The organism is Parachryseolinea silvisoli (assembly GCF_021190955.1).
GTDB lineage: Bacteria > Bacteroidota > Bacteroidia > Cytophagales > Cyclobacteriaceae > Ohtaekwangia > Ohtaekwangia silvisoli.
The window spans coordinates 2,306,862-2,364,532 of sequence record NZ_JAIOAO010000001.1 but is presented as its reverse complement, the minus strand read 5'-3'; the positions used below and the strand labels follow the sequence as shown (position 1 = coordinate 2,364,532).

47 protein-coding genes (2 of these 47 cut by a window edge) are annotated in these 57,671 nt (G+C 52.8%); 32 read left to right on the top strand and 15 right to left on the bottom strand.

The genetic code is table 11. From position 1 onward, the window contains the following. Positions 1–2,351: the 3' portion of a carbohydrate-binding protein gene (locus tag K7P01_RS09795; RefSeq protein ID WP_267292329.1), read on the top strand. Its footprint begins 466 nt before the window's first position; 2,351 of the gene's 2,817 nt are visible here — the last part of the coding sequence; its start codon lies off the left edge, out of view; it ends in the stop codon at positions 2,349–2,351. A gap of 2 nt (positions 2,352–2,353) precedes the next feature. Here the strand turns inward: K7P01_RS09795 and K7P01_RS09790 are convergent, their stop codons facing one another. Genes K7P01_RS09790 through K7P01_RS09765 form a run of 6 tightly spaced genes read right to left on the bottom strand, consistent with a single transcriptional unit; the run spans position 2,354 to position 8,899 of the window. Beyond that, complete coding sequence (locus K7P01_RS09790; RefSeq protein ID WP_267292327.1) at positions 2,354–3,412, bottom strand: protein-glutamate methylesterase/protein-glutamine glutaminase; 1,059 nt, start codon at positions 3,410–3,412, stop codon at positions 2,354–2,356. A gap of 56 nt (positions 3,413–3,468) precedes the next feature. Beyond that, entirely contained in the window at positions 3,469–4,314 is an 846-nt protein-coding gene (locus K7P01_RS09785; RefSeq protein ID WP_267292325.1) for a CheR family methyltransferase, read from the bottom strand. Positions 4,315–4,317: 3 nt separating this feature from the next. Continuing rightward, the gene (locus K7P01_RS09780) at positions 4,318–5,997 is read right to left on the bottom strand and encodes a methyl-accepting chemotaxis protein (protein WP_267292323.1); all 1,680 of its coding nucleotides are present in this window, start codon (positions 5,995–5,997) and stop codon (positions 4,318–4,320) included. Positions 5,998–6,008: 11 nt separating this feature from the next. Continuing rightward, a complete protein-coding gene (locus K7P01_RS09775) occupies positions 6,009–6,506 on the bottom strand; it encodes a chemotaxis protein CheW (RefSeq protein WP_267292321.1) in 498 nt (165 codons plus the stop codon). Positions 6,507–6,534: 28 nt separating this feature from the next. After that, positions 6,535–8,559, bottom strand: a complete 2,025-nt coding sequence (locus tag K7P01_RS09770) for a chemotaxis protein CheA (protein ID WP_267292319.1) — start codon at positions 8,557–8,559, stop codon at positions 6,535–6,537. A 4-nt stretch (positions 8,560–8,563) separates the two neighbouring features. Continuing rightward, positions 8,564–8,899 carry a hypothetical protein gene (locus K7P01_RS09765; RefSeq protein ID WP_267292317.1) on the bottom strand — a complete coding sequence of 112 codons (336 nt, stop codon included), beginning with the start codon at positions 8,897–8,899 and terminating at the stop codon, positions 8,564–8,566. 293 nt (positions 8,900–9,192) lie between these two features. Between K7P01_RS09765 and K7P01_RS09760 the strand changes: the two genes are divergently transcribed. After that, complete coding sequence (locus K7P01_RS09760) at positions 9,193–10,527, top strand: PQQ-dependent sugar dehydrogenase (RefSeq protein WP_267292315.1); 1,335 nt, start codon at positions 9,193–9,195, stop codon at positions 10,525–10,527. Positions 10,528–10,566: 39 nt separating this feature from the next. Then, positions 10,567–11,379 (top strand): DUF1206 domain-containing protein, encoded by an 813-nt coding sequence (locus tag K7P01_RS09755; RefSeq protein WP_267292313.1) that lies wholly within the window; start codon positions 10,567–10,569, stop codon positions 11,377–11,379. A 23-nt stretch (positions 11,380–11,402) separates the two neighbouring features. Here K7P01_RS09755 and K7P01_RS09750 read toward each other — a convergent pair whose 3' ends face one another. Both K7P01_RS09750 and K7P01_RS09745 read right to left on the bottom strand, forming a co-directional pair. Then, complete coding sequence (locus K7P01_RS09750) at positions 11,403–13,469, bottom strand: tail fiber domain-containing protein (protein ID WP_267292311.1); 2,067 nt, start codon at positions 13,467–13,469, stop codon at positions 11,403–11,405. A 46-nt stretch (positions 13,470–13,515) separates the two neighbouring features. Next, complete coding sequence (locus K7P01_RS09745; protein ID WP_267292309.1) at positions 13,516–13,995, bottom strand: T9SS type A sorting domain-containing protein; 480 nt, start codon at positions 13,993–13,995, stop codon at positions 13,516–13,518. A gap of 408 nt (positions 13,996–14,403) precedes the next feature. Here K7P01_RS09745 and K7P01_RS09740 point away from each other — a divergent pair, with 408 nt between their 5' ends. Beyond that, positions 14,404–15,207: a helix-turn-helix domain-containing protein gene (locus K7P01_RS09740; protein WP_267292307.1), complete on the top strand. Its 804-nt coding sequence runs from the start codon at positions 14,404–14,406 to the stop codon at positions 15,205–15,207. 43 nt (positions 15,208–15,250) lie between these two features. Beyond that, entirely contained in the window at positions 15,251–15,946 is a 696-nt protein-coding gene (locus K7P01_RS09735; RefSeq protein ID WP_267292305.1) for an NAD-dependent epimerase/dehydratase family protein, read from the top strand. Here K7P01_RS09735 and K7P01_RS09730 read toward each other — a convergent pair. Next, positions 15,943–16,452, bottom strand: coding sequence for a ferritin-like domain-containing protein (locus tag K7P01_RS09730; RefSeq protein ID WP_267292303.1), 510 nt, complete (start codon positions 16,450–16,452; stop codon positions 15,943–15,945). The two genes, K7P01_RS09735 and K7P01_RS09730, sit on opposite strands and share 4 nt — an antisense overlap. A gap of 94 nt (positions 16,453–16,546) precedes the next feature. Beyond that, positions 16,547–16,849 carry a thioredoxin gene (gene trxA / locus K7P01_RS09725; RefSeq protein WP_267292301.1) on the bottom strand — a complete coding sequence of 101 codons (303 nt, stop codon included), beginning with the start codon at positions 16,847–16,849 and terminating at the stop codon, positions 16,547–16,549. An 85-nt stretch (positions 16,850–16,934) separates the two neighbouring features. Between trxA and K7P01_RS09720 the strand changes: the two genes are divergently transcribed. Together K7P01_RS09720 and K7P01_RS09715 are read left to right on the top strand one after the other, a co-directional pair. Further along, positions 16,935–17,522 carry a Crp/Fnr family transcriptional regulator gene (locus K7P01_RS09720; protein ID WP_267292299.1) on the top strand — a complete coding sequence of 196 codons (588 nt, stop codon included), beginning with the start codon at positions 16,935–16,937 and terminating at the stop codon, positions 17,520–17,522. A gap of 69 nt (positions 17,523–17,591) precedes the next feature. Continuing rightward, positions 17,592–18,176, top strand: a complete 585-nt coding sequence (locus tag K7P01_RS09715) for a DinB family protein (RefSeq protein ID WP_267292297.1) — start codon at positions 17,592–17,594, stop codon at positions 18,174–18,176. Here K7P01_RS09715 and K7P01_RS09710 read toward each other — a convergent pair. Then, positions 18,173–18,502 (bottom strand): DMT family transporter, encoded by a 330-nt coding sequence (locus K7P01_RS09710; protein ID WP_267292295.1) that lies wholly within the window; start codon positions 18,500–18,502, stop codon positions 18,173–18,175. The genes K7P01_RS09715 and K7P01_RS09710 overlap by 4 nt on opposite strands. A gap of 243 nt (positions 18,503–18,745) precedes the next feature. Between K7P01_RS09710 and K7P01_RS09705 the strand changes: the two genes are divergently transcribed. From K7P01_RS09705 to K7P01_RS09695, 3 genes are all read left to right on the top strand, one after another. Beyond that, on the top strand, positions 18,746–20,905 hold the full coding sequence (locus tag K7P01_RS09705; protein WP_267292293.1) for an Ig-like domain-containing protein: 2,160 nt from the start codon (positions 18,746–18,748) through the stop codon (positions 20,903–20,905). A 19-nt stretch (positions 20,906–20,924) separates the two neighbouring features. After that, positions 20,925–25,568, top strand: a complete 4,644-nt coding sequence (locus K7P01_RS09700; RefSeq protein ID WP_317987607.1) for an Ig-like domain-containing protein — start codon at positions 20,925–20,927, stop codon at positions 25,566–25,568. Between the two features lie 243 nt (positions 25,569–25,811). Beyond that, positions 25,812–27,272 carry a carbohydrate-binding protein gene (locus tag K7P01_RS09695; protein ID WP_267292291.1) on the top strand — a complete coding sequence of 487 codons (1,461 nt, stop codon included), beginning with the start codon at positions 25,812–25,814 and terminating at the stop codon, positions 27,270–27,272. A gap of 161 nt (positions 27,273–27,433) precedes the next feature. Here the strand turns inward: K7P01_RS09695 and K7P01_RS09690 are convergent, their stop codons facing one another. Continuing rightward, the gene (locus K7P01_RS09690; RefSeq protein ID WP_267292289.1) at positions 27,434–28,597 is read right to left on the bottom strand and encodes a fatty acid desaturase family protein; all 1,164 of its coding nucleotides are present in this window, start codon (positions 28,595–28,597) and stop codon (positions 27,434–27,436) included. Between the two features lie 844 nt (positions 28,598–29,441). On the opposite strand from K7P01_RS09690, the gene K7P01_RS09685 reads away from it, so the two are divergent. Continuing rightward, a complete protein-coding gene (locus tag K7P01_RS09685; protein WP_267292287.1) occupies positions 29,442–29,975 on the top strand; it encodes a DUF6265 family protein in 534 nt (177 codons plus the stop codon). Continuing rightward, the gene (locus tag K7P01_RS09680; RefSeq protein ID WP_267292285.1) at positions 29,975–30,532 is read left to right on the top strand and encodes an NTP transferase domain-containing protein; all 558 of its coding nucleotides are present in this window, start codon (positions 29,975–29,977) and stop codon (positions 30,530–30,532) included. The genes K7P01_RS09685 and K7P01_RS09680 overlap by 1 nt, the downstream gene beginning before the upstream one ends. Here K7P01_RS09680 and K7P01_RS09675 read toward each other — a convergent pair. Further along, positions 30,524–30,994 carry a nitrate reductase associated protein gene (locus tag K7P01_RS09675; RefSeq protein ID WP_267292283.1) on the bottom strand — a complete coding sequence of 157 codons (471 nt, stop codon included), beginning with the start codon at positions 30,992–30,994 and terminating at the stop codon, positions 30,524–30,526. The genes K7P01_RS09680 and K7P01_RS09675 overlap by 9 nt on opposite strands. 2 nt (positions 30,995–30,996) lie before the next feature. Further along, positions 30,997–31,773 (bottom strand): uroporphyrinogen-III C-methyltransferase, encoded by a 777-nt coding sequence (cobA, locus tag K7P01_RS09670; RefSeq protein ID WP_267292281.1) that lies wholly within the window; start codon positions 31,771–31,773, stop codon positions 30,997–30,999. A gap of 105 nt (positions 31,774–31,878) precedes the next feature. Between cobA and nirB the strand changes: the two genes are divergently transcribed. The 19 genes from nirB (at position 31,879) to K7P01_RS09575 (ending at position 57,005) form a co-directional block, all read left to right on the top strand. Next, the gene (gene nirB, locus K7P01_RS09665; protein ID WP_267292279.1) at positions 31,879–34,371 is read left to right on the top strand and encodes a nitrite reductase large subunit NirB; all 2,493 of its coding nucleotides are present in this window, start codon (positions 31,879–31,881) and stop codon (positions 34,369–34,371) included. A 24-nt stretch (positions 34,372–34,395) separates the two neighbouring features. After that, a complete protein-coding gene (gene nirD / locus K7P01_RS09660) occupies positions 34,396–34,779 on the top strand; it encodes a nitrite reductase small subunit NirD (RefSeq protein WP_267292277.1) in 384 nt (127 codons plus the stop codon). Positions 34,780–34,872: 93 nt separating this feature from the next. Next, positions 34,873–36,723 (top strand): sensor histidine kinase, encoded by a 1,851-nt coding sequence (locus tag K7P01_RS09655; RefSeq protein WP_267292275.1) that lies wholly within the window; start codon positions 34,873–34,875, stop codon positions 36,721–36,723. A 20-nt stretch (positions 36,724–36,743) separates the two neighbouring features. After that, positions 36,744–37,406 carry a response regulator transcription factor gene (locus K7P01_RS09650; protein WP_267292273.1) on the top strand — a complete coding sequence of 221 codons (663 nt, stop codon included), beginning with the start codon at positions 36,744–36,746 and terminating at the stop codon, positions 37,404–37,406. Between the two features lie 109 nt (positions 37,407–37,515). Further along, positions 37,516–38,838, top strand: coding sequence for an MFS transporter (locus K7P01_RS09645; RefSeq protein ID WP_267292271.1), 1,323 nt, complete (start codon positions 37,516–37,518; stop codon positions 38,836–38,838). A gap of 66 nt (positions 38,839–38,904) precedes the next feature. Next, positions 38,905–40,275 carry an alginate export family protein gene (locus K7P01_RS09640; protein ID WP_267292269.1) on the top strand — a complete coding sequence of 457 codons (1,371 nt, stop codon included), beginning with the start codon at positions 38,905–38,907 and terminating at the stop codon, positions 40,273–40,275. A 43-nt stretch (positions 40,276–40,318) separates the two neighbouring features. After that, positions 40,319–43,828, top strand: coding sequence for a nitrate reductase (locus K7P01_RS09635; protein WP_267292267.1), 3,510 nt, complete (start codon positions 40,319–40,321; stop codon positions 43,826–43,828). A gap of 26 nt (positions 43,829–43,854) precedes the next feature. After that, positions 43,855–45,306, top strand: coding sequence for a rubredoxin (locus K7P01_RS09630; RefSeq protein WP_267292265.1), 1,452 nt, complete (start codon positions 43,855–43,857; stop codon positions 45,304–45,306). A 50-nt stretch (positions 45,307–45,356) separates the two neighbouring features. Next, positions 45,357–45,785, top strand: a complete 429-nt coding sequence (locus tag K7P01_RS09625; RefSeq protein WP_267292263.1) for a GNAT family N-acetyltransferase — start codon at positions 45,357–45,359, stop codon at positions 45,783–45,785. 114 nt (positions 45,786–45,899) lie between these two features. Beyond that, entirely contained in the window at positions 45,900–46,814 is a 915-nt protein-coding gene (locus K7P01_RS09620) for an alpha/beta hydrolase (RefSeq protein ID WP_267292261.1), read from the top strand. Positions 46,815–46,893: 79 nt separating this feature from the next. Then, positions 46,894–47,424, top strand: coding sequence for a hypothetical protein (locus K7P01_RS09615; RefSeq protein ID WP_267292259.1), 531 nt, complete (start codon positions 46,894–46,896; stop codon positions 47,422–47,424). Positions 47,425–47,720: 296 nt separating this feature from the next. Next, complete coding sequence (locus tag K7P01_RS09610) at positions 47,721–48,701, top strand: alpha/beta fold hydrolase (protein ID WP_267292257.1); 981 nt, start codon at positions 47,721–47,723, stop codon at positions 48,699–48,701. A gap of 206 nt (positions 48,702–48,907) precedes the next feature. Continuing rightward, entirely contained in the window at positions 48,908–49,768 is an 861-nt protein-coding gene (locus tag K7P01_RS09605; protein ID WP_267292255.1) for an AraC family transcriptional regulator, read from the top strand. Positions 49,769–49,847: 79 nt separating this feature from the next. Further along, the gene (locus tag K7P01_RS09600) at positions 49,848–52,310 is read left to right on the top strand and encodes a sensor histidine kinase (protein ID WP_267292253.1); all 2,463 of its coding nucleotides are present in this window, start codon (positions 49,848–49,850) and stop codon (positions 52,308–52,310) included. Then, positions 52,307–53,731, top strand: coding sequence for a sigma-54-dependent transcriptional regulator (locus K7P01_RS09595; protein WP_267292251.1), 1,425 nt, complete (start codon positions 52,307–52,309; stop codon positions 53,729–53,731). Before K7P01_RS09600 ends, K7P01_RS09595 begins: the two co-directional genes overlap by 4 nt. A 92-nt stretch (positions 53,732–53,823) precedes the next feature. Beyond that, complete coding sequence (locus K7P01_RS09590; RefSeq protein ID WP_267292249.1) at positions 53,824–54,444, top strand: cysteine hydrolase family protein; 621 nt, start codon at positions 53,824–53,826, stop codon at positions 54,442–54,444. A gap of 4 nt (positions 54,445–54,448) precedes the next feature. After that, a complete protein-coding gene (locus K7P01_RS09585) occupies positions 54,449–54,982 on the top strand; it encodes a hypothetical protein (protein ID WP_267292247.1) in 534 nt (177 codons plus the stop codon). A 177-nt stretch (positions 54,983–55,159) separates the two neighbouring features. Beyond that, positions 55,160–55,942, top strand: coding sequence for an alpha/beta hydrolase (locus K7P01_RS09580; protein ID WP_267292245.1), 783 nt, complete (start codon positions 55,160–55,162; stop codon positions 55,940–55,942). A gap of 58 nt (positions 55,943–56,000) precedes the next feature. Beyond that, the gene (locus K7P01_RS09575; protein WP_267292243.1) at positions 56,001–57,005 is read left to right on the top strand and encodes an alpha/beta hydrolase; all 1,005 of its coding nucleotides are present in this window, start codon (positions 56,001–56,003) and stop codon (positions 57,003–57,005) included. Between the two features lie 118 nt (positions 57,006–57,123). Here the strand turns inward: K7P01_RS09575 and K7P01_RS09570 are convergent, their stop codons facing one another. After that, positions 57,124–57,375: a hypothetical protein gene (locus K7P01_RS09570; RefSeq protein WP_267292241.1), complete on the bottom strand. Its 252-nt coding sequence runs from the start codon at positions 57,373–57,375 to the stop codon at positions 57,124–57,126. 111 nt (positions 57,376–57,486) lie between these two features. Here K7P01_RS09570 and K7P01_RS09565 point away from each other — a divergent pair, with 111 nt between their 5' ends. Next, a protein-coding gene (locus K7P01_RS09565; RefSeq protein WP_267292239.1) for a DinB family protein crosses the window boundary here: on the top strand, positions 57,487–57,671 show its 5' end (the start). The gene runs 310 nt beyond the window's last position; only the first 185 of its 495 coding nucleotides appear in the window; it begins with the start codon at positions 57,487–57,489; its stop codon lies beyond the right edge, outside the window.

The window sequence follows — 57,671 nt, the reverse complement described above, 5'->3', positions numbered from 1 at the left end:
CGGTGATGTATGATGTGACGGGCGTGCCGGAAGAAGGTTTTTATGATAAGCTTATCAATGACTGGAAGTACCTGGTCGATACGTACGATATGTTGAACCGCCCGGGGCATGCGCGGCAGGAGGGTAAACCGGTGGTGGCCATCTGGGGGATGGGCTTTTCGCACAATCCCGTGACGTATCAAACGGCGCAGGCTGTGATCGACTTTTTTCACAACGGTCCGGAGAAATACCGCGCATATGTGGTAGGCGGTGTACCGTCGTACTGGCGTACGTTGCAGCCGCAGAGCGATACAAAGACTGAGCCGCAGTGGGCCACGGTTTATCGCTCGTTTGATATGATCTCGCCGTGGACGGTGGGACGCTATAATAAGAACAGTGTTGATGCGTGGAAGACAAACATGATCGTGCCGGACCTGGCCGACTGTAATGCGAACGGCATTGACTATATGCCGGTGATCTGGCCGGGTGGCTCGTGGTTTAACCAAACCGATCAGCTATATCCCGAGCGGATCAATGACAATCCTCGCGACGGTGGGAATAACTACTGGCGCCAGGCATACAATGCGATCAGCGCCGGATCGAGCTTTTTGTATGTGGCAATGTTTGATGAGGTCGACGAAGGTACGGCCATGTTTAAGGTTGCGCCTAATGCCGGAGGCGCCCCCGCGCAGGGAACAATCGTGAAGCTCGATACCGATGGCTACACGTTGCCGAGTGACTGGTATCTCCGGTTGGCCGACGAGAGCCAGAAGATGCTTGACCATTCGATTCCGTTGACGAGCACTATTCCGATTGCGCCTTCTTTTAGTGTACCGGTTGTGTATGTGTCTTCGACAAGTCCGGCTGTGCGTGGCGTGTTGCCGGGTAGTTTTACCATTGCCGCGACGAATGTTACTTCGCCTGTTACGGTTGCCTATACGCTGGGTGGTACGGCGCCGGCGGCAGATTATACGGCCACTCCAGCATTGACGGGGTCTGTTACGTTAACGCCTTCCGCTCCTTTGGTAAGTGTTGCAGTTGCGCCGGCTACAGATCACGTAATTACATCGGGGGAGACGCTGCAGCTGACCCTGGCCGGAGGATCGGGATATACAATAGGCTCGGCTACTGCTGCTATTACCTTTCATGCCTCCGCGCCTTTTAATGGAAGCCCGGCTGCTATACCGGGACGCGTGGAGGTAGAGAATTATGACACCGGTGGACAAGGAGTTGCTTACTATGACACGGATGTTGTGAATAACGGTGGGCAGTATCGTACATCGGAGCCGGTCGATATCGGTGGGGCACCGGGGGGCGGCTATTTCGTGGGATGGTTGTCGAAGGGTGAGTGGCTGGCGTATACCGTTAATGTAGCGTCGGCGGGTATATACACCCTGGAGGCACGTGTGGCGACCCCGGCTTCGGGAAAGAGCTTTCATGTAGAATTAAATGGTGTGAATATATCCGGCAGCATTGTCGTGCCCGCTACGGGCGACTGGCAGGTATACCAAACTGTGCGTGTGACGACGCCGATGATTAGTGCGGGCCAAAAAGTAGTGCGCATTGTGATGGATACGGATGGGTTCAATTTGAACGATCTCAACTTTGTGTTGAGTACGCCCGGGCAAGGTCCGTATACCGGCGTGCCAGCGGTTATACCGGGACGTATCGAGGCCGAAAATTATGATACGGGTGGACAGGGCATTGCCTATTCAGATCAGGATGTCGTCAACAGCGGTGGACAATATCGAGCTGCGGAGCGTGTCGATATTGAGTCTTGTTCGGAGGGCGGTTTTAATGTTGGATGGATCGGCGCGGGAGAGTGGCTGGAGTACACCGTAAATGTTACGAGCGCTGGCGCCTATACCTTGCAGGCCCGGGTGGCTACGCCCAATGCCGGGAAGATCTTTCATGTAGAATTGGACGGTATTAATATCTCCGGACCTGTGGCTGTGCCGAATACCGGTAACTGGCAGGTATATCAGACAGTGTCTGTGACGACACCGGCGTTGACGACGGGGGTAAAGGTGCTGCGGGTCTTTATGGATGGGTTCGATTTTAATATCAACTACATAAACTTTGTCAGCAGTGGTACAGGTCGCGTGGCCGCCGTGGAGGACCGGGTGCGTGCGGAAGAAGAGATTACATATTCGCCTAACCCTGTACACGATATGCTTACTGTTAACTTTCCTCCGGATGTGTTTCGGGCGGTATCGGTGTGTGATGTGCTGGGACGCGTGCAGCATCAGCAGGTCATTGATGCGCATAGTCAGGAAGTTACGTTGCCGCTGGTGGCACTGCCGTCGGGGACTTATTTTGTTTCGTTGGAGAATGGAGCCCGGAGGAAAGTGATACGGGTTGTTAAACGATAGGGTTACGGCAGGCCGCTGACGTAGGAAGCGATGCGGAAGAGCGGGAGGATTTTAGAGACGCCGCCGAGCTTAATGGCTTCTTTGGGCATGCCGAAGACGACACTCGATTCTTCGTCCTGGGCGATGGTATGGGCGCCGGCACTTTTCATCTCGAGCATGCCTTCGGCGCCGTCAGCGCCCATGCCCGTCATGATAATGCCGATGGCGTTTTTACCGGCGAACCTGGCGACAGATCTGAATAATACATTGACGGAAGGACGGTGTCGATTTACCGGTGGGCCATCGTCGAGGTGCACGTAATAGCGTGCGCCGCTGCGCCGAAGCTCCATGTGGCGGTTGCCGGGAGCAATCAGGCAACGACCACGTAAGACACTGTCGCCGTGCTCGGCTTCTTTAACGCTGATGCGACAAATCGAGTCCATGCGCTGTGCGAACGAGCGGGTGAAGAGCTCGGGCATGTGCTGAACGACGATGATGCCGTAACAGTCGATGGGCATCTCGCGCAGGAAGGCGAGGATAGCTTCTGTGCCACCGGTCGAGGCGCCGAGCGCGATAACCTTGTCGGTGGTTTGTACCAGGCTTTTGGTGTTGCCGCCATGGATGGCCGATGCCGATGCAAGTACTTGTTGCTGGGCGGCAGCGGAGCGACGACGCAGGCGGGCCTTGCTGGCGTTCTTCACGACGTCGATGATATGTTGTTTGCTTTCGGCGGCCATGCCGCCGACCATAACAGGCTTTTGTACTACTTCTACGGCGCCGTATACCATGGCCAACACGGCCGAGTCGGCACCTTTGGTGGTAAGGCTGGAAATGATTACAACAGGGATGGGGTGTTGCGACATGATCTTTTGCAGAAATGTCAGTCCGTCCATGCGCGGCATTTCGACGTCGAGGGTAATGACGTCGGGTACCTGCTCGCCGATCTTCTTAGCGGCAATGTACGGGTCGGCGGCTGTGGCCATGACTTCGATCTCAGGATCGCTTTGTAGTATTTCTGACAACACCTGGCGCATGAGCGCGGAATCGTCTACGATCAGTACGCTGATCTTTTTCTTCAGCATGGAAGTAAGAGAGGGTTCAATTCCTGGTTGAAGATAGTCTTTTGGGTATAGACATATTATACTTTTCGAAAAATAGTTGGCTTGACCTGGTGTACCGGCAAGTTGAGATGGTGCACGGACTCCGAGTGTCCGATAAACAAATATCCGCCCCGGCGCAATTTCGACAGCAGTTTGCGAAGCACCATTTCCTGGGTGGCCCGATCGAAGTAAATCAAGACGTTGCGGCAAAAGATCAGATCGAAGTCGGCGTCAATGCCGGTAATATCCTCGATCAGGTTGATACGTTTAAACTCCACCCGGGTGCGTAGCCGTGGGCCGATGCGAATGGTGGGACGCGCGCCTTCCTTGTCTTTACTTCGTAACAGGTATCGCTTGCACAAAGCCGTGGGAACCTGGGCGATGCTTTGCATGGGGTAGATGGCCTGTATGGCTTTCTTCAATACTTTCGTGGAGATGTCGGATGCTACAATACGGTAGCTAAAGGGGTGACCAAGGGCAAACTCTTCGAGCACCATGGCGATAGTATAGGGTTCTTCACCCGAAGAGCAGGCGGAGCTCCATACTTTAAAAATACCCGCCGGACGGTTGGCATGCCAGGTGGGCAGAAGGTGCTCGCGCATAAAGTCGAAGTGCACGGGCTCGCGAAAAAAATCGGTCTTGTTGGTAGCGACGGCATCGATCATATAAATGAGCTCTTCCTGCACGCCGGCGGGGCTCATGACGTAATCACAGTATGCCGAGAATGTGCCGATATGTAGTTGCTCGAGTCGCTTCTGCAGCCGGCTTTCCAGCAGGATCTTTTTCAAGGGTGTGAGATTGATTCCACACTCCTTGTAAATGAACTTGCTGAGCCGGCTGAAGTCCGCGTCGGAAAGTTTTTGTGGCTGCGCGAGTGCGGCCATGGATTAGAAGTTTTCGTAACGCTTGTCGAGCTGGTCGTTCTCGTGGTTGCCCATATCCAGATTTATGCCACCCATTCTGGAAGGGGCACTTTTCATAGCAGTTTTGTACAGGTTCGGTACGCCGGCGCCGGCTTGTGCAGGACGCGATTTATAGAGCGTCGTGGCCGCGGCGCGTTGCGCGTTTTTATCGAGGCGGAAGAACGATACGGTTTCGCGCAGGTGATCGGCCTGGCTTGACAGCTCTTCGGCACCACTGGCCATTTCTTCTGACGCCGACGCATTTTGTTGGATCACCTGGTTGAATTGCTGGATGGCGTTGTTCACCTGCTCGGCGCCTGTATTTTGCTCGAGGCTGGCGGCAGAGATTTCTTGTACCAGCTTTGCCGTGCTTTGAATGTTCGGTACGATCTGGTCGAGTACTTTACCCGAGCGATCGGCAATCGCCACGCTCGCGGAAGAAAGTTCGTTGATCTCCGCGGCAGCCACCTGGCTACGCTCGGCCAGCTTGCGTACCTCGGCGGCGACAACCGCAAAGCCTTTGCCATGGTCGCCGGCGCGGGCTGCCTCTACGGCGGCGTTCAGCGCGAGCAAGTTGGTCTGACGGGCAATCTCGCCGATGATAGAGATCTTCTCGGCAATTTTTTTCATTGACTCAACGGTATGGTTAACCGACCGGCTGCCGTCTTGAATATCGTCGGCCGCTTTGAGGGCGATCTTTTCGGTCTGCTGTGCATTGTCGGTGTTTTGTTGGATGTTCGCCGCCATTTCTTCCATCGATGATGAAATCTGTTCCGCTGACGCGGCTTGCTCTTGCGAGCCCTGCGACATCTGCTGCGATGTAGCGCTCATCTGTGCACTGGCGGTGGCGATGTGGTCAGACGCGGTCGAAACAAACGTGAGTACTTCGCGCAGCTTATCCACCATGGCTTTGATATAGTCAATCAGCTCACCCAGCTCGTCATGCGATTTGTTCTCGATATTCACGGTGAGGTCACCTTCAGAAACACTCTTGATGGCAGCCTTGGCATAACCGATCGATCGCGTAATAGCCGTGATGATCCAGATCGAAATACCGATGGAGATCAATACGGCTGTAATAAGGAGGAAGGCCATTTGTGTTTTGGCTTCGTTGTACAACTTGTCGGTTTCGGTCTTGGCCAGGGCCAGGGCATTTTCATTTTTACGCGAGATCTTTGCCAACGTGCTGATCGCGGCGAGTGCTGCTGCGCGCCCATCACCAGACGAGAGCTTGTACGCTTCGGCAGAAGTCGAGTCGGTATTGCGCATGGCCAGTGATTTGATACGGCCATAGATCTTGGCATATTCGTTCCACTTGGTCGTGAATTCTTCCATGATCTCGATGCCGGTCTCGTCCGACATAGCTTTAAGATCATCCATGCGGCCCAACATCTCTGTGGTGCGGTCTTCGATCACGCTGATGTACTCTTGTATTTCTTCGGGGCTCTTGGTGATGATGAGCTCCTTTTCCCGCTTCGTAATAAGCTGAATATCTTCCGCTGCCTTCGAGGCAAGCATGATCCGTTTTACATTGAGGTCTACGAGCGTGTTGATACGCTCGTTCAGCAGGCCGATGTTATTCAGGCCCATATAATAGATAGCGCCCGACAGGCCGATCAAGACGACGAAGGCGGTAATCAGGCGGGCTTTTACGGTAAGTTTCATGTGTGATAAGGTTACGCGTGAGAGATTGACTCCTGGTCGGAGGTGTTTTGTAAAATAGAGAGTTCTTCGGTGCTGAAGACCAGGTCGATGTGGAGCAGCATGATAAACTGGTCATGATGTTTGACCATGCCGCTGATAAACCCGGATTTGTAGCGCGATCCGATCGACGGTGCAGCCTGGATGCTGGCGGTGTCGACCTCGAGCACTTCCTGTACAGAGTCGACGACGGCACCGAGCATAATCTGTTGGCCATCGATCGCGAGGTCCAACACAAGAATGCAGGTGTTGACAGTATCGGGCGTTTTTTCGAGCCCGAACTTCAAGCGTGTGTCGACGACGGGGAGTACGGTGCCGCGCAGGTTGATGACCCCCCGCATGAAATGCGGCGCGCGGGGTACTTTGGTGATCTTGGAGAGCTCCAGGATCTCCGAAACATCGGCCACGCTGGTGGCAAAAAGCTCGTCGTCTAATCGGAAGGTTAGGTACGACTGACTGGTGACGGTTTCCATGATGATGTGCGTATATGTGAAGGTAGATTTAGTGCTGGTGTAAGAGGCGGTTCTCGTCAATGAGCTGCCGCACAAGTTTGTGAATGTCCATGACCAGAGCGACACTGCCGTCGCCGAGGATGGTGGCTCCGCTGAACTCTTCGCGGTTTTCGTAGAACGAACCGAGGGGTTTCATGACAGCCTGGTATTCGCCGATCACGGCATCGACCGCCAGCCCCACCGGGAATTCATCGAAGTGTACTTTTATGACCTGCGTGATGTCGGGTTTAGGCTCGTCGTCATGAAAGACTTCGCGCAGGTTGAAAACCGGCAGCAGGGCGCCGTCGAATTCTATCTTCTGGGCGTGTTCCTGCCGCAGTTTGCGTGTTTCGATCTCGTAACATTTGTCTACCGCTGTCAGGGGAAGTATATATTCTGACGAGGCGATCCTGACACGCATGCCGTCTACGATGGACAACGTCAGTGGGAGGCGAATGGTAATGGTCGTGCCTTCCTGTACACGTGAGGCAATGGATACTTCGCCATGGATTGCCTCGATGTTACGTTTTACAATGTCCATGCCCACACCCCGGCCGGAAACATCGGTTACTTGCTCTGCTGTAGAGAAGCCCGGCTTGAAGATGAGATCGTAGGTCTCCTTTTCGGAGAGTACGGCATCGGCAGCGATCAACCCTTTGGCTATTGCCTTCTGACGAATCTTTTCGGCATCGATGCCTTTGCCGTCGTCGACGATCTGGATGTATACGGACGTGCCCGAGTGAAATGCTTTCATGCGAATAGAGCCCTGGCGGGGTTTGCCTTTGGCTTCGCGCTCGGCGGGTGACTCAATGCCATGGTCGATGCAGTTGCGCAGCATGTGCAGGATCGGGTCGGTAATGTTTTCGATGATGGATTTGTCCAGCTCGGTTTCAACGCCTTCGGCGCTGAAGTTGATCTCTTTGCCAAGCTCTTTCGACAGGTCGCGCACCAGTCGCTGGAAGCGCGTGACGAGGGTATCAATGGGTATCAGGCAAATACTAAAGGCGTTCTCGCGCAATCGGCGTGAGATCTTTTCCATGTTCTCTGCCAGGTTGGCGAGGTCTGGTATATTGTGGCGGCCGGCCAGCAGCGTAAGGCCTGCTTGTGAAGTGACCAGCTCGCTCACCAGGTTTAATAGCTCGTCGAGCTTGTCGGATGACACGCGGATGCTGGTGACATGGTTTTTGGCCGCCGCGGACGGTATCGGTGCCGTTGTATCTACCGCTGTATGGGCGGTCGTTAGGGGCGTGTCGGCTCGTAAGGCGGTGGCGACCAGGTGCTGGATGGCCGGCAGCCCAAACGGCGATGCACCAAACGGTTTGATGTCGAGGGCCTGTGTAAATGCGGGAACCTGAAGCAGGTCGGTGTCGGAGATTTTTTCGACCATCACCTCGCAGCAGTCTTCGGCAAAGATGAAGACACCCTCGACTTCAGCCAAGGTGTTTTTACTCGCAAGAAATACTTCAAAACCGGTATAACAGAGCGTTGGTTCGAGTATACCCAACTTCGGAACCTCGTCCATGTGGGGCAGCACGCGGGCTGTGCCGAGCGACACGAGGTCTTCCATGAGGTATAGCGGATTGGTGCCTTTCAGCAGGACATCGGCGTGAGGCTTGCAGTGCACGTAGAAGGTAGCCATACCGGTAGGCGTATGGGTTTGCTCGCCGGTCAGGCCAGCAATAGCCTTGTGCAGCGCTTCGTGGCGCGCGCGGTTGGCGGGGTCTTGCATGCCCTGGTCGCGGATGATCTTTTTTACGTGGTCGACCGTCTCCAGCGTCACCTCCAGTACTTCGTTTGTGGCGGCAAAGCGTCCGGTACGGATCAGGTCGTATACGGTTTCCAGCTCATGGGTGAGCGCGCTCAGGCTTTCGAACCCAAACATGCTGGCAGACCCTTTCAGGGTGTGCATGGACCGGAAGATGGTCTCGACGGACGTTTTGTTGGTGCGATCCTTATCGAATTGCAGCAGTGTTTCTTCGAGGCTGGCGATAAGCTCTTCGGCCTCGGCAATAAATATGCCCTGGAGATGGTCCATAGATTTAGTGAGTCGCGTGAGGTAGGGCCGTGTTTTGTGGCTGTAGAAGGGCGTCGAACCCGGTAAGCGTCAGGAGCTTGAAGTCGTTTTCGTTTAGTCCTGAAGAGACCGTGATGGTACGCCCTCCGGCGCGGGCCTCCTGCAAGAAGGCCCATAGCATCTGTAGAAAGCACAGGTCAATAGCAATCGGCTGGTCGATGGCAATGGACGTTACGTCAGTCTTGGTGCGTAGCTTGCCAAACAGGGCGGTGAGAGCTGCGCCATGTTGCCGAGTAAGCTCGCCGGTAATTTTACCTTTGGTGCCCGACGGCGTCTTGATGATGTTTACCATGGGCTTCATAAGGCAGTCAAAAAAGGCCGGTAGGCCGGTCGTGAAAAAATGGTATTAGAAGGGGATTTTTCAGCCGCGTAAAAAGCTTGCATCGTGATCAGTTTTTGACCTAGTACACCTGGCCGTCTGGCAAAGGTAAAATGCCGGCTTCCGTAGCGGCATCGGAGGAATGTCGTATTTTGAATTACCCGGAGATACGCACGCGCCTTCCGTATAAATACTTAGAGCGTGTTCCGTGCGGTGGCATGATATTTTATCATTAAAAGGATAATACTGTCGTTCTTTAATTTTTGTATACATATATGAAACTTTTCTTACGTGCGGGTCTGTATATAACATTGGTATCTTTGTGCGTACACTGCGAATCCAGAAAGACGGAAACACCACCCCCAACGACGACTGATACCATACAAACTGCACAAAAGCAAACTGTAACGCTGCCCGAACCGTATGCCACCAAGCCGGCGAAGAAGTTCAGTAATGTGGTAGGATGGGATGAAAACATTACACCGGCCGCTCCTCAGGGCTTTACGGTGACACGCTTTGCGGACGGACTCAAGAATCCCCGGTGGATTTATGTTGCGCCAAATGGCGACATATTTGTTTCGGAAGCCAACACTGAGCCCCAAATTCCGGAGAAAGTAGGTAATGCCGTATCGGGTAAAAGCAAGTCGCAGAACCTGGGCAAAAGCGCCAATCGCATTACGTTATTTAGAGACAGCGACAACAATGGAACCATCGATCAGCGGCAAGTTTTTTTGTCGGGATTGAACCAACCGTTTGGTATGTTGATTCTGAACGGATTCTTCTACGTGGCCAATACCGATGGCGTTTGGCAATATCCGTACAAAGAAGGACAAACGACGATGCAGGGCACGGGTAAAAAAATAGTGTCGCTGCCCGCCGGCGGATATAACAATCACTGGACCCGCAATATCATTGCCAATCATACAGGCACTAAAATCTATGTATCGGTCGGTTCGGGGAGTAACAGCGCCGAGCACGGTTTTGAGAACGAGATACGTCGGGCCAATATTCTGGAGATTAACCCGGATGGTACGGGCGAGCGCATCGTTGCTGCTGGCCTTCGCAACCCGGTAGGAATGGACCTACAACCCGGTACCCACACGCTGTGGACGGCCGTAAACGAACGTGACGACCTGGGTGATGACCTGGTGCCGGATTATATCACCAGTGTTAAAGAGGGCGGGTTTTATGGATGGCCCTATACGTACTTTGGCACGCACGACGACCCGGCTGTAAAAGAGCCGCTGCCGGATTCGCTCCAGAATGTGATTGTGCCGGATGTACCCGTGGGACCGCACACGGCTTCCCTGGGACTTGCATTCTACGACGCCAAAGCTTTTCCCGGTCATTATCATGGCGGTGCATTCGTGGGGCAGCATGGCTCCTGGAATCGTTCGGCGCTGAGCGGTTATAAAGTGATATTCGTTCCGTTTGAGAATGGTGTGCCCGGTACGCCGGAAGATTTTTTGACCGGCTTTATCAAAGATGAAGCAAAAGGCGAGGTGCATGGTCGGCCGGTATGTGTGGCCGTAACGCCCGATGGTTCGTTGTTGGTGACAGACGATGTGTCGAATATTATTTGGCGCGTGAGCGTCACGAAAGCACCGTAATTTTTATCTCCTTCAATCCGATCCATTTGTTAACTGTCTATGTCGCGGCGCCCACCACCTCGTCTGGTTCGTTACCTGGCCCTGAGCGGCTCCATAGCCATCGGGCTGGTATATATAGGCATAGGCACCATTGCCATGCTATCATTACTGCGCTTGAAAGACGGCGGCGCGGATGAAGATAGCATGCTGGAGTTTCTGACCGGGCTGGACGCCGGCTGGGTATTGGTTTGGAGCATTCTACTCGGTATGGTGTGTTACATTGTCTGGCGATTGTACGAAGCGATCGCCAATCCTTTTCACGAACCGGATACTGCCAAGGGAGTTATTACACGTATCGGGACAGCGTTAAGCAGCGTGGCGTATGCGATCATTGCGCTTTCTGCCATACAAGCCCTGTTGGGCATTGCGTTAGAGGGCGATGGCGTGGAGGAACAGCGGTTGATGATAGACGATGTGCTGGATTGGCGGGGTGGCGCCTGGCTGGTTGGCGCGACGGGTGTATTAGTTGGTGTTACAGGGTTACTCGAATTTTATCATGTTGTGCGCCGTCTGTATGTGGCCAGGTTGAGCATGCAACGACTCTCGCGCACGGGGCAACGATTGGTCCACGGCCTCGCGTGGTACGGGCATTTCGCTCGCGGTACGATCTTATTGATTATGTCGTACTTTCTTGTGCTGGGTGCAATTCACGCTGATCCCGAGGAGGTGGTAAATACGGACAAGGCATTTAACTTCATTGGCGAAAGCCTGTTGGGCCATCCGTTGTTCGTGATCGTGGCGATCGGTACGGTCGCGTATGGCGTTTTTATGATCCTACAGGGCATATACTTCAAATGGGAAAAGGACCGGTGAGCGCACCGATCCTTTCCTACAGCTTATTTTGCGGCGGTGAGTGACCCTGCCGGCGTGTTGCCGGTGGCTCCACTGCCGGTAGATTTTCCTTCCAATGCCTGTACTCTCTGTGTCAGCGCCTCGATCAACTGGCGCTGGCTGTCGATCAGGGTTTGTTGCTCTTGTACGGCTTTGACCAGCGGCACAACAAACTCGGCATAGCGAAGGCTATACCATTCCTCGGGTCTTTCGGGGCGGCTAACGCCGCTGAAGTCGAAGTTTACTTTCCGGGCAGCGGCTTCTACTTCCTGTGCGATGAAGCCGGTGTGTACGGTGAGGTCTTTCGGAATGGCGGATGCATCGACGCCGGCGGAGGCATTTTTTGCGACGATAACGTCGTGGTTAACGCGATAGGTCACCGGGCGGAGCTGCTGGATGAATTCCAGACCGGGCACGTCTTCGCGGATGTCCGTTTTAAAGCGACCGTCAGAGGCTGCTGTCCAGTTTACCTGGCCACCGATCTTGGTGGCGGAGACATTGCCGATGCGGACTTCATTGGAATTATATACCTGTGCTCCGGCGCCTATAGCGGTAGCGTTAGTTAAATGGCTGTACCCCTGAAATGCGGCATAGCCGACGGCGGTGTTGTAATTGCCTTCTCCATACCATGAAAGTGCCGCATAGCCAACAGCTGTGTTACGCTCGCCGCTCGTGCTTTGCATGGCCTTCATCCCTACGGCAGTGTTGCGACTACCTTGTGTGTTCTCAAATAGTGCTTCGACACCGAGGGCTGTGTTGTCGTTTCCCTCCGTATTCTTAAATAATGCTTTAAACCCAATGGCGGAGTTGAAACTGCCGGCGTTTTTAAAAAGCGCCATGGAGCCCAGGCAACTATTCCATTTGCCTTCATTTTTATACATCGCGTAGGCTCCGACAGCAGCGTTTTCGAAGCCGTAATTGTCCGAAAGACAAAAGGAGCCCAAGGCTACGTTGTTCCAGCCGCTGGAGCTGAACAGGGCTTTGTAGCCGATCGCGGTATTGTCAGGTCCGTACCCGCGGTACAATGCTTCTGCCCCCACGGCTGTATTGTTGTTATAGTAGGTGTTTGAATAGAGGGCATTCTGACCCAGTGCTGTGTTGTTGCTTCCGGTGTTATTCTGACGCAGGGTGTTGAACCCGAGAGTAGTATTGGCGGCACCCGTGAGATTGTCGGCCAGCGAGAATGTGCCGACTGCGGTGTTCACGGAGCCGGAGGTGTTGGCATAGAGGGCGTGATGCCCTATGGCGATGTTGTCAGAAGCGGAGGTGCTATGGTAAAGTGAGTAGGCACCGACGCTCACATTATACCGGCCGTTGATGTTACTGTATTGGGAAGCTGTGCCAATGGCAGTATTGGCTGAGCTGGACTGGCTTTGGTATAGCGCGCGCCAACCTACTGAGGTATTCTGGCTTGCCGTAACGCCGCTGAATCCGCTTTGATAGCCGATGTATACATTGTCGTTCACGACCTGGTCGTCGTTCACTCCTGCCCCTTCACCCAGGTATACCGAGTGGCCGGTATTGAGCTGTTCCAATTGCCCGCGGGTGGTGAGGCGAAGGTAAGGGATGTTGTCCGTGCGCAGGACCAACGGCATTTGGTCTTTTGTCCCCAGAAAGTTGTTTGCGTTCGTGCCGGTATTGCCGGAGATGTTCCAGGCGCTGTCTGCGCTAAGGGCAGTCGTTTCAATGGTGCCTGCCTTCAACGCGTAGAGTGCATACGGCACGCTCATAAGCTGACTGGCACCATAGAGTTGACCATCGATGCTTACTTCCAGAAAGTAGGGGCCCGCAGACCAGTCGATGGTGGCCAGGTCGTTGCTGCGATCGTTCCCCTCGCCAATGGTGAGGTTGATGAGTCCGGTTTCGGTCGCCGTGGCGTGGTGGTTTTCGGTATAAACGGCTTGTCCAGCGGCGTTGCCCTGGACAATGCGAATCGCGACGAGCGAGGTGCTGTTAGCTTTTGCCTGGCCGGCGGCATCACGTAAAACAGCCTGGTATTTAAAGCCGGTAGGTGCCTGTGCCCAGGCATTCAAGCTGATGATTGCGAAGAAAAATATAGACAGTGTTTTCATAAAAGGGGGGTATTTATAGAGCGAAAAACATGTTGTGATAGAATCTTTATTGTTTGATGATCTTGAAATGACGTATAAGTGCCTGGTGTCTTTTTACCTGAAGCAGATATGATGCGCCCGGCAGATCCTCGAATGAAATTTCCGTGAGGTCCGTCACAGCACCTTCGCGTACCGGGATGCCACGCGCGTCGAGCACGGTGTACCGGAGGTGCGCCGCCCGGGTGTCATTACGAAGATATAGCAGCGTATTAACCGGATTGGGGAATAATGTTAGCGGAATTCCGGTGTTGCTATTGTCTTGTGTGGCGTGTACGCGTAGTGCCGGCTGATGAAAGCCCTGCGTGAGGTGGTGTGGCAGTGTAGTGGTGGTTTCGATGGCTACTTCACCAACGGTGAACGTCAGCGACCCGGCATCTTGTTTGAAAGAATCGCCGGCAGCAGAGACAACTTCGTGGCGTTGGGCTGCCAGGGGTAGCGCAAGCAATGCCAGAAGTCCTGTGAGGACGCTTTTGGGAGGAGATTTCATACTATATATTGTTTTAGTGTAGAATCGGACAGGCATAATTGCGCAGCAGGTCGGAGTAAGGATTGGTATGCGATACAATCCTGTGGCGACGAGAATGGAAACAGCTTATAGGAAAATGGCCTGGGAAGGGCTGCTGGAGGAAATCGTTTTCACTGACGGCTGATCGGCACGGGGGCGCAGCCTTCCCGTGAATGAATATACATATAAAAGAAGAGATACCCTATCGGAAAATACCTTGTGACATGACGACGTAGCGCGCCGATACATTAAAATATGAGCTTTTGAACAAAGAATATTGAGCTTTTGAACAAAGTATTATCTTGCTGATAAATAGAACTTTGTGAATAGAGGTCCGGGACATACAATAGTCTGCGGGCCGTGTCGTCTTACCACAAAAACAAGTAGGTTATGAGCAACGGTAGTGAGGATCATCTTCCCGAGGTTCTATATTCTTGCAATACAGACATTAAGCGCGAGAGCGAGAAGTTTCTTTCGAAGCATGCGTTTACGCACATATTCGAAGGCAGCCTGGCGATCGATACCGGGGCGAGTAAGGAGCTGTACCAGGCCGGTGACACCATTCTGGTGAAACGTAACCAGTTGGTGCGGTCGGTGAAGTACCCCGGCACGAGCGGGCAGATGCGCAGTATCACCGTGTTCTTTAGTCAGGAGCGTCTGCGTGATTTTGCGTTGACGGATGCCCCCAAGGCTGTTACTCCGTATGTGGGAAAGTCGGTGGTGCCACTACGTCGCGACCCGTTGTATGCAGCGTATGCGACGTCACTTGTTCCCTATGAAAGTAGCGCCAGCCAGTCGTTAGACGCGATCACCGCGTTAAAAACCCATGAGGCGGTGCTTTTGGTGCTGCAATTGGACCCGGCATTACGGGCGATGTTATTTGATTTTAGCGAGCCTGGTAAGATCGACCTGGAAGCGTACATGAAACAGCACTTTGCTTTCAACGTGGAGCTCAAACGTTTTGCGTATCTCACGGGCCGGAGCATTGCTACCTTCAAACGTGATTTTGAAAAGGTGTTCCACACGTCGCCCAGTCGGTGGCTGCTGCAGAAGCGACTCGAGGAAGCACATTATCAGATCAAAGAGAAAGGGCGGAAGCCTTCGGACGTTTACCTGGAGGTGGGCTTTGAAGACCTTTCTCACTTTTCCTTCGCCTTTAAAAAAACCTACGGTGTTGCGCCTTCGCTGGTATAGCGCGATTACTATTTCATCATAAATTTTTTATCGAAACAATCCTATGACCACTACAGCATCGAACTTACGCGTTATTATAACGGGCACCACCGGTATGGTGGGAGAGGGCGTGTTGCACGAATGTTTGCGAAACCCGAACGTCGAAGCCGTACTTGTCATTAACCGGAAGCCTTGCGTCGTCACGCATCCTAAGCTGCGCGAGATTATCCACGGTGACTTTTATAACCTGTCGTCGATACAGGATCAACTCGGGGGATATGATGCATGTTATTTTTGTCTGGGGGTGTCGGTGGTAGGCCTTTCGGAAGCGGAGTATTTTAAGATCACGCATACGCTTACCCTGCACATTGCCGACATTCTCAGCACGCGAAGTCCGCGGATGACATTCTGCTATGTTTCGGGGGCGGGTACGGACAGCACAGAACAGGGGCGGACGATGTGGGCGCGCATCAAAGGCAAGACGGAGAACGACTTGATGAAACTTCCCTTCCGGCAGGTGTTCGCCTATCGCCCGGGCTTTATGAAGCCGGATAAAGACGCGAAGAATGTACTAACGCTTTATAAATTTATGGGTTGGATGTATCCGATCGGCCGTGCGTTATTTCCGAAGGTATTCATCACACTGCGGGAACTTGGCTTGTCGATGATTGATGTTACCCGGCAGGGTTACGACAAAAAAATACTCGAGGTATCCGACATCGTGGCGACTGCCGCACGGGCAACCGACAATAAATCTTAATGTGTTGCCTGGCCTGGCGGCAGATGTGCCTGCAGTATGCCCAGCGTAAGGTGTGCCTTTAACAGGCAAAGCATTTGCTTATGTTGCGTTGTTAATTCTTGTAAGAGTATAGCGGTGCCGGCCGGAGTACTTTGGGGCCGGCTTATTTTTTGTAAACGTTGTAGTATAGCGTCGTGCGCCTGTGTCAGATCTTTCAGCATCGTTAGGGGAGTTGGTACCGTGTCATCCGCCAGGAATGCCGAGATGTGCTGAAACGCGCGGAGGCGAAGCATGGGCTTATGTCCTTCTGTGCGCATGTATACCGTAACGCGATCCAGCAGCATGTCCAGCGCTTCATACTGCAGCTGTAAAAAATTGCGGAGGCCCGGTTCCTGTTGATCTTCCAGGTGCCAGTGACAAATGCGCGTTTCCGTATAGAGTAAATATTCGTCTATAAGCAGCTCGTTCAGCGGACGCGATGAAGACGTGCGGGAACGGCGCGATAGGGTGTCGGTTTTTATAGTCATACGCGAGGCCGTTAGGGTATATGCAAGATACACACAAGGTCCCGCGCGGGACATGTACAGTTAAATGTAAGTGTTGTTTAAATCACTTCAAGGGTCAGGCGTGCTCGTTGATAACCTGTTGGAGGAAATGAGCCGGTACGACACCCGACTGCCGCCATAAGACGTTACCGTTTTTGAAGAGCATGAGCGTTGGTACACTTTGTACCTGATAGGCGGCGGCCGCCTGGGGGTTGCGGTCAATGTCGATCTTGATAATGCGGACTTTGTCGCCCACGCGTGATTTGAGATCTTGCAGGATCGGGGCCATTGTTTTGCAGGGGCCACACCACTCTGCCGAGAAGTCTACGAAGGTGAGCTTCTCGCTATTGACCAGGGTTGAAAAGTTTCCTTGTGCCATGTTGGTAAAACACCGGGTCGGTTCTGCCGGTTCAAAATTTAGTCATTAAATTAGCCGGCACAAGAATCGATCCCGCTTTTCGCGCATGACATTGCCTGACGACCATCCCCTGAAACAAGCCCTCCAGACGCACTTTGCCCTACCAGAAGAGGACTGGTCGTTCATGGCTGGTATCTGGACGCGTACTACTGCCCGCCGCAAGGAGATCGTGACCTACGCCGGCGATGTAGAGCGCTATCTGTACTTTGTGGAGGAAGGGGTGCAGCGCGTATTTTATGCCGACGACCAGGCACGGGAAGCTACGATTGTTTTTACGTACGCGCCTTCGTTTGGTGGTGTGCTGGACTCCCTCCTGATGCAGCAGCCGTCGCGGTATTTTTATGAGACGTTAACGCCCTCGGTATTTCTGCGAACGCCTTTTGCCGAGATGCAAGGACTTATGGATGCCCGGCCAGCCATTTCAGCCATGGTACGGCAAAGTCTGAATGTAACACTTTCGGGCGTATTGGAAAGGCTGGTGGAGCTGCAGTGTTTTTCGTCCGAGGATAAATTCAAGCGATTATTACAACGTAGTCCGCACATCCTGCAGTTGGTGCCGCATAAGTACCTGGCTAATTACCTGGGCATCGACGCTACCAACTTCAGCAAGTTTATGAATCGTGTGCGGATCTGAAAATCCTGGTATTTACCAACAATTACTTTCGGGTGTTGCTCCACCTTTGTGTCGTTCAAATCTTGCATTATGAGCCCCGTAGATAAACATCACTGGCTGGACGGCCTGGAAGCCCGCGTCGAGCGACACCTGCAAAAGGCGATTTATTATTTTCAGAATCAGGACAGCCAGGTATTGCTGAAACCTTCCGTCACGGGCGGCTGGAGCATTGCCCAATGTCTGGAGCACCTGAATCGCTATGGCCATTTTTATCTTCCGGCCATCGACCGGTCCCTACAACGTCACGACGGCCAGCCCGACGCGTCGACGTTTACCAGTACGTGGCTCGGTAGCTATTTCACGCGGATGATGCAGCCGGAGACCGGCAAGCGAAAGATCAAGGCCATGAGAGCCTATGCGCCGCCGCCCGATCTCGATGCGCATGCCATCGTGGCCGAGTTTATCCATCTGCAGGAGACATTGCTGGCGCTGCTCTCGCGTGCGCGGCGTGCCGATCTGACGGCCACGCGTGTGCCGGTTTCCATCGCCACTTTTATTCGGTTGCGGTTAGGCGATGTGTTCGCTTTTTTGATCGCCCATGATGAGCGTCATATACAGCAGGCGCTACGCAACCTGCCCGTGTCGCCAGAAACAGTCGTACAGGCCATCCGTTAGTGTGGTGACAGGGCTTTGAGCCCAACGATGGAAAGAATGAGCGTTGTGAGAAAAAATACCCGCCAGAAGCTGGCGGGTTCGTGAAAAATAAAAATACCGACCAGTACTGTTCCCACTGCCCCGATGCCCGTCCACACAGCATAGGCTGTACCGATAGGCAATGTTTCAGTCGCGCGCATCAGCAAGTACATGCTGAGTGTAAGGCATACCAGAAAGCTGGCATACCACAGTTGCGCCGTTGTGCCGGTGGCCTCGCGGGCTTTGCCGAGGGAAGTAGCAAAGCCTATTTCCAGTAGGCCCGCTACGATCAGTAGTATCCAATGCATGACAATCTGTTTGTTACCAGGGCAAAGCTACGGTTTCAAACGGTCGTATGCCAGCCCGCGCCAAGCTTGTCATTTCCTATGTGCGTTCCGCACACGGTTGACCGAATGACCATTCAATAAATGTCCGTTGCCATTCAATAACTACATTTTATGTCGCTGGTGTTCGTGGCGACCTTGCTTACCGTAAGGCCTTCCCAGCCTGTTCGCGTGTAACCTATTTATTCAACCATATACAACAAACAGATGAACACAACTTCTACAAAACACCACAAGGGCTTGTTTCGCCTGGTAGCGGTGGTATGCCTGCTCGGTATGCTGCTACCGGCTTTACCAGCCCAGGCACAATTAGGCAACCGCGTCGTGGTTGGCTACTTCCACAACTGGAACAATGCTTCCGCTCCTTACATTCGGTTGCGTGATGTGAACTCCAAGTATAATGTTATCAACATCGCCTTTGCTGTGCCTGTTGCCCCCGGCGACATGACGATGCACTTTGAACCCATACAGCAATCGAAGACTGAGTTTATCGCCGACATCCGCGCGCTGCAGGCGCAGGGTCGTCGCGTACAGATTTCGATTGGGGGTGCCGACGCTCCCGTAGAGCTGCACACGGCTGCGGACCGTACCAAGTTTGTAAACTCGATGAAGACGATCATTACCGAGTACGGCTTTGACGGTTATGACATTGACCTCGAAGGTACCTCGGTGATCCTGAATCCAGGCGATACCGATTTTAAGAATCCCACGACGCCGAAGATCAGCAACCTGGTCGCAGCGTCGCGTGAGCTCGTTACATACTTCCGGGGCCAGGGTAAAAATTTCTGGCTGACGTCTGCTCCGGAAACTCAGTATGTACAGGGAGGTTATGGTTTCTATGGTACTGCTTTTGGCGGCTACCTGCCTGTGTTGCATGGTCTGCGTGACCTGCTCACGTTTGTGCACGTGCAGTACTATAATACCGGCTCGCAAGTAGCGCTCGACGAGAAGATCTACAACCAGGGTACGGCGGACTTTATAGTCGCTATGACGGACATGTTGCTGAAGGGGTTCCCTGTGGGTCGTAATACAGCCAATGTCTTTCCGGCGTTGCGGGAGGATCAGGTAGCCTTTGGCTTGCCCGCTACCGGTACGGGTGCCGCGCCGGCGGGTGGATATGTGGCGCCTGCACAAGTACATCAGGCATTGAATTATCTGATCAAAGGCATTTCGTACGGCAGCGCATATGTCACCAACCGCACCTACCCGAACTTGCGGGGTATCATGACGTGGTCGGTTAACTGGGATAAGACTCAGGGCGACGCCTTTGCGAACAACCACTACGCTTATTTCAGCAGTTTGGGCGGCGGCAATAATGCTCCTACTGTAAGTCTTACCTCGCCGGCCAACGGCGCAACGTTTACGGCACCGGCCACCGTTTCACTGGCGGCCAATGCTTCTGACGGCGACGGTTCCGTGGCAAAAGTAGCGTTCTTCCAGAATGGCGCCCTGCTCGGCGAAGACACGTCGGCACCGTATACATTTACCTGGAGCAACGTAGGCGCTGGTAGCTATACGCTGACAGCTGTCGCTACGGATAACCAGGGTGCGACGACAACTTCTTCGTCGGTGACCATTACCGCGACGATCAGTGGGGGCAATACACCGCCGGTGGTAAGCCTGACGTCGCCGGCCAACGGTGCCACGTTTACGGCACCCGCGTCTGTTACCCTTGCCGCCAACGCAAGTGACGCCAATGGCACGGTCAGCAAGGTGGAATTCTTTCAGGGGAGCACAAAACTGGGTGAAGACACTTCTTCCCCGTATAGCTATACCTGGACCGGAGTGACGGCAGGTACCTATAGCATTACTGCCCGCGCTACAGATAATCAGAATGCTACCACGACCTCGTCGGCTGTAAGCATTACGGTCTCGAATCCTACAGGTGGTTGCAATGCACCTCAGTATGTAGAGAATAACGGCTATGTCGCCGGAAGCCAGGTGCAAAACGCCGGCGGCGTATATCAGTGCCGTGAGTGGCCCTATTCAGGCTGGTGTAATGGTGCTGCGTGGGCCTATGGTCCCGGCACCGGTACCTACTGGCAAGACGCATGGGTGTTTGTTTCTGCCTGTGGTGCATCGACTGCCGCTGTGCAAGCCCGTGTTGCGGAAGCTGAGAGCGTGGCGGTATATCCTAACCCGGGCGTTACCGGTCGTACGGCTACCGTTACGTTTGGTTTAGGTACATCGCCCAGCATCGCCACGGTGGAAGTTAAGACGTTGGATGGTGTGGGCGTTTACAGCCGGCAGTATACTCCGACCGGCACGACACTGGATGCAGAGATTCCGGCCTTACCGGCGGGGTTATACCTGATCCGCCTGCAGCACGGTGCGAAGAGCACAACACAACGATACCTGGTTAAATAACGACTATCACGCCATATTCATGAGAAGACATTATACTCCGGCCGCTTGCTGGCAGGCATACCGGCGATGGTTTGCCGTAGTCCTGATGATTTTTTGTATCACGGCGGTGCAAGCCTCGTCCCCATCACACCGCGACGAGCGCTGTGTCGCCTGCACGGACCCCGTGTGGACGGCGGCAAATACGTACACCGTTGGTGTCCGTGTTTCGTTAAATAACAAAATATATGAAGCACGTTGGTGGACGCAAGGAGAGAACCCTGAGACGCGCAGTGGCGAGTGGGACGTGTGGCGCTATATCGGTCCGTGCGACGGCGGTGGGACAAATGTCAATCCCACGGTATCGCTGACGGCTCCAGCGAACGGAGCATCGTTCGCCGCGCCCGCAAGCGTTACGCTGACGGCTACTGCGGGTGATACCGATGGTACCGTGGCCAAGGTTGGGTTCTACCAGGGCGCGACGTTACTGGGGGAAGATACCTCGGCACCGTATAGCTATACCTGGGCCGGCGTTGGGAGTGGCACGTATAGCCTCGCGGCGCGTGCTACGGACAATGCAGGCGGCACTGCTACCACTGCTGCGGTCAGCATTACGGTGACGGGTGGGACAAATGCCAGCCCGGTGGCGACGCTCACGGCTCCGGCCAATGGCGCGTCGTTTACCGCGCCCGCCAGTGTTACGCTGACGGCGACGGCAAGCGATACAGACGGCACGGTTGCTAACGTTGCATTCTATAACGGCGCAACGCTGCTGGGCGAAGATACTTCTGCTCCCTATAGCTATACCTGGAGCAATGTGCCGGCGGGTACCTATGCGCTGCGGGCGGTGGCCACGGACAACGCGGGTGCAACGGGTACTTCGGCTACGGCATCGGTTACCGTAAACGGTAATACCGGCGGTGGTTGTAATATTCCGGCGTATGTGAATGGATCGACCTACAGCACCGGTGATGAAGTGCAATACAATAATAAGAAGTATAAGTGCGAAGTGGGTGGATGGTGCTCACTCGGGGGTGCATACGAACCGGGTATCGGCTGGGCATGGGACAACGCGTGGGAACTTCTGGGCGATTGCACCGGCGGTAACAATGGCCCTGCTGTAAACATCACGGCGCCGACTGCAGGGACTAATTTCCCTGTAGGGCAGGCAATCACGATTGCTGCGACTGCGAGCGATGCCGGTGGCTCAATAACTAAAGTTGAGTTCTTGGTGGATGGCGCCAAGATTGGAGAAGATGCTTCTACGCCCTATAGCATTTCGTGGACAACGACACAAGGATATCACACGCTGGTGGCCCGTGCGACGGATAATAGTAGTTTTACGAAAGAGTCGGCTGCTGTTTCTATTACGGCAGGAGATGTCAATACCGGTGGATTGCCTGCGCGCATTATGAGCGGCTACTGGCATACCTGGGGTGGTGGCGTGCCGTTTGTGAAACTGCGCGATGTATCGCCCAAGTGGGATGTAATCAACATATCCTTTGTTGAACCGGTGACGGTGGGAAGCACGAATGGCCAGGTGAAGTTTGTACTCGCGGGTGCGACCGCTGACTATACCGTTGCCAACTTCAAGTCTGATATCAAGCTGTTACAGAGCCAGGGGAAGAAGATCGTGATCTCCATCGGTGGGTATGAAGGTTATTTCTCGCTGACGACGGCTGCTGCACGCACGACATTCGTCAGCAACATGAAGAGCATCATTGACGAATACGGTTTTGATGGTATCGACATAGACCTGGAGCAAAGCTCGTTGGAGCTGGAGACGGGAGATGCAGACTTTCGCAATCCTACGTCGCCGAAGGTGGTACAGATGATCGGGGCCATTCGCGATCTTTGTAATCACTACGGGAGTAATTTTATTCTTACGTTCGCACCGGAGGCGTTCTATCTGCAACTGGGCTATCAGTGGTATGCAGGGTTGCATTCCAGCGTAGACCGTCGAGCGGGGGTGTATATTCCGGTGATCCATGCATTGCGTGACAAGATCACGTATGTGCAGTCTCAGCTGTATAACCAGCCGGCGATTATGGGCCTGAATGGCACGTTGTATTCGTCCGGCAACCCCGACTATCTGGTGTCTATGACGGACATGCTGTTGAAAGGGTTTAACGTAGGTGGTAACCCGTCGTATTTCTTCCCGCCGCTACGTCCGGACCAGGTGGTCATTGCCGTGCCGTCGTCGGCCGGTGCTGCGGGTAGCGGCCAGGTGACGAACCAACAACTACAGCAGGCCTTTAACTATATCGTAAAAGGTCAGTCGTACGGTGGTCAGTACACCATGACCGGAACCTACCCGGCGTTGCGCGGGATCATGGCCTGGTCTATCAACTGGGATGTTCTTCAGAACAACAACAGTTTTGTTAATGCCAACCGCACATACCTTGATGGTCTTGGTGCGCCGGCGGCGGCGGCACGCGCAGCAGCACCGGTAGCCAGTGTACAGGCGGCTGCGGCAGTACCGGCAGGTTGGGGTGACTTCCAGATGGGCCTGGTGAGTGACAATACCAATATCATCAACGTGCGGATGAAGAAAGCCTTACAAGAGAATGTGAAGCTGAACTATCGTTATGCGTATGTAAACAATGGTGTTGATCCTTCCAGCAATGCGTTGTCCTGGCTCTTTAATCAGTGGGGTACGGACTACTCGCGCAACTCACAGGAGATGGGACTGCGTCCGGCCTACGTCATTTATATGCTGCAGGAGGAAGGTGGCGCGGCTGCGTTGAAGAACAACATTCGCAATGCGGACTTTATGCGTAAGTACTTCTCGAGCATCCGTACGGTGGCGGAGAAGAGCAATGGTTACAAAGCGATTTTTGTAATCGAGCCGGATACGTGGGGTTATTTCCTGCAAAATGCACTCGAACAAGGTACAACGTCTGACCCGCGTCAGGTGCCGGCTACAGTAAGCAACCTGGGGGCTGGTTATGAACACCTGGCCGGTCTGCCGAACACGCTGAGCGGTGTGGCGCAAGGTATTATTCGTACGCTGCGTCGTTATGCACCTGATTCATACAATGGTCTGCTGATGTCTTTCTGGTCGGTGAACGGCAACGGTGTTACGGGGCCGCCCGTGGCCGACGGCGCAAAGGGCATGGTATACTGGAACCAGGGTGACGTTACTTATTCGGCACAACGCAATGTAGAGTTTGCCAATCAGCTGTTGCCCGCTACGGGTGATCGCGGTGACTTTATTGGCGTAGAGAAAAATGGTTGGAGCGCGGGCAACTGGCTGGTGAAGCAAAACCGGAATGACTACTATTGGAATGATACGCAGAATGCCAAGTGGGTGAGCTGGTCAAAGACGCTTAGTCAAGGCGTTAGCCTGCCACTGCTGGGCTGGCAGATCTCGATCGGTCACATGGGCTTGCCGAATACGGTGAACCGCTATGAAGATACATTCATGCCGTACTTCTTTACACACAAGCAGGAATTCTTTGATGCCGGCTTTATCGGCTTCCTCGCTGGTAAAGGGTTGGCAGATTGTACAGACTTTACAAACCTGAATGGCAACTCGCTGGAGTCGAACGGCAACGCCGGCGACAACGGCTGGTTCTTTGAACAGCTCAAATCGTTTGATGCCGGACGTCCTTACCTGACAGGGGTTACATCGCCTTCGGTAAGTATTACCTCGCCGGCGGCGCAGAGCTCGTTTATCGCGCCGGCCTCCATTGAGATAGCGGCTACGGCAGGTGCCGGTACTGGCGGGACGATTACAAAGGTCGAATTCTTCCAGGGTACAGTGAAGTTGGGTGAAGACACGAGCGCACCGTATGCTTTCACCTGGACGAATGTTGTGGCAGGATCTTATAGCCTGACTGCGAAGGTGACAACAGCAACTGCTACGGCGACATCGTCGGCTGTGGCGATTACGGTAACAGTGCCGAATACCAATACGCCGCCGGTCGTAAGCCTGACGGCTCCCGCGGGGGGTACGACGTATGTCGCACCGTCTACCATTGTATTGCAAGCTGCGGCTTCCGACAATGGTGCGGTTGCCAAGGTGGAATTCTTCCAGGGGAGTGTGAAGCTGGGTGAAGATACCTCTGCTCCTTACGCTTACACCTGGAACGGTGTTGCTGCCGGTAACTATGCGTTTACCGCCAAGGCTACCGACAACGAAGGTCTTAGCGCTACTTCGGCTGCTGTGAACATTACGGTGACGAATCCTACCGGTGGCTGCACGGGCGTGCCGCAGTATGTGGAGAATAGCGGCTACGTCGCGGGGAACCAGGTGCAGCAGGGTGGTTCTATTTATCAGTGTCGTGAGTGGCCTTATTCGGGCTGGTGTAATGGCGCAGCGTGGGCCTATGGCCCGGGCACCGGTATGTACTGGCAGGATGCCTGGGTATTGAAAGGCGCGTGTGGCGCGCAACAACGTGTGGCAGCTGCGGACGCTTTTGCGGCAGAGGGAGCTACCATCACGCTGTATCCAAATCCGGGAGAAAGCAATCGTGTCAATGTGGTAACGATCGACTTTCTACAGGATGCCGGCGATGTAGCCGTGCACGTGATGAAGGCTGATGGCGCTCAACTTATACACCGGAAATATCAGGGTGTTCAACAGTCGTTGCAGGTAGAAGTCCCCGCGCTGCCGGGTGGATTATACCTGATACGCGTGGGCGCCGGTGCGCAGAGCGGCCTGGTGCGCTACCTGGTACGCTAGAGAATTAAAGTACTTTTTACAACCAGATGAACAAAGGAATATCGCCGTAACGGCGATATTCCCTTTTAATGAAAGACCGTTATGGTTCTATATTTTCCCTTGTAAGCGGGCCGTACCATTTAATAAATACGCGACACCGCTCAATAACTACATTCCCCCTTTCTTTTTCTGCTGCCTAACATTGCGTGTCGGTTGCCGGCAACTGACACTGTTAATGGATTGTTTCACTTTAATGTTTATGCTATGGAAAAAATAATTACGAAGATGGTACAAAGCCTTCGGTTGTTGCTGCTGCCTTTGTTGGCAGTGACGGCAAACGGAGCTCTTGCACAGAACTGGCAGCTGGTCTGGCAGGATGAGTTTACGAATGGCATCAGCCCCGACTGGGTGTTCGAGACCGGCACGGGCAGTGATGGCTGGGGTAACCAGGAGTTACAGTACTATCGTCGCGAGAACGCAACGGTAGAGAATGGTCAGTTGGTGATCACCGCGCGCCGCGAGAACTTTGGTGGTTCCGCCTATACTTCGGCCCGTATGAAGACGCAGGGTCGCAAGTCATGGCGTTATGGTAAGATCGAAGCGCGTATTGCTATGCCGAACTTCCAGGGATCATGGCCTGCCTTCTGGATGTTGGGTGACAACATCAGCACCGGCGCGGGTTGGCCTGCATGCGGTGAGATCGACATCATGGAGCATGTGAACACCGGCAGCGACATTCACGGTACTGTGCACTGGTCCGATAACAATAACCAATATGCCTACTACGGCGGTTCGACCAATACCAACGTAACCGGTTATCACCTCTACACGATCGAGTGGAATGCGAACACGATCCGTTGGTTCATCGACGGCAATCAGTACCACGTGGTCGATATCACCAATGGTGTGAACGGCACGCACGAGTTCCACAATAACTTCTTTATTTTATTAAACCTGGCCGTGGGTGGTCGCTGGCCGGGATGGTCTGTTAACGATGCAGCACTTCCTGCCAAGTATTATGTGGACTATGTGAAAGTATACCAGGATAACGGCAATCCGCCAGCTTTCAGCACAACCATTCAGGCAGAGAATTACGGCGCCATGCTGGGTGTACAGACCGAGGCTACAACCGACGCAGGGGGTGGTCTGAACGTAGGGTACATCGACGCGAGCGACTGGATGGCATACTACAATGTAAACTTTCCTACCTCGGGTAACTATACCATTGAGTATCGTGTTGCCAGCCAGAATGGCGGCGGCCGTCTGTCGGCTGACCTCAATGCCGGTTCGACCGTGCTGGGTGCGCTGGATGTGCCAAACACGGGTGGCTGGCAAAACTGGACCACGGTTTCGCATACCGTCTATGTGAATGCCGGCACCTATAACTTCGGTGTGTTTGCACAGGCCGGTGGTTGGAACCTGAACTGGATCCGCATCACACGTCAAGGTGCGGCAGTAGCGACTACGTCACTGGAAAGTGCAAAGGTTGCTGCAGATCAGTCGGCAGCGTTTGATATCTATCCCAATCCGGTAGCCAATGAGCTCAACGTAGTGTCGTCGGAAGATCTTTCCACGGGCAGCCTGCAGATTCTCGACAAGTCAGGCAAGAAGGTGTTGACGACGAAAGGTTCTAAAAAGGTTGACGTGTCTTCCCTCCAGCCGGGCTTCTACACGCTGACGTTTGTCCGCAACGGAAAGACTGTGAGCCGGAATTTCGTGAAGTAACATTGGGTTAATGTGTTTATATGTCTGGGGCCTCTCTGCAAGGAGAGGCCTCGCTTTTTTCAGACTGACGATACTTTACCGGCGTGCTGCGATGGCTGTAAAAAAGAAAAACTCGCCACACCGGGCGAGTTCCTGAAAAAGTTTTAATGGTCGAAGAGCGTTTAAGCCCGGACGTGGACGGGCGTGAGTACCGGTCTTTTGCCCAGTTCCCGCAACAGTCTGGCGTGGCCTCGGAGCGCCTGCATAAAAGTTCGGGTGCTCTTATAGGGTAGTCCGTATTCTGCTGCCGTTTGCTGCACAATGTTCGAGATTTTCCGATAGTGTACGTGGCAGATATTGGGGAACAGGTGATGCTCGATTTGGAAATTGAGTCCGCCTACATACCACGAGAACCAGCGGCTGCTATTGCCGAAGTTGGTGGTGGTGTGGAGCTGATGCACGGCCCAGTTGTTCTCCAGCATATTGTCATCGTTGGGAAGTGGAAACTCTGTTCCTTCCACGACGTGCGCCGGTTGAAAGATGATCGCCAGGATAAAGCCTGCAATGTAGTGCATGAGTACAACACCCAGCAGGACCTGCCACCACAGGAACGATGTTGCCACCATAGGGATTACAAAGATATAACTGACATATACCAGCTTTGATACAATCAGAATGAACCATTCGCGTGCGATGTTGGCGTTGTGTTTTTTTGCCAATCCGTCGCGGCCATACCGCACGATGCGTACAAAGTCCTTAAAGAACAGCCACACAATGGTCATCAGGCCGTACAAGAACCAGGCATAGATGAACTGATACCGGTGCATGTGCTTCCAGGACGAATGCGGCGTAAGCCGCAGCACGCCTCGTGGGCTAATGTCTTCGTCCTCTTCGTGCACGTTGGTGTAGGTATGGTGCAACACATTGTGCTGCATTTTCCAGTTAAAGGCATTGGCACCGACCAGGTTGAGCGAATAGCCCATCAATGTATTGACCCAGGTCTTATTCGAATACGCGCCGTGGTTGGCGTCGTGCATGACGGACAGTCCGATACCCGCCAGGCCCAGTCCCATCACGACGATGCTCGCGAGTGCCCAGAGTGTGCCGGTCAGTACACCCGTAACGAGGAGTGCGTACGGCAGGCAATACAGCGTGAACATAAAAATTGTCTTCAGCACCATTTCACTGTCGCCATGGCGGTTGATTTTGTTCTCCCGAAAGTATTCGTTGACACGTTTATTCAAGGTGGTCGAAAAGTCGCGTTGTGTGTTGGCAAACGTCACCGGTTTTACGGCGGGCAGGGGATTGTTTGCCTGTGCGAATTGCCCTGTTTCAGAGTGATTCATGTGTTGTTCAAAAGATTAATAAATGATCGTAACTACGTGCAAGCGCCTGTTCCGGGAGTCCCACGATGCCGTGCATCTGGGGCCGCTGTGGCGAAATGTGGACGTTTAAGCTGTAAAAAATGCTTTCGTTAGTTAAGATTAAAGCGGTGATGAAATATGCGGAGAAGGATAAACAACTATCAAAGAATTGGATGACCAATAGTGAATTAAATACCTCTCCTGTTTACTAGTCAAAGTTACGCATTTTTTTCGAACAAAGTACTATGCTCCGTCGATAAGGATCTTGCGCCAGGGGAATAACCATGCGACGTACTTTTTAGGCGATTATTGTACAATATTAATTTTTTGTTACCCTATCGCAGGTATATTTCTACCGTTTTGGAGGTAGCGTTTATGATGCACCAGTCGTCCGTGTCGGGACTGGGGACGCAGTCGCTGAGTGAGGCACCTTTTGCGTAGCGGCGTAGGGCGTATTTGCCGAAGTGGATGACTAAGGCGTACTCTTCCTGGCCACCAGGGCCAATCCAGGCTTTGGTTTCGATTTTTCGTGTATCGTTTACGTGCTTACGGGTGAGTTGGTAGTCGAAGTACGGAGTGCCAACACCGTCGCACCAAAAGCCACGACTGGCTTCCTTGTTTGAATGCGCGAAGGCATCGCCCAGGCGATATTCCAGGAACTGGCAGAACTCACGGGTGTAGGATGACGCAGGGTCGTGGGGGAGTGAATGTGTTTCAGTAGCGAAGGTCGGTGTATTTTTAAGTATCTTGGATTAAATGTCGCTATAAAGTCATTGTAAGGTCGCTGTAACACCGCGATAAAACTTTGTTGAAATATCGCCTGATTATGAATATACAAAATTACGGCTTTTTACGAAAGGATTTCTTCGCATTGATGTTAGCTATTACGTTGAGTGCTTGTAATCGGACGCGCCCGGCGGAGCCGGTAGCCGCGCAGCCAGAGACGAACACGTCTGATGGGAAGCGGTTGGAGCGGGTGGCGTGGTTGTTGGGGGAATGGCGGAACAATACTTCACGTGGTGTGTTGTACGAGGCCTGGCAGGTAAGGGATGATTCCACCTATACTGGGAGGAGCTGTTTTGTGGCGGGCAAGGATACGGTTTCGGCGGAGGTTGTGAACCTGGAAATGCGCGGTGGTAAACTGCTCTATGTTCCGACGGTGCGCGATCAGAACAGTGGACAGCCGATAACGTTTACCGAGGCAACGGTAACGGAGAAGGAGATGATCTTTGAAAACCCGGCGCATGACTTTCCGCAGCGTATTGCCTACACGCGAATTACCCAGGATTCTATCGTGGCGGTAATTTCGGGGATGCAGGGGGAAAAGTCAGTGCAATTTCCCATGAGGCGGGTAAAGTGATGGCGATACTGAATGGGCTGATCCTGAGTGGTGGGTATAGTTCGCGTATGGGGCGCGATAAAGCGTTGCTCGAATTTCATGGAGTACCACAGCGGGAATACTTGCGGCGTGTCCTGGCGGCGCACTGTGAGGAAGTTTTCCTTTCCTGTCGACAGGACCAGGAGGTTGATGGTAGCTGGAACGTTGTGACGGATGCGTTTGATTTTCGGAGTCCGTTGAATGGCATCATGAGCGCATTGCAGCAGTACCCGGATCGGGCATGGTTGGCAGTAGCCGTAGATATGCCGCGGGTGGATAGGCAGGTGATCTTGCAGTTGGTGGCGGCACGTGATCCCGGGCGGATCGCGACGTGCTTTTATAATCCGGCACGGAAGGTGCCAGAGCCGTTGCTTGCAATTTGGGAGCCGGCGGCGCTGCCGGTCTTACGGCGCCATGTGGCCGCGGGTACGATTGGGCCGCAACAGGTATTGAATAACGAAGTTATCAGTATGATACCGCCTTCCGATGCCGGCATTTTTCTGAATGTAAATTATCCCACCGACTGGCCTTCATTGTAGAAGATTAAACTCACGCAGGGCATGGGGAAAGTTTTTTTGTTCGTGTGTCGACGTGCTCAGCTTTACCAATGCGAACCGTTGCAGGACAGAGAGGCGATGCCATTGTTCAGACGACACGGTATACCGTTGCTGGTCTAATGTTTCGCACAGGCTTGCCGGCATGTCTTGCAAGCGCGCTGGGGTATAGGCTGCTGCCGGGGATAGGGGCGTTGCATGCTGACCGGTGCGGAGGTGTATGATGTCGCAGAGAAAATTCCGGTACTCTTCGATTTCCATGGCTGTTTCACAGGGCAACGCCGCTAATAATGACCGCTCTTCCACGGTCATCCGGCTCCATTCCGCCAGTTTTAGCTTGATTAGGCAAGCATCCAGTTTATAGCGTACGATCATGGGAATACACCGTACGTTGTCTTCGACGAAGTCTTCTTCGAAGGCGAAGTATTCGATTGCCGTGGTTGTCATGGTCAGGAGCGTTTTACGAGGTAAGGATCTTTTTGAAATGCCAGGGCGTGGGTGAGGGTGTGTTCGTCAACCACTTTACCGATCACCATTACCGCGGGAGAGGTCAAGCCTTGTTGCTGGACCGTTTCAGTAATGTTGCACAGCATCGAGATGGCTATCTGCTGATCGGCGCAGGTGGCGTTCTGTATTACAGCGATGGGCTCCAGCGGCGAGCGTGCCTGGCTGAAGAGCCGCACGATCTCGGGCAGTTGGGCCATTCCCATTAATATAATGACGGTGGCCGTGGATTGGGCTGCGTGATGCAGGTCGCCGGCCAGCGAGCCATCGCTCAATACGCCGGTTACTACCCAGAAGCTTTCGTTGACGTGCCGTTTGGTGAGCGGGATACCTGCGGCCGCAGGTGCTGCCAGTGCGCTGGAGATGCCTGGAATGACTTCCGCGGTGACGCCGTGCTGTTGCAAATACATCAGCTCTTCGTGGCCGCGGCCGAATACAAACGGGTCCCCTCCTTTGAGCCTGACTACCCTGACATGCCGTTGGGCATAGAAGAGAAGTAGCGCATTGATCTCCTCTTGTTCAAAAGCCTTGTGGCCGCGACGTTTTCCCACATATACCAAGCGGCAGCCAGGCTTGACCTGCTCCAGCAACGCCGGTGCGACCAGGGCATCATATAATAGAACGTCGGCCTGGGCGACTGCTTTCAGCCCTTTTACAGAGATCAGCTCCGGATCACCGGGCCCGGCGCCGACCAACATAACTTTTGCTTCGCTTCGGATCATGATGCTATTGTTTTACGTAATAATACGTAAATATTTTGCGTAATACAGTGTTATTTACGTATTATTACTTAAAAATAAGGCATCAAGCTACTAAATCGTTTGAAAATGAAGCACGTAATACTGGTGGGAAATGGAATGACCAGCTTTAAGCTGTGTGAAAAGCTGCGCAAGCTGTCTGGCGACATACGCATTACGGTGTACGGTGAAGAGATCCGTCCGGCCTATGACCGGGTGCACCTCAGTGAATACTTTGCCGGTAAGACGGCCGACGATCTGTTAATGGCTCCGCGCGGGTGGTATCATGAGCAAGGGATCACACTCCATACGGGCGAGCTCGTAACAGAGATCGACCGGACGAACAAGACCATCCGAACGCATCATGGGATTACAGACCATTACGATTACCTCGTACTGGCAACGGGCTCGGGTGCGTTTGTGCCGCCGTTGGACGGTGTGGCGCTGGATGGAGTTTTTGTCTATAGAACAATTGAAGACCTGAATCAGATTATCGAATATGGTCAGCGCTGCCGTACAGCGGCGGTATTGGGGGGCGGCTTGCTTGGCCTCGAAGCGGCCAAGGCATTGGTAGATTTGAATCTGGAAGCGCACGTTGTTGAATTTGCTCCGCGCCTGATGCCGCGGCAACTCGACGAAGCTGGTGCTACCATACTGGCGCATAAGCTTACACAGATCGGTATTACGATCCATACGGGTAAAGCCACCAAACGTATTGCGGGTGAAGACCGTATTACCGGCCTGGAGTTTGCCGATGGTACAGCGTTACCGGTGGAGATGCTGGTCATCTCCGCGGGTATTCGTCCGCGGGATGAAGTAGCGAAGGCGTGTGGCCTTGCCGTGCATGCCCGCGGGGGTATACAAGTAGATGATTATCTGCGTACAACCGATGAGCATATCTTTGCCATCGGCGAGGCAGCCATACATAATAACATGATTTACGGCCTGGTGGCTCCCGGCTATGATATGGCCGATGTCGTGGCACGTCAGCTGACGGGTGACCTGTCCAAAAAGTTTATGGGCTTCGACATGTCGACCAAACTCAAGCTGCTGGGGGTGGATGTGGGAAGCTTTGGAGATCCGTTTGGTGAAACTCCGGGCAGTATACCGATTGCTTTCCAGGATCGTTGCAACGGTGTGTACAAGCGCATTAATATCTCGGCCGACCGGAAGCATCTGCTGGGCGGTATTCTCGTGGGGGACGCCAGTCAGTATAATATCTTTCACCAGATGGTAGTGAATAAAATTCCGCTACCGGCTCAACCGGAGACGCTCATCATCGGCGTTCCGGGAAAAGAGGACGAAGGCGCGGGAGTAAAAAGTCTTCCGGACACCGCGCAGATTTGCTCGTGCGAAAATATAACGAAAGGTGATCTGATCTGTCAGATCAAAGACAAGGGCGCCCGTACGATCGATGATCTAAAAAAGACTACGAAGGCGTGTACAGGGTGCGGTGGTTGTACACCGTTGGTGAACGACGTCTTGAAGATGACACTCGAAAGCCTGGGCGTAGTGGTGAAGAAAACCCTGTGCGAGCACTTTGCCTTTACGCGACAAGATCTGTATGATATCATTAAAGTAGAAGGTATTCGTACGTATGATGCGTTGCTGGATAAACACGGTATAGGCGACGGTTGCGAGATTTGTAAACCCGCGGTCGCATCATTGCTGGCGAGTATCTGGAATGAAGTGATTGCCGAGCAGGCGACGATCCAGGATACCAATGACCGTTTCCTGGCCAATATTCAGCGCGGTGGTACGTACTCGGTCGTACCGCGCATTGCCGGGGGGGAGATCACGCCCAAGAAGTTGATGGCGATCGGCCGTATTGCTGAAAAGTATAACCTCTATACCAAGATTACCGGGGGTCAGCGAATCGACATGTTCGGCGCCCAGGTGCACGAGCTACCGTTGATTTGGGAAGAATTGATCCAGGAAGGTTTTGAGAGCGGTCATGCGTATGGCAAGTCGTTGCGTACAATCAAAAGCTGCGTAGGCTCTACGTGGTGCCGCTTCGGCGTGCAAGATTCGGTATCGTTCGCTGTTTTTATCGAGAACCGCTACAAGGGGCTGCGGGCGCCACACAAGTTTAAAGGCGCTGTATCAGGTTGTATACGCGAGTGCGCGGAAGCACAGTCAAAGGACTTCGGCATTATTGCGACGGAGAAAGGCTGGAATCTATATGTCTGTGGTAACGGCGGTGCGCGTCCGCAGCACGCGAAGCTGTTGGTGACGGACGTCGACACGGACACCTGTGTGCGGCTGATCGATCGCTTTCTGATGTACTATATCAAGACCGCCGATCCGCTGACACGTACCGCGACCTGGCTTAATAAGATGGAAGGAGGCCTCGAGCATTTGCGCCAGGTAGTGGTAGAAGACTCGCTCGGCATAGGTGCCATGCTGGAGAAAGAAATGAAAGAGCTCATGGCAAACTATGAATGTGAGTGGAAGAAGGTGGTGGAAACGCCGGCGTTGCGCGCGCAGTACCGTCACTTTGTCAACGACGACGCAAGTGATGATACGCTGTCGTTTGTCGACCTGCGTGGCCAAAAGATGCCGGCCGACTGGAATCGTAAATAGAGAATTTTAAACGGATACTTAACCATGGAATCAACGAACGATCTTACGACCTATACATCTCCCAACAGCACGGACGTAGCGCACTGGTATCGTGCGGCACGTGCGACCGATTTTCCAGAGAATGGCGGCGCATGTGTGAAGTATGGCGATAAACAGATTGCGGTCTTTAATTTTTCCCGTCGCGCTGAATGGTATGCCTGTCAGAATCTCTGTCCGCACAAAATGCAAATGGTGCTGGCGCGCGGTATTATTGGTACGACAGCGGGTGAGGCGAAGGTAGCATGTCCCTTTCATAAAAAAACATTTTCCCTGCACACCGGGCAATGCCTGAATGCAGAGGAGGAGTCGATCACGGTATATCCGGTCAAGGTCGTTGATGGCTTCGTGTACATCGGCTTTACGGCGTAAAGCCTTTGTACTGGTTTAGGTCAGGTGCCGGGCCCCGCCCGGCACTTTTGTTTCCCTGTCATTCAGTAGAATTTTACGTAATTTGCTACGTATATGCTCCCGCAACCCGATCCATCCGCCACGATTCAACGCAGCCGTTTTAGCCGACTCGGTACGCTCTACGTACTGGCGTTGAGTGTTATTGCGACGGTGGCCATTACCGGCCAGGCACTCATACAAAGTCACCTGCAGGCGCAACGCAGCGACTCGCGCGTGGTGAACGTGGCCGGCAAACAACGGATGTTGAGCCAGAAGATCACAAAGACGCTGCTATACCTCGAACCCGCGCAGTCTGCGGCCGACCGCCAAATGATTGCCGCCGATCTTGATGCGGCCTTTCACTTGTGGCATACCTCGCAACAGGGGTTGCAGTACGGCAACGACAGCTTGCATTTGCCCGGGCGAAATAGTGCCGCAATTACGCAGCTCTTTCACGAAGCCGCGGTGCCGTATAGCTCCATGGGAGAACATACTTCGCATATTCTGACGCAGTTGAAACAGGATCCACAAGTTTCGTACGATTCGTTGCGAGCCTCTATTCTGGCGGTGCGCCAGGCGGAAGGCGCCTTCCTGCAAGGCATGGAGCGCATTGTGGCGCAATATGAAGTAGAGGCTAATGATAAGATCGAATCGCTGAGCCGCATCGAGTATATCATCCTGGCCATTGTGATCGGTACCATTTTGCTGGAGTTTATTTTTATTTTCCGGCCGACCACGGTGTACGTCAGTAACACGCTGCATCAGTTGATGACGTCGGAGAAGAATGCGCGCAAGCTTTCCAAAGAGATTGGTGAGCTATATGCGTCGTTGGAAAAGTCGTATGAGCAGCTGTCGATCGTCAATCAGCCGCCGGAGAGCCCGCGTTTGCTGGCGCGTGCCGATCGTGGCGGCAACGTGCTGTTTCTGGCAGATGCTTTTGTGGGGCAGGTGCTGGTCGGGGACTCGCAGCCCGATGAGGACCTGCGGTTGAGTGATCTCTTCGACGGCATTGGTGATCCGGGTGATTGGATGGACGTTGTTATTGATACGGTCTCGGAAGGTACCAGTTGGCAAGGCGAGCTTGCATTGGCACGCCCGGGTGGTACGATGGCCTGGATGGATGTTACGATCACACCGGTTTACGAACAACAGGGGCAGGTATCCGAGCTATTGGTGTTTGTCTCGGACATCACCCTGCGCAAGGAAGCCGAGCACGGCATGAAGCAGAAGAACAAGGCGGAAATTGAACGGAAGATCAATCAGCAGAAGTTCCGGTCGGTGTTGATCCTCGAGGGACAGGAAGAAGAACGGAAGCGGCTGGCCATGGATATTCATGATGGCATCGGGCAGATGTTGACGTCGCTTAATTTTCAGATCAGCGCCATTGACCTGGCTGACACGGCGAAGGCCGAGAAGAAGATTGCCGAAATCGATCACCTCGTAAAAGATGTGATTAAAGAAGTACGTCGTGTGACATTTAACCTGAAGCCTACCGTACTCGGAGACTATGGTTTACAAGCGGCCTTGAATGTTTTTATCCATGAAATTGCCAAGCTGACGGCCATGTCGCTTACGTACACAAGCGAAGGCACGATCGAGCGTTTGCCGGAGAATGTTGAGAATAATATTTTTCGCATCACGCAGGAGGCAATCAATAATGCTATTAAGTATTCGGCCAGCCCACAGGTGGATGTTACGCTGTCACAAACCGATAGCGACCTGCTTGTGTCGGTGCGTGATACTGGAAAAGGTTTTGACGCCCGTGCCCTGAAGGATCGTAACATTGATATTAGCTCGGGGCGGGGGTTATTTAATATGTACGAGCGGACCGAGTATATTCACGGCCGCTTAGAGATACGCTCGGAACTGGGTGCCGGTACTACGGTGTCGCTGACGGTGCCCCTGCGTGCAAAAACTTTATCGTAGAAACCGGTATACAGAAAGCAATGGAACACATCAAAATAGTATTGGCCGACGACCACGTATTGGTGCGGAAGGGTATCCGGGCGATGCTCGAGTCTGACGCCGAAATGGAAGTGGTAGGAGAGGCCAGTAACGGCCAGGAAGCGTTGGAGGCAGCCCGCACGTTGAAGCCCGATATTCTGGTGCTGGACATCCGCATGCCGCAGATGGACGGTTTGGAGGCGGCTGCCCGCGTCAAGGAATATGCACCGGGTACCAAGGCGGTGATTCTTTCCATGCATGACTCCGAGGAATATGTGCTGGAAGCTCTCAATGCCGATGCATATGGCTACCTGTTAAAAGACACCGATAAGGAGGAATTTCTCAAGGCGCTGCGTGCGGTGCACGGGGGCAGTAAATATTACACCGGCGCGGTCTCGCATGTGTTGGCCAATCGGCTTTTGCAAGGCGGGCAGCGGCCTGCGCGTCGTGAAGATACATCGGTCGCTGATCCCTATAGTTTGTCCAAGCGCGAAAAGCAAATCCTGCGTATGGTGATCGATGGCAGACACAACAAGGAAATTGCCGAGGCGCTCGACAAGAGTCAGCGTACGATCGAAACACACCGCTTTAACATCATGAAAAAGCTGGGCGTGAACAACGCGATCGATATGGTGAACAAGGCCGTACGGGAAAATATCGCCTAAGAACACCCATATTACGTAGTTCGAACGTTTTCGGTAATATTGTTACGTATTTTTACGTAAAACATACGTATTTTAAGTATGTTTATTACGTAATACTAATACGTAAAGCATGTCACAAACCCAATTCCCCAAAGCTACGCGAATCAACCTGGTTGATTTCACGTCCGTGCCCATGCGCACGTTTCACATTACCTGGATCACCTTCTTTTTCTGTTTTTTTGGTTGGTTCGGGATTGCTCCCCTGATGCCCGTAGTACGGGAAGACCTGGGCCTGAGTAAGGCGCAGATCGGTAACATCATCATCGCGTCTGTTTCCATCACGATCTTTGCCCGGTTGCTCTTCGGCTGGTTGTGTGACAAGATTGGGCCGCGCATTTCGTATTCCGCATTGCTTATACTGGGCTCTATCCCGGTTATGCTGATCGGCCTGAGCAATAGCTATGAATCATTTCTGCTCTTCCGGTTAGCCATCGGTGTTATCGGCGCCTCTTTTGTCGTGACGCAGTATCACACATCGGTGATGTTTGCTCCCAATGTGGTAGGCACTGCCAACGCCACGGCTGCGGGCTGGGGCAACATGGGCGGCGGCGTAACGCTGATGGTCATGCCGCTGATCTTTGCAGCCCTGGTGGGCGCGGGCTATGCCGCACCGGAGGCCTGGCGCTACAGTATGATCGTACCGGGTGTAGTATTGTTGATTTTAGGGTTTGTCTATTATTTCTGTACGCAGGATACACCGGCGGGCAACCTGTCGGAGATTCGGAAGGATTTGCCTGCGGCAACAGTGGAGAAGAAAGAAAGTTTCTGGAAGACCTGCCAGGATTACCGGGTGTGGGTGCTCTTTCTGGCGTACGGTGCTTGTTTCGGTATAGAGATCACGATCGACAATATCGCCACGCTCTATTTCGTCGATAACTTTCACCTTGGTCTGAAAGAGGCGGGGCTCATTGCCGGGGGCTTTGGTATGATGAACATCTTTGCACGCGCCCTGGGGGGTGTGTTTGGTGACAAAGTAGGAAAACGATATGGCCTGAGCGGGCGCATCTTTATACTGGCATTATTCCTCTTGTTAGAAGGCTTGGGTATTATGCTTTTTGCGTCCATGGATGTTTTGATCTGGGCAATTATAACGATGCTGGTGTTTGCGCTCTTCCTGAAGATGTCGAACGGTGCTACGTACTCGGTGGTTCCGTTTATCAACGCGAAGGCCATGGGGAGCGTGTCGGGCATTGTCGGTGCGGGTGGCAACGTGGGCGCTGTGCTCGCAGGTTTTCTGTTTGCCTCGGAAAGTATTTCATACCGCGACAGTCTTTTTATGATCGGCATTGTTGTAGCCCTGGTCGCTGCCGTTGCCTTTTTGCTGGCAGTTGCCCAGCGTGCAGCCATTTCGCCTGTTACGGCAGATGCGGCGGTACAAGAGGCAGTGGCCTAAGGCGGTTCTAAACAACCGGACGCCAACCTTAGGACACTTCTTTCTGTACCCTTAACCGCTTTACCTATGCATGGCAAGTTTATTATTCTTTTACTAATCCTCCTGATTTTAGGACCGGCTTCGGTACACGCCCAGGTGGCGGTATCGGCGCAGTTGCGCACACGGGGCGAATACCGTGACGGACAGGGAACACCCTCGGTGCGCGACACGGTTCCTGCCGCGTTTGTTTCACAACGCACGCGTGTGAACCTGCGGTATACCGGCCATCGGTTTACCTTCTATACGGCGATACAAGATGTCCGTGTCTGGGGGCAAGATGCATCGTCCATTAACCGCGTGACCACCGATGCATACGACGGCCTGATGCTGCACGAAGCCTGGGGTGAGATTAGCCTGGTGGACACGGGCAAGGTTATTAAAAACTTTACACTCAAGATCGGTCGGCAGGAGCTGGTGTACGACGATGTACGCCTGCTCGGCAATCTGGATTGGCTCCAGCAAGGGCGTCGGCATGATGCTGCTTTATTGAAATTTGAGCACAAGGGTTGGACGGCGCATCTCGGCGCGGGGTACAACCAGAATGCGGAACGTAAGGCCAATACGATCTACAACGGTACACCCACAGGCTATGCTGCCAGTACCAATGGCATGACGGCACTGTATAAGTCTATGCAGTTTTTATACATCGGTCGTAAGCTGCCGTTCGGGAATGCGTCGTTCCTGTTTTTTAAGGACGATTTTAGCAAGTTTCATTTTGCGCCTGCCGATACGCTGGCCAGAACACCGCTCTATGAACGGGGTGCCTGGAGTCGCTATACGGTTGGCGGTAATTTCTTTGGCACGGTGCTGAAACGTGTGTCACTTGCCGCCACGGCCTTTTATCAGGGAGGCAAATACCGGGACGGCACATCCTTACAAGAATATCTTTTCTCGCTGTCGGCGCTGTACGCGGTGAATAAGAAATTTAGTGTCGGCCCGGGCGTAGACCTTACTTCGGGCAACAACGGCGACAACCCTTCGCAGAAATATCAGCGCTTTGATCCGTTGTATGGAACACCCCACAAGTTCTGGGGCTATATGGATTATTTCTATGTGGCGGATGGCTTTGGCGCCAATGGTCTGACAGATCTATACGTGAAGTCAAAGCTGGTGGCGAGCCCGCGTTTGACGTGCATGGCTGACGTGCACTATTTCTCATTGCCGCACAGAGTGCATGGCGGGGATGGCCAGTCGATGGATCGCTACCTGGGTACGGAGATCGACTTCACAGCGCAGTATGCGCTTTCGAACATTATTCAGATCGAAGGCGGTTATAGCGCTATGCTGGCGTCGACGACCCTCACTTCGCCGAAAGTAAAGAATGTAAAGAATGCCGACCGCTCGGCGAATTGGGCGTATGTCATGCTCGTGCTTCGGCCCGCTTGGACAAACCTGTAGGGAGTAAGAACCAGTTTGAAGAACGATTATTAATACGAAAGAAATGACAATCGCGCGGGAAGAATCCTTTAAGACAACATGCTCGTACTGTGGCGTTGGGTGTGGTATTGTTGTAAAAAGGGATAGACGTAATAACGTCACGGTGGAAGGGGATAAAGACCATCCGGTGAACAAGGGCATGCTGTGCTCGAAAGGCATGAATCTGCACTATGCCATGAACGATCACAGCGACCGGTTGTTCTACCCGGAGATGCGGCGCAGTCGTAACCATCCACTGGAGCGTGTCACCTGGGACGATGCCCTGAAACGCGCAGCCGCGGTGTTTAGCACGATCATTCAAAAGCATGGTCCTGACGCCGTTGGCTTTTATGTATCGGGGCAATGCCTGACGGAGGAGTATTATGTTGTCAATAAATTGGTAAAGGGTTTTCTCGGTACAAATAATATCGACACAAATTCCCGGTTGTGTATGAGCAGCGCTGTGGCTGGTTATACGAATATGCTGGGAGAAGATGCTGTGCCGGTTGCGTATGAAGACATTGAGCTGGCGGATTGTTTTCTGATCGCAGGTGCCAATCCGGCATGGTGTCACCCGATTCTTTTCCGTCGCATAGAAGCACATAAGCAGCGCAATCCCGACGTTAAGCTGATCGTTGTGGATCCCCGCAAGACACAAACCTGTACCGGCGCGGACTTACACCTGCAGCCGCTGCCCGGCACGGATATCTATCTATACAATGCTATCGCCCGGGTATTGATCGAAAACGGCGATGTGGACTATACGTTTATTCATAACCACACCGAAGACTATGAGCGCTATCGTACGTCAGTCTTCGCTGTGCCGCTGGCCGATGCCGCACGAATCTGTGCGGTGCCGGAGGAAGACATTCGTACGGCGGCGGGGTATATCGCCGCGGCCAAAGGATTTCTGACCCTTTGGGCGATGGGGCTGAACCAAAGCGTTGTGGGTGTGCATAAGAATTTTGCGTTGATCAGTCTGAATCTTATTACGGGCCACATCGGTAAGCCGGGTTCGGGGCCCTTCTCTCTGACAGGACAGCCTAACGCCATGGGCGGACGCGAGGTAGGCGGGCTGGCCACGATGCTGGCTGCGCACCGCAGTTTACAGAACCCGGTTCACCGGCGAGAAGTTGCCGACTTCTGGGGCGTACCCGGCATTTCGGAGAAACCAGGCTATACGGCGACTCAAATGGTGGAAGCCCTCGAGCGCGGAGAGCTGAAGGCGATCTGGATCATGTGCACCAATCCGCTGGTGAGCCTGCCCGACCTGCGGCGTGTGGAGAAAGCGTTGGGAAATGCACGGTTTGTGGTGGTACAAGATATTTCGCGCAAGTCGGATACATTGAGCTTTGCCGACCTGGTGTTGCCGGCGGCGGGTCACTTTGAAAAGGAGGGGACCATGACCAACTCCGAACGTCGCATCAGTCATCTTAGCAAAGTGGTAGAACCGCCGGGGGAGGCGTTGGCAGATGCCGAGATTGTATGCCGCTTTGCGCGGGCGATGGGCTTTCACGGTTTTGACTATACGTCGCCTTCGGCGATTTATGATGAGCACGCGCGTCTGACGCGGGGCACTAACATTGACATCAGCGGCCTTTCGTATGCGCGTTTAAAAACCGAGGGCACCTTTCAATGGCCGGTGAAAGATGCTTCGTCACCGGGTACGGCACGTTTGTTTACCGACCACCGGTTTTATACCCCTTCGCAAAAGGCCCGGTTCTTCCCGCTTGACAAACCGGCCAACCAATCGGAGTCGCTTACCACAGAGTTCCCATTGATCCTTACCACGGGGCGGATACGCGACCAGTGGCACACGATGACGAAAACGGGTAAGGTGAGCCGCCTGCGTCAGCATATCGACAAGCCTTTTTTGGAAATACATCCCGACGATGCTGCGGCACGGGACGTACAGGAAGGAACCGTCGTGACGATACGCAGTGCGCGCGGTGATGTGCGGGTGCGGGCGAAGATTACAGATGAAATCAAACAAGGTGTTGTTTTTTTGCCCATGCACTGGGGCAAAGCCATGACCGACCTCGCGCGGGCTAATAATCTAACCAGTACGTTGGTAGACCCCATCTCGAAAGAGCCGGACTTTAAATTCTCGGCTGTAGAGGTGACGCCCTATATTAAATCGCGCGAGCGCATTCTGGTGGCCGGTGCTGGTGCCGCGGCATTCCGATTCCTGTGTACATACCGGGCGTTGAATACCACGGACGAGATTATGGTCATATCCAAAGAGAAGGATCCATTTTACAACCGGGTGTTGTTGCCGGAGTATGTAAACGATTCGGTGGGGTGGGACCGGTTGCAAAAGTTTCAGGCGGGTGAATTTGAGTCACTGAATGTGGCGTTGGAATTAGAGAACGAGATCGTGTCGATCGACCGCCAGCAAAAATATGTCGTCGATAAACACGGCCGCCGCCACCGGTACGACAAACTGGTGTTGGCTACCGGCACCCGTGCATTTATTCCCAAAGATGCGCCGACACACCTACCCGGTATATTTACCATGCGCACGCGGCCTGATGCCGACCGGCTGAAGGGGCACCTCAAACCGGGAGGCCAGGTTATCATTATCGGTGGAGGTTTGCTGGGGTTGGAGCTGGCGGTGGCCCTACGCGAGATCGATATTCAGGTGTCGGTCATTCAGATGAGTAGCCGCCTGATGGAGCGCCAGGTCGATAACCTGGCAGGCCAGTTGTTGCTGGACTTTGTTGAAGAGAAAGGTGTGGCGGTATACCTCAATGACCAGGTACAACAGGTTGTGTGGGACGATGCCACGCAACGGCTGCGCGCGGGCCTGCGCAGTGGTAAGACCCTTTATGCCAATGCGCTGGTGTATGCCGTGGGCACGCGGCCGAACATTGAGTTTGCGCAAGAGGCGGGAGTCGACACAGGCCGGGGCATTATTGTGAATGATCACCTGCAGACCAGCGATCCCGACATTTTCGCGATCGGCGAAATCGCAGAGCACCGGGGCAATACCCTGGGCATTACAGCCGCGGCGGAGAAACAAGCCGATGTGCTGGCCCGTTACCTCGACGGCGACGTGCAGAGTATATACGAAGGCACGGTGCCGATGAACATCCTCAAACTTGCAGGCGTTGACTTGTGCTCGCTGGGCATGGCCGAAATACCGGCGAACGAGGTGGGGTACGACGAGGTATTATTTATCGACAAATCTATGCGCTATTATAAGAAGTGCATCATCAAAGAAGACAGACTGGTAGGGGCGATTTTGATGGGCGACAAGAGCGAATTTGCCGAGTTCAAGGAGTTGATTGAAAACAGGATCGAGCTATCGGCGCAACGGCTGCAACTGTTGCGCTCAGGTAAAAAGGCCGCGCCGGTGGTGGGCAAACTGGTGTGCTCGTGTAATCAGGTGGGAGCGGGTAATTTGCAGGCGTTGATCAAAACAGGTTGCAACACGCTGAATGAGCTTTGCCAACGCTCGGGCGCGGGTCTTGGGTGTGGAAGCTGCAAGCCTGAAATTCAAAAGATCCTGCGCCTGGAAACTGTAACCGTTTAACACTATATTGCCTCCCGCGAATTTTCATGGAGATACACGCCAAACATAACCTCATACGAGCTTTTGTCAAGGGAGGCTTCCTCTCGCCAATAGACTTGCTAAAGATCATGGAGCTGTCACGCTCGCTTGGTAATAAATACGTGTCGTTTGGTTCGCGTCAGGATATTATGTTTCCGGCCAATGGTGCGGACGAGAGTGCGCTGGCAGAAAGCTTCCAGGCTATCCAGATCGACTATGAGTTGGGAAGTGATCAGTCGACGTATCAAAATATTGTCAGCTCCTACGTAGCCGTCAATGTTGTTGATACCACCCGGTGGCTGAAGGAAGATACCTATAACGTATTGATCGACAGTTTTGACTACAGACCACGGCTGAAGATTAATATTGTGGACCCGTTGCAGAGCCTGGTGCCGCTGTTTACGGGCGAGCTTAATTTTATTGCCTCCCGCGAAGAGCACTATTGGTATCTATATATACGTGATCCGCGCAAGGCCAATGCCCTGGAATGCTGGCCCCGCCTGATCTTTGGACAAGACATACCGCGTATCGCCCGCGAGCTGGAGAAGCTCATTTTGGGCTATCATCCGTTTACCACGGAGGAGCTGAACCTGGTGCTGAACAACGAGAAGGTCCGCATCAACTATAAGCCGCTTACTGAAAAACTTAAACTTTCGGAAATTCCCTTTCCGTATTATGAAGGCCTTAACGCCATGCTGAATAATCAGTACTGGCTGGGATTGTATTGGCGCAACAACCAGTATGACATCGACTTTATGAGCGCGGCGTGCCGCCTGTGCCAGGAAATCAATATTGGCAAGGTCAACATCATTCCCTGGAAGGCTTTTGTGTTAAAAGGCATCAAGGCAAGTGACCGGCTACGGTGGGAAAAGCTCATGGGTAAGTATGGTATTAACGAACGCCATTCTTCGCTGGAGCTGAATTGGCACCTGCCGGTAACAGACCTGGAGGCGCTCGATCTGAAGCGGTTTCTGGTGCGCGAGCTCGACCAACAGGATATCAGCACGCACGGTCTGACCTTTACGATCAAGACTCATCGCGACATGGTTTATTTTACGTCGGTAGTGATCGAGCGTGAAAAACCTGCTGGTGCCTTGCCGGGTGAATTTTATACTATTTTATATGCGCACAACTTTAGCCCGAATCATGGCGTGTATCATCCGTATGCGCAACACGTGCGACGGGAGCTGATCCCCGCGTTGCTTATCGAGCTTAGTAAGGTGTACTTCCGGCAGTTAAATCCGGAAAAGGAACAGCAACAAGCTTTTGTGCCCGAGACGCAGCCGGCCCGCATGAGCATGGTGTATCAATGTCCGCATTGCCTGACGGTATACGACGAACAGTATGGCGATGCCACGGCAGGTATTTCACCGGGTATATCGTTCGAGAAGTTGCCGGCATCCTATCACTGCCATGTGTGTGAGAGTCCTAAGAAAGACTTTGTGGCGGTGCTGCGCTGACGGAGTACGGCTTTATCGTTATCTTCGCGCCGGACTCTGAAAGGATTTACATGACACGCATCATTCGTCTCGCCGAACAAAAAGACATCTCCGCGCTTACGATCTTATTTAACAGCGACACGCGTATTTTTGGTGAAGATGCTACCGGCTTTGGCGAGCGGGACATTGCCGAGTATATTCAGGATGGGAAGAAGAAGGTTTTTGTTTGTGAGTCAGACGGGAGGCTGTCCGGAGCGCTGATGGCCGACTATCACGATTCGTATTCGCATCTTGAAACGTTAATCGTTGACCCGCGGGCGCAGCAGCAGGGGGTTGGTACAGCGCTTCTGGAACATTATGAAAAAGACCTGGATACTCTTGGGATCACGCTGATCGAGGTTATGACGGCGACGGACAATACCGTCATGCAGAAGATCCTGGAAGAACGGGGATTTAATAAGGGTAATACATTTGTCTTTTACTCCCGTTGGCGTAAATAGAAACGCCTGGTCCGTCAGAACAGTACTTTGGTCTGTGCGAAATCGCTTTTGAGGGTTTGCTGCTGTTTGTTTATGAAGTGTCTTCGTAGTATCTTAAAATGAATCTACTACCCCATGAAGACATTACACCTGATATGGCTAAGCTTGTTGCTGGTAACAGCAACGGTTGCCCAACAGCTTCCTAAAACTCCCGACGCGATAAAAGATGCTTTTCCCACGGGAACAGTATTTCATGCCAATATTCCCTACGCGGGTGATACACTACGAAAACACCTGCTGGATATATACCTGCCGCCCGGAGCCAAAGGCAACGTGCCGCTGGTGATCTGGGTGCATGGCGGTGGCTGGATGCACAACGACAAGTACGCCGATATGGGGTATATGAAGGGGACGATCCGGGCGATCCTGGAGAAGGGTTATGGCCTGGCGTCGATCGACTACCGGCATAGTACTACGGCGATCTTTCCGGCGCAGATTCAGGATTGTATTCAGGCGGTGCAGTTCTTACACGACAACGCAATGAAATACAAGCTTGACCAAAGTCACTTTGCCCTGATGGGCTTTTCGGCAGGTGGGCACCTGGCGTCGCTGTTGGCACTGTCGAATAACAACAACATTACGGCATTTTATCCCGGCGGGCGAAAACCTTCCTTTACCCTTCGCAGTGTGGTGGACTTTTACGGCCCCTCTGAATTTTTGATGTTCTATGGCGACTTGCTGCCGACGCAAACGAGTGATCCGATCTCGGTTCTGTTGGGTGCTTCGCCGCTGGCGCGACCGGACCTGGCCAAGCAGGCGAGCCCGGCCACGTATGTCGACAAGGCAGATCCGCCGTTCTTTATCGTCCATGGTGAGAAAGATCCGGATGTGCCGACGGCACAATCATATCTTTTAAAAGCATGGCTCGACCTGGCGAACGTGCGCAATTCACTGACCGTGATTAAAGATGCACCCCACTACGGGCCGATGTTCGACACCGAGCCGACCCGACAGGCATTACTGGCCTTTCTGGATTCTACCTTGCGTTAAATAATACATCGCGTGCCGCGATTTGACCAACGCCTCTTTGGAGGGAAAAATATATCTTTCCGTTCAAAGAATGGTAACTATGCACGAGGCTTATCCTGCAATTGAAGATATCCTGTCGCGCTTTCGGTTGGTGATCGGTCGGGACTATTCGTTATACCGAAATCATGTTTACCGCATCTTTTTAAACTGCACGTTGCTCGATGACGACCCGGAAGCGGCACACCGGTACGCCGTGGCGGCCGTGTTTCACGATATTGGCATCTGGACGGCGCATACCTTTGATTATATCTTGCCATCCGTACAACAGGCATCCCATTATCTCGAAGAGATTGGTCAGCAGGCCTGGATCGAGGAGGTGACGTGCATGATTTACTGGCATCACAAGATCACCCCGTATCGCGGCCGTTATCGACAGCGCGTAGAGGTCTTCCGAAAGGCGGATTGGATCGATGTGTCAGCCAACGTATTATCTTTTGGTGTAAGCCGCCGTGCTATGCGTAACAAACAAAAGTTATTTCCACGGCTGGGCTTTCATCTATTTTTATTGCGGTCGGCGTGGCGCCATTTTCTACGGCATCCGCTCCGACCCCTGCCAATGTTCCGACGGTAGGGGACAGTACACCTCTATGCCCATCTTGCTGTGATTCTTCATGAACAACAATAGGACCTGACCGTGATCTGTCCTAGTCCTTTAAGAACTAGCTTATGAGTAGGTTAACACTAGCTCAAGACTAGGTTACCTCTAGGACATCCTCGCTTTTGCCACTCTTTTAAAGACATTATTTATAAAAAAAGAAGTCCCCCCAAGGGAGTGCCCCTGACGGATCGATACATCTTTCTGCGCTGATTCAATAACGATAAATGCTATTACACAGCCAACTTTGTGGAAGTTAAATCCATTCGGTTATGAAGAATACCAACTCTCCCGGCGGGTGGGCGGGCAGCCTGATGCTGTGCCTGCTGGCCTGCTCCCTTCAACATTGTAGTACAAACACATCGGAAAGTAAACCTCAGTCGGCGGAAGTTGTCGGGGACTCGATCGTGCACGCTGCGACGGTCGCCACACAATACGTGGAAAAAGACGGGCGGCGTATAGCCTACCGTAAGATCGGGCAAGGTCCGGCCATGATCTTGTGTAATCGCTTTCGCGGTACGTTGGACGACTGGGATCCTCTATTTCTAGACCAGTTAGCGCAACACTATACAGTTGTTACGTTTGACTACAGCGGCATTGGTCTTTCGACGTTGGTCAATCCGGCCGACTCGCTCACCGAGGTGAGGGACGTTCGGGATTTGGCGCAGGCCTTGAACATTCAGCAGTGTGTATTGGTTGGATGGTCGCATGGTGGTCGTGTGGCACAATATATAACGGCGCATACGCCTCAACTTGTTTCACACCTCATCCTCTTAGGTACCGGGCCGCTGGGGAAAAATGCTTTTGCTCCGGAACAGATCTTTTTTGACCGGGCCTTGAAGCCTGTAAACGACGAAGACGATGAGGTGGTGCTGTTCTTTGAGCCTCGCTATAAAGCAAGCGTGGAGGCTGCCCGCCAGTCGCGTGCGCGGATACAGGCCCGCACGGTCGACCGTGACATCTATGTTACGCCCGACAAGTTTGAGAAATATTTCCAGACCGTCGCCCGCTATGGCGCAGACGAGAAGGCCCATGCTTTTTTGGCTACGGCCGGCATTCCAATCCTGGCCCTGTCGGGTGAGCACGATATTGTATTTCCGATTGAAGGTTGGTATGCCCTGACGCGACACTATACTTCGCTGCAGATTATTATGTTGCCGCAGGCAGGGCATGGGCCACAGCAGCAATATCCTGCGCTTACGGCCAGTTATTTGCACAACTTTATTACACACACGGCGAAAACGGTGGAATAGTGTGTATGGCAGCGTGCTAAAACACCGACCGTCTCGCTCCCGAGGCGGTTTTTTTATATCCATTGCCGGATCACTACAGGATTTAACCAATTCGTGCTATATCACTAATGCACGGTAGTGGTTTTTTTTGTATCGCTTTGTATACCAGTGACTTCGTAACCTGGCACAAGTATTGGAAGGCGCCGTATGAATCAATCCTAACTCATATGAACCTTACCCCCCTCAACTCCCCCATCGTGCAGCACACATCGCTGCCTTTTGTTGTAAGCCCACTCGAAACGAGCTTACCGATGCTTCAATGTAACGATGGCCTACGCCTGACGCAGGTGGAGATCATCTGGATACAACGTGGTAGCGGATCGCTCATGGCCGATTTTAACACCGTTACATTTTCCGGTAACGTTGTCTTTTGCCTGGCTCCAGGACTGTGCCGTACGCTTACCTCCGCCGACCGGGTGGTAGGATATTACCTTTCCATCAGCCGCGACTTTCTCAAGCTCTCGGAAGGGCAAGCGGATTTATCCATTTTGTCTGCGCAACATGCGCTGGGCAACAAGGTTCTGAGGCTTCAGCCAGATGCCGCGCAGGCCTTTGAAATGCAGGACGTCATTGAGAAAATGCTGCGCGAGTACCATAGCTATTTTATGTTGCGCGCGGAGATACTCAAAAATCTGGTGCGGATATTGGGTATTTACCTGACCCGTAATACGCCTCAGGATCTGGCTGTGGCCGTTAACAGTCGTGATCTTGATATGGTTCGGAAGTTTATGGCGCTGGTGGAACAGCATTATGCCACGAAGAAGAAAGTATCGGAGTATGCCGACGATCTTTGCGTCACGCCCAACTATTTGAACCAGCGCGTGAAGCGTGTGTCCGGCTTTCCGGCCAGCTATCACATTCAACAACAGATTGTGCTGGAAGCCAAACGCCAGGCGGCCTGCCCGGGGTTGCGCATGAAGGAAATCGCCGACGCCCTGGGTTTTCAGGATCATGCTCATTTCAGTAAGTTTTTTAAAACATATTCCGGGGTAAGTTTTTCCAGCTATAAAAGTGCGCTGTTTGCATAATTTTTCTGACGTTATATAGACGCAAGGTTTGATTGCGTACTTTAGTAGTATAAATTAACCGATCTACCCCCCGCGCGTTATGACTCAGCAGCATTCGTTATTCTGCCGATACTTTGTCGTTTGTGTCCTCGTGACCCTGTTCAGGCAGGGATACGCACAGATTCCCACCAACCCGCTGCCGAAGGGATATGACCTGGTTATGACGCGCATGCTGCTGAATGCTACAGGAAACTATATACACGCCGTAACGCAGGGACAGCTGGATATGGACAGTGCGAAAGCGTATGCCTGCCATATTTATCAACTAAACCGTTTGCTGCCGTACAGTGCGGGATATAGTAACCAATGGGAAACTCCGGGTAGCCGGTTGCTGCAAGCGGGGAAGGTTGGTGAGGCTGAGCGGATGTTAGGCACAGCGGCGGGCGAGGCCCGGTTGCAATTGCTGACCGAGTTGGGAAGTTACTACCTGTTTAAGCCAGGCAACGATAGTACAGACTTGTCCCATGCCGAGCATTTTATCCGCAGGCTGCACACCGAGGCAACGCCCGCGTTTCCGGAGAAATGGAAGAATGAATCGTTGCTGCTGCTCGGTAAGCTGTATGCGCAGCGAGGGGCATTGCCGGAAAGTCAACAATACTTTGAAGAGGCTGTACAGACTGTGCGGACCATACGGGATGGTGTGACGCTGGCTGATAACCTGTATGCAAAGGCCATGGGCCTGCCGATTACGCATCCTGCCAAACTTCCCTTACTGGAAGAAGCATTGTCGCTCAGCCAGAAACATGCCCGGCATTTTCTCGAAGCAGAAATAAAGGGGGCTATTGGCACAGAGCACTTTTTTACGAACCCCCGGGAGGCGGAGAAGGATATGTTGGACCTGCTCGAGGTACACACCAAGCTGGGGTATCAGCATTTGCAATATGTGCACAATACGCTGGCGTATATCTATAGCCGTACGAGCGACAACGTGAAAGCGCGGTATCACGCCGAGCAGTCTTTAAAATTCATGGCGAAAACGCACGATGCGGCGTTGGCGTGTATTTTCTATCAGCGCATGGCAGAAGCGCACGGTCAAACTTCCAACATAAAGGAGGCTCTATATTGGAACGAACGAGCCTTAAAAGAGCTTCGGACAAAAGAGAATCAGATCTTCTGGTATAAAAGTTTTTTTGCGCGCGGCAACTGGTTGGTACGTACTAGGGAATTTACGGCAGCCTTGCAGCTAATCGAAGAGGTTGTGACCTCGTTTCCACCGGGAAGCACGTTTGATAAGATGCATCTGGCACTGCTGTTAGGGAATACATATGCGGGCCTAAAACGTTTTGCAGAAGCAGAGCAACAATACCTACAGTTCACCGTCATGGCAGAGAGGTTTCCTCCCGCGTATGTTTATTCGGAGCTGCCCGATGCTTATTTGTGGATCGCTATTTTCTATTTCAACCGACAACAATACGCCCGGTCGCATCTTTATATTGATAAGGCCATGCCATTTGTGGAAAAAAAAGGAGCAGTGCAGGCACTTGCCAATCTACATCTATTATCGGCCAAACTTGACTCGGTCGAGGGGCACTATTTGTCGGCCATAAAGCACTATCGGCAGCATTCGGTTTTTCGCGATTCAGTCTATAGCATAACCCAGCGGAATAAAATAGCGGAGCTGGAAGTGAGATATGAGTCGGCACGTAAAGATCAGGATATTCAACTGTTGACAGAACGAAACCAGCAAGCGGCCTTCGTCCGGAATATTACGCTGGCCGGTGTTGTACTGTTGCTGATCATTTTGGGGCTATTGTATTACCTGTATCGCGCCAAGCTGCGCAGTAATGCGCAACTGCAAAGCAAGCAGCTCGAGATCAGCCAGAAGAACCGGACGCTGCAGCGCCTGCTGGACGAGAAGGAATGGTTGGTAAAAGAGATCCATCATCGTGTAAAAAATAATCTGCATACGATTGTAAGTCTTCTGGAATCGCAGTCGGCGTACCTCGGCAACGACGCGCTGGCGGCTGTGCGCGACAGTCAACACCGCGTGTTTGCCATGTCGCTTATTCATCAGAAGCTGTATCTTTCCGACAATGTCACCACGATTGACATGTCTATTTATATAAAAGAGCTGGTTAATTATCTGGGAGACAGTTTTGATATTGCCCAACGTATTCGCTTCGAGCTCGACATCGAGCCTATCAAGCTGGATGTGGGTATGGCCATACCATTGGGCCTGGTCATGAACGAGGCGATCACAAATTCGATTAAATACGCATTTCCGCAAAATGCTGGTGTCATTACCATATCGCTGAAAGAAGATGATGTGCGATGTCGTCTAATTATTTCGGATAATGGCAGCGGGCTTCCAGTAGACTTTGATAACGTGAATGCCAGTTCACTCGGTATGCGTTTGATGCGTGGCCTGAGTAAAGAGATCGATGCAACCTTTACCATCGCCGGCCATGCCGGTACCATTATTACCATTACGTTTGCTGACAACACCCTACTGCATGCCATTCGCGATGGGCATGCGGCCGAACCCGTGGAGATGATTGTATGAAACAGAAGATCCTGATTGTAGAAGACCAGTTTATCGAGGCGAATAACCTCCAGATGATCCTGGAGCGTGCCGGCCATCGGGTGTGCACGATCGCCCAATCCGTTCATGAGGCGTGGGGTGTTGTCGAACAGGAAAGACCTACGCTGGTGCTCATCGACATATACCTGAAGGGAAAACTAACCGGCATTGACCTGGCGCGTGGACTGAAAGAGCAGAATATTCCATTTGTATATCTGTCGGCTAACTCTCACAAGACCGTACTGGATGAGGCCAAGGCTACGCAGCCGTATGGTTTTTTGGTTAAGCCGTTTCGTGAGAAGGATGTACTCGTGACACTGGATATTGCGCACTACCTGCATGAAAATAGTCTTGAGTCGCGGTTGCGCCATGAGCCAGGCTTGCAAGATCAGCTTACGCGCCTGCTGCCGACGCGAAAAAACGACGCTGCGGAAAAAGACATCGATAGCCCGATCTCGCTGGGTATTGTCGGCAATAGCAAAGCGCTTCGCCATGTGTGGAACCACGTGCGTGTAGTGGCACCGTCTGACACGTCGGTGTTGATCCTGGGAGAAAGTGGTACGGGCAAAGAGCGCATTGCGGAGGCGATACACCAGTTTTCACCACGGCGCACAAAACCGTTGGTGAAAGTCAACTGTGCCGCGTTGCCCGCCACGCTTATTGAGTCGGAATTGTTTGGCCATGCTAAAGGGGCGTTTACGGGGGCTTCCGAGAAGCGTATTGGAAAATTTGAGCAGGCCGACGGCGGGACGATCTTCCTGGACGAAGTAGGGGAGATTCCGCTCGAGCTGCAAGCTAAATTGCTGCGCGTACTGCAAGAGAAAGAGATCGAACCGCTTGGTGGAAAAGCCCCGATAAAGATCAACATTCGGATTATTACCGCTACTAACCGGAATCTGGAGAAAGCCTTGGCGGACGGTCGCTTTCGCATCGATCTGTACTACCGGCTGAATGTGTTCCCCATTGTTGTTCCGCCGCTGCGCGAGCGGAAGGAAGATATCCCCGACCTGGTCAGGCATTTTGTGCAATATTATTCGCGCAAGCTGGGACGCCCGCTTAGCGGTGTGACGGATGAGGTTATGAAGCAGCTTCTTCACTATTCCTGGCCGGGTAATATTCGCGAGCTGGAAAACCTCATGGAGCGAAGCGCGCTTTTATCACAGGGGACGGTGATTGAAGATTGTATTTTACCACAGCAATCCAAAAAAGAGAATATTGATGACAGCCGTAGCATGCAGACACTCGAGGAGAATGAGCGTGAGCATATCCTGGCTGCGCTACAACGGGCCAGGGGTAAAGTATTTGGAGAAGGTGGGGCTGCAGAGCTTTTAGGTATGAATGTATCGACGTTAAATGCGCGTATCCGCAAGCTAGGCATTGAAAAGAAAACGCACTGGGATTAATATACCGGTTGTACAGACGAAAATCGCGATTGGTACAACGGAAACCGTTAGATCGCTATGGTACCAGTTATCCATCGTGATGAGATTTGTGTATGAACATTTACACACCGAAAAATACAGCCCTGGTGCTGGTCGATCCGTTTAATGATTTCCTGTCCGAAGGCGGAAAGTTATGGTCCTATACGCGTGAGACTGTCTCAGGCGTAGGATTGGTACAGAATCTTCAGATACTTCTCGGCGCTGCGCGGGCGAGGGGTATTAAGGTGGTGTATGCACCCCATCATCACACGGAGCAAGGCGATTATCTCAATTGGAAGTTTTACGCTCCTTCGCACATCGGCAGTCAACGCACAACGTTGTTTGAAAAGAATAGCTGGGGTGCTGAGGTTCACCCGGCATTGGTGGCCAAGCCAGGCGATATCATAGCGCAGCATCACTGGACCGGCAGCGGCTTTGCCAATACTGACCTTCATTTTTTGCTCACCATGCACGGCATTGATCACATCGTGCTGGCGGGTATGCGTGCCAATACCTGTATCGATTCTACTGCGCGTTACGGTGTGGAGCTGGGGTACCACGTTACACTGATCAAAGATGGGATAGCGGCTTTTACGTGGGATGAGATTAAGGCTACAACGGAGATTAATTTTCCCAACTACGGCCATGCGTTGCTGACGACTGAAGAATTTGTGGCCACCCTACAACAGGTGTAAAACGATGATACTATTAGCAGAAAGTATCACTTCGGCCATTATACATGCGCCGCAGGAACTGATCCATTTGACAACGTGGCTATTCACGCTCAAAGATCACGAATATCGTGCGTGCTCGTCTGCGCACATCGCTGGCGGCAGCTCTGTCTCACCGGATGGCAAGCTGCTGTCACTCAATGTAGAAATGGTCGGCGGCAATCTGCTGGTACAGCATTACCAGGAGGAAATAAGCGAGCGCTCCCATTGTCGCGTGTACTCGCTTTCCGATTCATTTTCGCCGATGGGACACACCAAGTTGGGCATTACCTGGGAGTTGCAGGCGGTGCGTCGTTCGGATAAGGAGACTGAGCTTATTAATCATGTGATGGTGTGGATGACTGCGGAGTTTGATGCCTTGCTCCACGACGTCGGCATAACTGACCTGGAGTCTATCAAGTCGCGCATGACAGAAAGCCTGGCAGGACATAATCAAGAAGAAACTCCTCGGTTCGCGCAGGATATCGAGCAAAAGGCGCAAGGCGGAATTTGGTTAGCATGATATATCAATTAGTCATATGCCCCGACCTCTTACCTGTTGTTTGTCCTGATATTCGTGCTGGCTAAAGGAGCGACGGATGCATCGATACAAGACTTCCTCCTATTTTTCCATTGTCGAGGGCTGCGATGAGGTCTAACTTTGTTTTATCCTTTTTGCAAAACCTTTAACTATACAGCTATGAATAGAATACTATCAAAAAATATTGTATTTATTACGGGCGCCTTCGTCAGCCATGCCTGCTGGGACGACTGGAAGCTTTACTTTGAAGGTAAAGGGTACAATACAATAGCCCCGCCGTGGCCAGGAAAGGATGCGGATGCGGTGACTCTCCGCGCGCGTCATCCTGATCCGGTATTGGCCGCGGTGACATTGGAAGACATCGTTAATAGCTATGCCCGGATCATCCGGTCGCTGCCGGAGAAGCCGATCCTTATTGGCCACTCTTTTGGTGGCGCCATCAGCCAGGTATTGATGAACCAGGGACTTGCCGCAGCGGTAGTCGCCATTCACGCCGCGCCGCCCCAGGGGGTTTTTCCGTATGAATTGAATTTTTTACGATCGGGCTGGAAGGCACTGGGCCTGTTTACGTCACTCAATAAAACCTATATGATGTCGTTTGAGAAGTGGCAATTTGCCTTTACGAATGGCATGTCGTACGAGGATCAGAAAAATGCATACTATGCGATCGCCATTCCGGAATCTAAACGAGCTGCCCGTGGCGGACTAACCAGCGCAGCCTATGTGGACTTTAAAAAGCCGCATGTGCCGATGCTATTCCTGGCAGGTACAAAAGACCAGATCATTCCTGCGCATCTCTGCGCGCGTGTATTTAAACGGTACAGAGACAAAGGTTCTATCCGCGAGTATAAGCTCAAAGATCGAAACCATTATATTCTGGGGCTGCCCACATGGCGACAGGACGCTGCCGAAATCCTCGACTGGATCGGCAAGCGAGCATAACACAGCTGTTCAATCAATTTATACATCGATCATGAAATATTTAATCATTGCAGCAATTATGGCAACAAGCATTCTTACAGAAACGGCAGAGGCGCAGAAGCCGATTGATCCGGCGAAGGATCCTGCCATTGAAACCCGCACGAAAGCCTTCCTGAATATGCTGAACGGTGGCGGTGGGAAACCCATGGAAACCATGACACCGGGTGATGCGCGCAAAGTACTGGAAGGCGCACAAAGTTCGGTGAAAGTAGACCTGTCGGGTGTGGACGTGTCTGAAAAGACGATCCAACAAGATGGCCTTTCTGTTAAGCTATACGTTGTGCGTCCTTCGGGCGAGGCAGGCACACTGCCAGCATTTTTGTTCTACCATGGCGGCGGCTGGGTACTGGGTGACTTTGCTACCCACCAACGTTTTGTACGGGATCTGGTGGTATACTCAGGTGTGGCGGCAGTGTTTGTTGAATACTCCCGTTCGCCGGAGGTAAAATACCCTGTTGCGTTGAACGAATCGTACGCAGCGCTAAAATGGGTGGCGGCGCATGGTGAAGAGATCAAGGTGGACGGTCAGCGTCTGGCTGTGGTGGGTAATAGTGCCGGAGGAAACCTGGCGGCGGCTACCGCGCTCACGGCGGTGAGGCAGAAAGGCCCGCAATTGAAGTTTCAGCTTTTATTCTGGCCTGTCACGGACGCTAATTTTGAAACGGCATCCTACAACCAATACGCTACCGCACGGTTCCTGACCAAGAACATGATGATCTGGTTCTGGGACAGTTACATACCCAAGGCGCAACGCAACGACATCTTTGCATCACCCTTGAAAGCCGCCTTCAGCGACCTGAAAGGCCTGCCGCCCACACTTGTGCAGACCGCCGAGAACGACGTGTTGCGCGACGAGGGCGAAGCGTATGCCCGCAAGCTCGACGAAGCCGGCGTGGCGGTAACGCTGGTACGCATGCAAGGTATGATTCACGATTACGGATTGCTGAATCCGCTGGCCAACCTGCCGGCCGTACAGTCCGCCTTGCGCGCCGCGGCAGCTGAGCTGAAGAATGCGCTGAAATAATGGCGAGTCTGTGTAACCTCTAAATAAAAGGCCGTCTCCGAGAAGAGACGGCCTTTTATTTCTGAATTCGTTTTAGGGAAAAGACTACTCAATTCCCGCCGATGGTCAAAAACTGCTCTTAAGCAATCCTCGACTCAGAATACAAATCATACGCGGCCACAAGCGATTCCCGGCCCGTCGCTTCATTGTATTTTTGATAGCTGCCGATTTCCTCGCGGTTCTCGACATAAACAGGTCGGTATGCCGCTTCATATTCATCCCAAACAATAAGCAAATAGCTGTAGCCTATCTTGCTTTGCCGGCCGTTTTCCAGCCAAAGGTTAAACGTTTCTTCATCAAGCGACTTGGGGAAATCCGACCCTTCGAACATAATTAAGCATGTATTGTGGACGCGAAATTTAGCCAAAGTAGGCTCATTTGGCAACTCTGATAATTGCTAGCCGAATTCTTGCTAAAATTATGCCCATAAACAAGTCTAGTCATGCACCTTCAAAGCCTCACGACCCGTCTCCTTCGCTATAACCTTTGGGCTAACGAACGTCTTACCTCCTGGTTGATGACAATCGACCGGCACATACTTTATGAGAAAACGGGCTCAAGCTTCGGAACAATTGATCGGGCTCTCCAACATATCCTGGCCGCCCAGGTTTACTGGCATGCGCTGAT

Coding starts and splice junctions, on each gene's coding strand:
- K7P01_RS09790 (WP_267292327.1), bottom strand. CDS start 3,412: ATGCTGAAGAAAAAGATCAGCGTACTGATCGTAGACGATTCCGCGCTC.
- K7P01_RS09785 (WP_267292325.1), bottom strand. CDS start 4,314: ATGGCCGCACTCGCGCAGCCACAAAAACTTTCCGACGCGGACTTCAGC.
- K7P01_RS09780 (WP_267292323.1), bottom strand. CDS start 5,997: ATGAAACTTACCGTAAAAGCCCGCCTGATTACCGCCTTCGTCGTCTTG.
- K7P01_RS09775 (WP_267292321.1), bottom strand. CDS start 6,506: ATGGAAACCGTCACCAGTCAGTCGTACCTAACCTTCCGATTAGACGAC.
- K7P01_RS09770 (WP_267292319.1), bottom strand. CDS start 8,559: ATGGACCATCTCCAGGGCATATTTATTGCCGAGGCCGAAGAGCTTATC.
- K7P01_RS09765 (WP_267292317.1), bottom strand. CDS start 8,899: ATGAAGCCCATGGTAAACATCATCAAGACGCCGTCGGGCACCAAAGGT.
- K7P01_RS09760 (WP_267292315.1), top strand. CDS start 9,193: ATGAAACTTTTCTTACGTGCGGGTCTGTATATAACATTGGTATCTTTG.
- K7P01_RS09755 (WP_267292313.1), top strand. CDS start 10,567: ATGTCGCGGCGCCCACCACCTCGTCTGGTTCGTTACCTGGCCCTGAGC.
- K7P01_RS09750 (WP_267292311.1), bottom strand. CDS start 13,469: ATGAAAACACTGTCTATATTTTTCTTCGCAATCATCAGCTTGAATGCC.
- K7P01_RS09745 (WP_267292309.1), bottom strand. CDS start 13,995: ATGAAATCTCCTCCCAAAAGCGTCCTCACAGGACTTCTGGCATTGCTT.
- K7P01_RS09740 (WP_267292307.1), top strand. CDS start 14,404: ATGAGCAACGGTAGTGAGGATCATCTTCCCGAGGTTCTATATTCTTGC.
- K7P01_RS09735 (WP_267292305.1), top strand. CDS start 15,251: ATGACCACTACAGCATCGAACTTACGCGTTATTATAACGGGCACCACC.
- K7P01_RS09730 (WP_267292303.1), bottom strand. CDS start 16,452: ATGACTATAAAAACCGACACCCTATCGCGCCGTTCCCGCACGTCTTCA.
- trxA (WP_267292301.1), bottom strand. CDS start 16,849: ATGGCACAAGGAAACTTTTCAACCCTGGTCAATAGCGAGAAGCTCACC.
- K7P01_RS09720 (WP_267292299.1), top strand. CDS start 16,935: ATGACATTGCCTGACGACCATCCCCTGAAACAAGCCCTCCAGACGCAC.
- K7P01_RS09715 (WP_267292297.1), top strand. CDS start 17,592: ATGAGCCCCGTAGATAAACATCACTGGCTGGACGGCCTGGAAGCCCGC.
- K7P01_RS09710 (WP_267292295.1), bottom strand. CDS start 18,502: ATGCATTGGATACTACTGATCGTAGCGGGCCTACTGGAAATAGGCTTT.
- K7P01_RS09705 (WP_267292293.1), top strand. CDS start 18,746: ATGAACACAACTTCTACAAAACACCACAAGGGCTTGTTTCGCCTGGTA.
- K7P01_RS09700 (WP_317987607.1), top strand. CDS start 20,925: ATGAGAAGACATTATACTCCGGCCGCTTGCTGGCAGGCATACCGGCGA.
- K7P01_RS09695 (WP_267292291.1), top strand. CDS start 25,812: ATGGAAAAAATAATTACGAAGATGGTACAAAGCCTTCGGTTGTTGCTG.
- K7P01_RS09690 (WP_267292289.1), bottom strand. CDS start 28,597: ATGAATCACTCTGAAACAGGGCAATTCGCACAGGCAAACAATCCCCTG.
- K7P01_RS09685 (WP_267292287.1), top strand. CDS start 29,442: ATGAATATACAAAATTACGGCTTTTTACGAAAGGATTTCTTCGCATTG.
- K7P01_RS09680 (WP_267292285.1), top strand. CDS start 29,975: ATGGCGATACTGAATGGGCTGATCCTGAGTGGTGGGTATAGTTCGCGT.
- K7P01_RS09675 (WP_267292283.1), bottom strand. CDS start 30,994: ATGACAACCACGGCAATCGAATACTTCGCCTTCGAAGAAGACTTCGTC.
- cobA (WP_267292281.1), bottom strand. CDS start 31,773: ATGATCCGAAGCGAAGCAAAAGTTATGTTGGTCGGCGCCGGGCCCGGT.
- nirB (WP_267292279.1), top strand. CDS start 31,879: ATGAAGCACGTAATACTGGTGGGAAATGGAATGACCAGCTTTAAGCTG.
- nirD (WP_267292277.1), top strand. CDS start 34,396: ATGGAATCAACGAACGATCTTACGACCTATACATCTCCCAACAGCACG.
- K7P01_RS09655 (WP_267292275.1), top strand. CDS start 34,873: ATGCTCCCGCAACCCGATCCATCCGCCACGATTCAACGCAGCCGTTTT.
- K7P01_RS09650 (WP_267292273.1), top strand. CDS start 36,744: ATGGAACACATCAAAATAGTATTGGCCGACGACCACGTATTGGTGCGG.
- K7P01_RS09645 (WP_267292271.1), top strand. CDS start 37,516: ATGTCACAAACCCAATTCCCCAAAGCTACGCGAATCAACCTGGTTGAT.
- K7P01_RS09640 (WP_267292269.1), top strand. CDS start 38,905: ATGCATGGCAAGTTTATTATTCTTTTACTAATCCTCCTGATTTTAGGA.
- K7P01_RS09635 (WP_267292267.1), top strand. CDS start 40,319: ATGACAATCGCGCGGGAAGAATCCTTTAAGACAACATGCTCGTACTGT.
- K7P01_RS09630 (WP_267292265.1), top strand. CDS start 43,855: ATGGAGATACACGCCAAACATAACCTCATACGAGCTTTTGTCAAGGGA.
- K7P01_RS09625 (WP_267292263.1), top strand. CDS start 45,357: ATGACACGCATCATTCGTCTCGCCGAACAAAAAGACATCTCCGCGCTT.
- K7P01_RS09620 (WP_267292261.1), top strand. CDS start 45,900: ATGAAGACATTACACCTGATATGGCTAAGCTTGTTGCTGGTAACAGCA.
- K7P01_RS09615 (WP_267292259.1), top strand. CDS start 46,894: ATGCACGAGGCTTATCCTGCAATTGAAGATATCCTGTCGCGCTTTCGG.
- K7P01_RS09610 (WP_267292257.1), top strand. CDS start 47,721: ATGAAGAATACCAACTCTCCCGGCGGGTGGGCGGGCAGCCTGATGCTG.
- K7P01_RS09605 (WP_267292255.1), top strand. CDS start 48,908: ATGAACCTTACCCCCCTCAACTCCCCCATCGTGCAGCACACATCGCTG.
- K7P01_RS09600 (WP_267292253.1), top strand. CDS start 49,848: ATGACTCAGCAGCATTCGTTATTCTGCCGATACTTTGTCGTTTGTGTC.
- K7P01_RS09595 (WP_267292251.1), top strand. CDS start 52,307: ATGAAACAGAAGATCCTGATTGTAGAAGACCAGTTTATCGAGGCGAAT.
- K7P01_RS09590 (WP_267292249.1), top strand. CDS start 53,824: ATGAACATTTACACACCGAAAAATACAGCCCTGGTGCTGGTCGATCCG.
- K7P01_RS09585 (WP_267292247.1), top strand. CDS start 54,449: ATGATACTATTAGCAGAAAGTATCACTTCGGCCATTATACATGCGCCG.
- K7P01_RS09580 (WP_267292245.1), top strand. CDS start 55,160: ATGAATAGAATACTATCAAAAAATATTGTATTTATTACGGGCGCCTTC.
- K7P01_RS09575 (WP_267292243.1), top strand. CDS start 56,001: ATGGCAACAAGCATTCTTACAGAAACGGCAGAGGCGCAGAAGCCGATT.
- K7P01_RS09570 (WP_267292241.1), bottom strand. CDS start 57,375: ATGTTCGAAGGGTCGGATTTCCCCAAGTCGCTTGATGAAGAAACGTTT.